Origin of the sequence: Gaetbulibacter sp. NE (genome assembly GCF_025548475.1) — a bacterium.
GTDB lineage: Bacteria > Bacteroidota > Bacteroidia > Flavobacteriales > Flavobacteriaceae > Gaetbulibacter_B > Gaetbulibacter_B jejuensis.
Map to the genome: position 1 here is coordinate 57,672 of NZ_JAOQHY010000008.1, position 57,671 is coordinate 115,342.

Here is a 57,671-nt window from a genome sequence, read left to right on the forward strand (position 1 = left end):
TGGTTACAATAGTTTTGTCTGTAAGCTTTGGCGCTTCAACCACTAAACAGTCTCTATCGTCTTGTGATATTTTAACGTCTTTTAATAGTTTAAAATGCGCTTCTCCTTTGTAATTATTTAATGGTCTTATAGCAATATGGCTTAAGGTTTCTGCCATACCATAAGTAGCAAATACTTTTGTTTTTAATGGCTCAATATCTTTTAATAATGATTTTGAAACTGCAGCTCCTCCAACAATTAATGTATTTATATTTTGTAATCTTTTCAATGATTTTTGTACTTGCATTGGTACCATAGCACAAAATTTATATGGCTTTTCATCGTCATAAGCTGGTAGTGTACTTGGTTCAACAATATCTAGTTCTAAACCTAAAATCATTGCTCTCACTAGCATCATCTTACCTGCAATAAAGTTTGTAGGCAAACAATGTAATGCTGTATCTCCTGGAGATAGCTTAAACCTATTCCCTGTTGCTATTGCAGAATTCACCATAGCTTGCTTGCTTACTTTTATAAGCTTTGGGTTACCTGTAGAACCTGAGGTTTTCACATACAAAAAATCCTTTTCGTCTAACCAATCTAAAAGAAAATTGCCTATAATTTTTTCATAAGCTTCACCTTCTTTTATTAAACTATACGAGACTTCTTTAAGCTCCTCATGGTTATAACTAGTGTTATTAAGCTTAAATTTTAAATGTATCTTGTCAAAAGTAGGAATCATTTTTGGTATGATATTAGATGTGTTAAAATTATAGTATTTTTAACGAATTGTACTAAAAATTTAAAATTAAAAAAATATATATTTGACAATAAAGCACGAATTATGAAGAAGTCCCTGTTAATCCTATTGTTATGTCCTCTTTTTCTATTTGCTCAAGATTTTTCGAACGAGGATTATATTTATTTAAAACGTCACGAACACATAAAAATTGGTTTAAAAAATCACAAGTTTGATATTGCCAAAAACATATCAGAACAAGCTGAATTTTTAACTTCTAACAAACTTTATTTTGCTAACGAATCTATGCACTTTGACAGCTTTACTTCTATTGAAGATATTGATGCCTACACCTACATTCCTAGTCAAGATAAAAAAGTAAAGGTAGATTACATTGAAACCAAACGTGCTTTTGACAATGGTGTGTTTTACAGCGACCAAGAGTCTAAAAACTTTATTTTTCCTGCTGTTACTAAAGGTGCAATTACTAATTTAAACTATAAAGAAATTATTAAAGACCCTCATTTTTTAGGACTATTCAGATTTGGAACTTATGTGCCTACTAAAAGTGCGCAACTCTCTATTGAGTTTCCTAAAAATGTAAATATTGGATACATCGATTTTAATACCGAAAACATAAACTTAGATTTCAAAAAAGAAGACACCAAAAATGGTTACACCTACACTTGGACAGTAGATAATATTAAAGGCTACCAAGGTGAAGAAGACAGTGAAGCTATTTTATATTATTTACCACACATTATCGTTTACATCAAAAACTATGAAGAAGACGGTAAAGTCCACAATGTATTAAACGATGTAAATGATTTATACAAATGGTACAGCTCTTTGGTTGATCAAATAGATACGTCTTCTTTACAAAAAGTATATGCTATTGCTGAAGACATCACAAAAGACCTTACTACTGATAGAGAAAAAGCCGAAACCATTTTTAATTGGGTACAAGACAATATTACTTATGTTGCTTTTGAAGATGGTCTTGGAGGATTTATTCCTCGTGGTGCTGCAAGTGTTTGCGACAAGCGTTATGGCGATTGTAAAGACATGGCAAACTTGCTCTACGAAATGCTTAATCATGTAGGTATTGAATCTTACAGAACTTGGATTGGAACTAGAGACAGACACTATTCTTATTTTGAAGTACCTACTCCAATGGTAGACAACCACATGATTACAACTGCTATGGTAGAAAACGACACTATATTTTTAGATGCGACTGATAGTTATGTGCCTTTTGGAATGCCTAGTGAGTTTACACAAACCAAAGAAGCGCTTTTAGGTATTGATGCTGATAATTTCAAGGTTATAAAAGTACCTGTTCAAAGTGCAGATAAAAATACATCTACCATTACAAGTCATTTTTCATTAGAAGATGGTATTGTAAAAGTCTCTGAAAAAAGAGCGCTTAAAGGTTATGAAAAAGTGAATTTCATTTCAGATTACACCTATAAAAAAGATGATAAAACCGAAGAGGAATTCCTAAATACTACGTTATCTCTTGGAAACAACAAGACCAACTACTCCAACATTACTCTAGAGAATTTTGATAACAAAAGTACTCCATTACAATTAGGTTACGACCTTAGTATTGATAGTTATGCTAAAACTATTGGCAATAAAACGTATATTAACCTAAACATAGACAGATCGTTATCAAACAGCAGTATTGATTTAGAAGACCGAAAATACAGTAAGAAAATTGACCACGAGTTTATAAAAAACTTCACCACAACGTTTAAAGTTCCTGAAGGCTACAAAGTAAACTATGTTCCTAAAGACCTTACGTTTGATAATCCTGAGTATGGTTACAGCATTTCTTACACTGTAGATGGAGATACCATTACTCAAAACAAATCTATTTATGTAAAAACACTAAGCATTCAAAACAAAGATTTTGAAACTTGGAACAGCTTTATCAAAAGCCTTATAAAAGCCTACAAAAAAAGTATAATAATAGAAAAGATATAATGATAAAAAAAGCATTGATTGTATTACTATTTGTAAGTACAAGTAGTAGTTTTTCCCAACATTTTAGAACCTACGATTGGACCGAAAAGCCTAAACTTCATAAACTATCGGCTGAAGATGAAAAAGAATCCTCAATAGGTATTTTAAAAAAGCATATTGTTGAATACGCGTCTAGTATGATGTCTCCTGAGCCCAAACGCTATGAGACCGAACATACCATTACACGAGTAAACGATGATAAAGGTATTGCAAGACACAACACAGTTTACATCCCAATGTACGAAGTAAAAAAGGTTGTAGACATAAAAGCAAGAACCATTAACGCCAAAGGAAAAGTTACTGTGCTTAACCAAGACAATATTAAAGAGGTTAAAAATGTTGACGAATATGGAGACTTCAAGATTTTTGCTATTGAAGGTGTTGAAAAAGGTTCAGAAATAGAAGTGCTTTACACAGTTGAAAAAGAGTTTGACATGTATGGTTCAGAAACTATGCAGAGTAACTACAAAATCAACGAAGCACAGTTTATTTTTATCACAGGAAAACTCAATTCCAATGTTAAAGCATATAGAACTGACTCTACATTTAAAGACGTTACAATTGATGGTGACAATGCCAAATCGTTGACTTTAAAAAACATTCCTGCAATGGTTGAAGAAGAATATGCTACACCAGATGCCAATAAAATTACAGTAGTATATCAATGTTTTCCGCAAGGTCAAGACATTACCCAAGACATGTTTTGGACTAACGTTTCCAATAATGTTGGCGGAAGATTTTTCCCTGAAACTGCAACCAGTAAAATTGATGCAGATTTAGCTACCATAATCGAAGGAAAAACTGATCTTTCGGTATTTGAAAAAGCATCTAGAGTAGATAATTTTATTAAAAGTAACTTTAATGTTATCAAAAACAACAATGACGAGCTGTCTGATTTAGACTATATTCTTAAAAACCGTTCAGCAAGTGACTTTGGTATCATAAAAGTATATGCAAACTTTTTAAAAGCTTTAGATATTGAATACGAAGTTGTTATTACTGCTAATAGATTTCAGTATAAGTTTGATCCAGACTTCTTTATTCCTAATATGCTTAGAGATTTCTTAATCTACTTACCTACTGAGAAAAAATACATCGCTCCTGACAGAATTGAATACAGAGTTGGTGAAGCACCTTTCAATATTTTAGGCAACTACGGATTGTTTATTAAAAGTGATTTTAGCCACTATTTCTCTAAAATCTCTCAGGCAGATCCTGATTATAGTCAAGTGAATCGTATTACAGACATTACGTTTACCGAAGATTTTGAAAGCACTATTATCGACATGCACCAAGAGTTCACAGGACATTGGTCTGTTACTAACAGAGCTGTTCTTAACTTATCGTCAGAACAAGGAGTAAAAGAATTTAAAGACTATCTTACAGCTTCTGGTATTGAAGACAAAGAAAGCTTAAGCTTTGAAACTAAAAATGGGGAAATTAACCAAACAGAATATAACCTACCTTTTATAGTTGAATCTAAGGTGTCTTCAGAATCCTTAATTGAAGATGCTGGTGACAGTTATATTTTTCAAGCTGGATTAATTATTGGTACACAAAGCGAACTGTATCAGGAAACCGAAAGAGTTAATCCAATTGAAATGACCTATCCTAATGAATACAACTACACAATTACAGTTAATATTCCTGAAGGTTATACCGTTGAAGGTTTAAGCAGTTTAAACATTGACGAAAGCTACAAAGACAGCAAAGGCAACAAAATATGTAAGTTTGAATCTGGTTATAAGTTAGATGGCAATACATTAGTAATTACCATTCAAGAGTTTTATAAGACGTTAGAATATGATTTAGACCGTTACGAAGAATTCAGAAATGTAATTAATGCTGCATCAGATTTTAACAAAGCAGCTATTCTATTTAAACCAATAGAATAGAAAGCAAAAACAAGATAACAAAAAAGCGACCATTTGGTCGCTTTTTTTATTCTAATATTTTATAATCTTCTTTTGGTGGTTCTTGTACAGTACCAAATAATTTATCCTTCCAATTCGTCCATTTATACTTTTTAGAAAAGATAAATAACAATATTGGGAACATCACAAACACTGGTAAAAACACATCTATAAATCCTGCTTCAGTTGGGTTAGACATATCTTTTAAAATAGAATGTGTTTGAAAAGCAGTCCAATCAGCAGTTACCAATAAAGCTGTAAACAAGTTGTTTGCAGCATGAAACCCTAAAGCTAACTCCATACCTTCATCCATTAAAGTCATAATCCCTAAAAAGAGTCCTGTACCAATGTAATACACCATAATTACATTACCCAATTGCTTAACCTCAGGGTTTGAAATATGCAACAATCCAAAGACAGCCGATGTAACTAGTAACGGTACCCAGTTCCTATTGAATAGTTTGAATACGCTATCAAATTTTTCGCTTTCTAAACTGTTCTTGAAAACAGAATTTACCAATACTAAAGCGATTAAACATACTAATAAATACAACAGCTTAAAATACCATTTAAAATCAATTAAATAAGGTAAAGCAAAATATACTATTACTGCTATCAATAACACCATAAAAGTAGCAGGAAATGTTCTATTTGTGGTAGATACCCCAATTCCTTGCATTAAATAACCTCTAAACAAATATTCTTCAAAACTGGTTTGTAAAGGCACCATAATAATGGCAATAACACAAAGAATTAAAAAAGGACCTAGTTTAAAATTCACTACATAGTCATCAGGTGACATAAAGTAATCTAACAGTGTTAAACCACTTGATACAATTCCCCAAAAGAAAAACGCAAAGAACACACGTTTCCAATCTATTTTAGGTCTAGAAGTTGTTAAATGTGTTATGGTTTGTTTGTGCAATGCTTTAATGGCTATAAAAATTCCAACCAAACCAATAGCAAAGGATAGCAGCATTAAAAACAAATTTAAATTAGGTTCAAGCATACTAAGCATTGCTTGTTCGTTTAAATTCGCAAGGTCATCTCCTTCTTCTATTGCTTTAAACATCACCAATGCAGTAAAAGGTATTTGACCAACTACAACAGCAGCTGCTATTATTATAAACCCTATAAAATATCTCCACCAATCGTGTAAGACATTAAACGCTTGTGCTATATACATAAATTATAAGTTAAAGTTCCAATCTAAATTTTTATTGAAGTGCAATTTACCATTTTTTACCAATAACGGACTATCAAAATTATTAGTAAACAAACTGCCTGTGCCTAAGCCTTGTGGCATTGTATTTTGTAAAGTATACGTCCATTGTGCGATGGCATTTAAACCAACATTACTCTCTAATGCACTGGTAATCCACCAACCTATACTTCGCTCTTCAGCTAAGTCAATCCACGCTTTGCTTCCTTTAAAACCACCTATAAAACTTGGTTTTAAAATAATATATTGCGGATTAATGATTTGTAATAGTTTTTGCTTTTCAGAGGCATCAAAAACACCTATAAGTTCTTCATCCAAAGCAATTGGCAATGGTGTATCTTCACACAAACTCGCCATTTCATACCAATTCCCTTGCTTAATAGGTTGCTCAATAGAATGTAAATCGAGCTCGCTTAAATAGTTTAATTTATCTAAAGCGTCATCAACCGAAAACGCACCATTGGCGTCAACCCTAAGCTCTATATCGCTTTTTGAAAACTCTTTTCTTATAGATTTAAGTAAATTGTATTCTGTTTGAAAATCGATAGCGCCAATTTTCATTTTTATACATGAAAAACCTGCTTCAATTTTCTCTTTTATCTGTTGCTTCATAAAAGCTTCGGTTCCCATCCATATCAATCCATTAATCGAAATAGCGTCTGTTCCGTTAGTAAATTCTGAAGGAAATAATTGAAAGGATGATGCGCTTTCAAGAGATTTGAAAGCCATTTCTAACCCAAATTGAATACTAGGAAATTCAACAAGCTCACTATACAACTCCTCTAAACCTAAATGAATGTTATTGCAAGTCCATTTTAGTTTTTCTTCGTAATCTGGTCTGTCGTCTGCACTTAAACCACGTAAAATTCCACATTCGCCAACACCTTGTTGTCCATTGGTTTCTATACTAATAAACCAAGTTTCTTTGGTTTTAAGAATCCCTCTAGATGTTCCGCTAGGTTGTTTAAAATTAAGAATGTATTTGTGGTATGTGGCTTTCATGTAAAAAATCAATCAACATCTCGACTGCGCTCGATGCGACAGTTAGCTTAATTGGATTATCAAATGTATATTATAAATTTCAAGAATCTACAATTTTGTCTTTCCAAATTGTCACACTGAACTTGTCGAAGTGCTGGTTTGGAATCTTTTGAGTAAAAAATATTGTATTCCGTGTCGCAGCACGAAATGACAAGACTATTAAAATTTATGGTGCATACTCACTTGTAGTTGCCCTTTTCCTTGTGCGTTGGTTTTTTGGTTCATCCAACCCAATTGAAACTTAATTTTTGAGTTCAACACATAACCCAATCCTAAATACGTACGGTTTCTATCAAAAAACTCAACCGTTCTATCATCACCTATATCTTGTTGTCCGTTGATAAATAATTCGTTGTATAACGCTGCATAAATGGTATTTTTCTCGAACGTTTTTTTATTAAACGGAATATTCATAAACAGGTTATAACGATAACGCGTTCTAAAATCTTGGTCTTCAACAAAACGTTGCTCATATCTAAAACGATGCGTTAAATACACACGACCTCCTATTTTTTGTGGTAAAAGTGCTTCTTGGTAAATTCTACTTTCAACCGAAGTATCATCGCTTTCACCTAAGGCTCCAGATGTAATATGCGCATATCCTAAGGTTAATTTTACTGACGTATTTTTTGGTCTGTACGTTACACCAGAACGTATAAGCAACTGCTCTAAATCTCCCATGATGTTCCAGTTTCTGTACTGTACATCACCTTGCAACCCAAATTTGCTCTCTTTAAACTGAGTATCAAAAAAATACATGTACCACGCTCCCATTTGGTCTGGGTTTTGGGCTTTAGTGGATTGCGTAAACGATACTGTTAAAATGGAAAATAATAATAAAACACGAGCTGTTTTGGTCATAGCATTTATATTTTTGGATTGTTTTAATCCTGATTTAGGATAATAAAAAAAGTATTAAATTTAGAAACACAAATATCTTACTTAATGCCTGAATTTCCAAATATCATCCACTTTGCCATTCCTTTTTTCATCTTATCAATGGCACTGGAATTATACGTTACCACTCGCGAAAAATTTAAAGAAACCAAAGGTTACGAACCCAAAGATGCCTTTGCCTCTATTGCTATGGGTTTAGGCAATGTGTTTTTAGGCTTTTTTAGTAAAGCTATTGTGCTTGGAGCTTTTGTAGTGATTTATGAAAACTTTAGGCTCTTTACCATTCCTGTGGCTTGGTGGAGTTTTATTTTAATTTTCTTTGCTGATGATTTCTCTTACTACTGGTTTCATCGTATTTCTCATGAGTGTCGTTTGTTTTGGGCATCTCATGTGGTGCATCATTCGTCGCAACATTACAATTTAAGTACAGCATTAAGACAAACGTGGTCTGGTGGGTTTTACTCGTTTATTTTTTGGTTGTGGTTACCGCTTTTAGGCTTTCATCCTGCTATGATTTTACTGCAAATGTCTATTAGCTTACTATACCAATTTTGGATTCATACCGAAGCCATCCATAAAATGCCAAAGTGGTTTGAAGCTGTAATGAACACACCTTCGCATCACAGAGTACATCATGGTAGTAATCCTATTTATTTAGATAGAAATCACGCAGGCATCCTTATTATTTGGGATAAGATGTTTGGTACATTTCAACCTGAACTTAGCGAGGAAAAAGTACGTTATGGTTTGGTGACTAATATCAACACATACAATCCTGTAAAGATTGCTTTTGTTGAATGGTACAATATGCTTAAAGATGCGTTTTCAGGAAAAAAGTCGTTAAAAGACCGTTGGCATTATCTTACCAAGCCACCAGGTTGGAAACACGATGGAACAGGAAAACTTAGTGACGATTTAAGAGAAGAATGGTTAAAGTCTGGTAAAACAGATAAAAACTACTGATATTTATCATATACTGTTTGCCAAAAAACCTTTAATTTTATAGTGTAATTATTTCAAAGCAAAAAAATGAAGAATATACTATTACCTACCGATTTTTCTGATAATTCATGGAAAGCTATTTCATACGCTTTAGAGCTGCTTAAAGATGCTGAATGTACATTTTACTTAATGCATTCGTACGAGCCACAAGTTGCAGCTCCATCAACAGCAGTTACCTCTAAGCGTGCCAACTCTATAATTATGGAGTCTATGAAAAACGAAGCTATCTCTGAACTAAACCGCTTAAAAAAACAGATAGATGCCTTACCTAAAAACGAAAACCACACGTTTAAAACCTCTATAATTAACGACTATTTTACAAGTGCTGTAAAGGCAAAAGTAAAAGAACACAGTATTGATGCAGTAATTTTAGGAACCAAAGGTGCTAGTGGTTTAAAAGAAGTAACCTTGGGTAGCAACACTGCTGGTTTAATTGGTAAACTCACTTGCCCAATAATTGCAGTACCTTCTAACGTGGTATTTAATGACATTAACGAAATTGGTTTTGCTGTAGACTACTCTATAAATTCTTACACCAATGGTTTAAGCTTATTAAAAGCGCTAGCTGAACATTTTGAAGCACAAGTTTCTGTGGTTCATATTTTAAAAGATAAAGCGTTAACACCTGAAAAAGCGTCTAGTAAAGAGAAACTTATCGCGTTTTTAAAACCAGTACCAACTCATTTTTATCAATTAACTGATGTCTCAGTAGCAAAAGGAACTCGTATTTTTAGTGAAAGCAGACAATTAGACATGATGTGTGTCATTGCTAAAAAACACAATTTCTTTGAAAAGCTATTTAATAAAAGCCAGAGTAAATCTATAAGTCACCATGCTAAAGTACCTCTCATTATTTTTAATGAAGCGTCGTTTTAAAACACAAAAAAAATCTACTAGTTGCTAGTAGATTTTTTTTTGACCTATATCGCTTAATGGTCTCGACTATGAGTAGTTGCGTGTTTAAGCACTAAAGTTAGCAAATAAATCACAGATAGAAAGTCCGCGAGGACTTTCGTAAGTAGGCTATAACTAGCAATGAATTATACACATTGTTAGCTACAGTTTTTTATAAAATCGTGTCTAAATTTCATCCATTCAAAAGCTTCTTTTTTAAAAGTTCTTGAATATAATTCCTTGTCAATTATTTGTTCTAAATATAATTCCATTGTCTTTGTGAATTCACTAATATAGTCGAACAAATTAATATGTTCAGCTTCTTCATTTTTTCTCACTATAAGTATTCTATTGGCTTCTTTATCCAATGATGATTGAGCTACTTTATAATAGTGAAAATTGTTATTTTTGTCAATGTAACTTGTTGTGTGAGAAGCTATTTTGTTTCTTAATTCTATTGCGTTTAGTTTTTTCAATTCCTCTCTGATTTCCTTTTGATTTTGGAAGTTGAACAACTTTATTAAATTCGTTATCACTCCAACTTGTAAATAACAAGCGTTTAAAACTCCATAGAGCCTTAAATACATTTCTCCTTGTCTATTTTCTTTTATATACAAGCCATTCTCTGTAAATTCATTAATTGCATATTGAGCGTCTTCCATTTGGTCAATACAAGCTCTAAATAAATCGAAATCATATAAGTTTTGAAATTTTAACTTTTTTGTTAGTTGCTTTACTTGCTCTTCTTCTGTAGGATATGTTTTAACATTCGTATATCTCAAAATTCCAAGTAGAATTTCGCAATAGATTTCAACTTTTGATATTTGACTTAAGTATTCTTCGTCGGTCATTTGTCAAATTATAGTCATTTTGGCTACAGTTTTTTCATTTCGTTGTTTATTCCGTCAATGAATTCAGTCACATCATCGTTTTGAGATAGAATTAACCTTTCTTTATCTATTCCACGAGCTGTTAGTTCCTCATATATTGTTTTTTTTGCTTCAGCTTTAACTTTGACTCTAACTATCATATTTTTCCAAAAATCTTTCTTGTTTAAAGGTATATCTATGTCCGAGTTGCTTGAAGCAAAAAGTCGGCCGTGTTGTCTAAACAACCTAAATTGATATGTTCTTTGGTCAATGTTATCGATATAGGTCGGCACATTGCATACAAAAGACGAATCTAATTTATAGGGATTGAAATCAGGATAGACTGATTTTTCGTGATCTGACGTTTCATTGAGGATAAAGTCGTGAGGTACAAGCAAACCCCAAAATTGACCATCTGAATTTTCGTGTTTATCTGAAGGCTCTGATAGAAAATAAGCAGAACTTAAACTTGAAGTTGATAAATCAATTAAATTGGTTTTAATTCCTGCGTGTTGAGCCTGAAATAGTAAGTCCCAATCTTTTCCATAAGGCTCTTTGCTATACTTGAATAGTTGGTTTTCCCCATATTTTTCGATTACTCTTTTCTTAAAAATTTCAGCTCCGTTTTTTTCAACTTCACGAGCCTTACTTAAATCAATTTCTTTTGAGAATGGTGGTCTAAATATTCCTGGTAATATATCCCAGCCATAATTTTGTTCTCCTCTGTAATGAGGCATTACAGGAAATCCACCTTTTGTAATTAATTCCACATTTATTTTTATCAATTCATCGTGGAAGGTTTCAAAGTCGGCTAAATTATTTAACTCGAAACTTTCTAATGGTTTGAGATATTTCTTGTTTATGTGTTCCGAAATTTGATAATAGTTCATTGGTTAGTTCAAAATTGTAGCTAACTTCAAAAAGATATGGATTGCTTTAACAATCCACACCTTTAGTCAAGCATTTTTTCGTTCAACCAAATTACTGTAAAAAACTAAACTACAAATAGTTAGTTATACATTTTTATCAACAGCTATAGCTCAATACTCTCGCCTATTTCTAGCAGCATTAAGTCTTTGTTTTTGTCAAAAAATTGACGTTTGGCTTCTTCGTGGTCAATTTCAATATATCCAAAGGTATCAAAGTGGTAACCCAATACTTTATCGCATTGCACAAAATCGCTCGCTGTAATGGCATCTTCAATTCCCATGGTAAAATTGTCACCTATTGGTAAAATGGCTAAGTCTAGTTTAGTACGCAATGGTATCAGTTTCATATCCATAGTTAAGGCTGTATCACCAGCTATGTAAATGTTTTTGTGTTCGCCTTCAATCACAAAACCTCCTGGTTGCCCACCATAACTACCATCAGGAAACGACGAGGTATGAATAGCGTTAACGTATTTTACCATACCAAATTCAAAATCCCACGAACCACCATGATTCATTGGGTGTACTTCAAAGCCTTGGGCTTCATAATACGAGGTAATTTCAAAATTAGATACAATAACTGCATTGGTGTGTTTTGCAATGGCTTCGACATCTAAAATATGATCTTGATGCGCATGCGTAATCAAAATATAATCGGCTTTTAAACTGTTGATGTCTATATGTTTTGCCTTGTCATTGGCAGTAATAAAAGGGTCTACCAAAATATGTACGTCGTTAACTTCAATGCCTAAAGCGGCATGACCGTAAAATGTAATTTTCATAGGATTACTGTTTTATTTTAAAATCATAAATTGTTTTTTCTTTCTACCATCACTAGCCATAATAAAGGTGTTGTTTTCAAAGGTACCAAAGTATGGTGTGTAGTAGGTATTGCCTTTATTGTCTTGTATTTTGTCGTAAGACACTTTTCCATCAGCTGAATATACAAAATCAAATAACGCAGTAGATTCTAGGAAGCCTTTTGACACTTTGGTTCTACCATCATTCTTTTCGGTAAGTCGCTTACCAGAATTTAAAATAACGTGCAATTGGTCGTCTTTTAAAAAGGCATTATACGAAGGTGCTGTTGCTTTTTTAAATATGCTTCGTCCCCAACTTAACTCTCCTTTAGCATCAAATTTCATAATTAAAATATCGTCATAATGGTAGGTTGTTACCCAATAACCTCCTGTAGTTCCTGTTGACACATAGGTTTGTGTAATATAAAACTCTTCGGCTAAAATGTAAGTATTACCATTGTTATCTTGCAATACATAATCTACATAAAAGTTAGAAATCTCTTTCCCTTTAGATTTTTTTCGGTCTGCTCTGTTTTCACCATACAAATCTTTATACACCTCAATTGGCAGCTCATAAGAACGTTTACGTTTTACAGCAAGCGCTTTGGTATCAATTACAAAATTGCAACCACCTTTAATCTTAAATACATTTTTTTCAGAATAAAACCCTAGCAAGTGTAATTCATCTTGAATGATAGAAATATTAAGCGACTGGATGTGCTCATCTTCGCCTAAAGAAATTGTGATATCATTTGTACCAGACTGTGTGACTTTGTTAAGTACAAACTCGTAATTAGCATCTCCTTTTCGTTTTAACGAACGTCCTTTAATAAACAATTTTCCTAGTCCGTAAACCGTTGCGTTATCGTCAATAGATAAATCGTTGTGCTCATAAAAACGCTTTTCGTGTTCTTGGTACGCCTTTTCGTAAAGCAGGCTTAAATTGTTAGAGTTAAACACTCTAATAGTGTAAGAGTTGCTGTTCTTTTTAATATTATCGGTAGTTATGGCAAAATAATTTCCGTTTGGTGAAATGGCAAAACTGGTTTGACGCTTGTTTTGTCCTGAAAACAACAACTGCTTCTTCTCTACTGTAGTTTCAAAAAGTTTGACCTTTTTATGAGTTTTAGCTGCAATGTCAAAAATATGGCAGTACACAATACGCTCAGTCTTTTTTGGCGCATAAACAGTAAAAAATTTAATCTCGTTGTCATAAAATAACTCACCTACAAACGTTTCTTTTTTATCGCTCTCTACAACCTCATTAAATACTTTTTTAAGATTAGCGTCAAAAATATCAAACAGAATATCTCTTTTACTATTACGCACTATACCTGTAAGTCCAGACTCTGTAGTATGAATTGAAAGGATATCGTTAGCTTTAACTTTGTCTTTGTATTCTTCACTTTCGGTAACGGTTAGTTTAGTAGTACTTTCTTGGGCTGTAGCAAAATGTAATGTCAAAAGCATTACAATTAGGGCGAGTTTTTTCATGTAAGTGTTTTATTGTTAATTTAAGGAAGAAAAGTACAAAAAAACTCAGACACATTGAAACACATATGTCTGAGTTTTAAAGCCCCAAATTTCATTGCCAACACTGTAGCAAAATATGCTGACCTACAAAATTTTCGAATTAAATATATAAATTAATTTATTGATTTACAAGTGTTTATGTAAATATTTTTATAAGATATATCCTACACCTAAAAGTACAGAAAATAAAAACGTGGTAAGTGCCAATACTTTTAACTGCGAATCGAAGTCTGAAGCAGTTTTAGCTTTACTTATTTTTTTGGCATGAATTATCAACGGAATGTAAGCCACAAAAAACAAAAAGTTTAGTGGTGAGGTGTAATACAAAATGGTAAACACTAGCGAGACCAATATAGCTCCAAAAATTAATGCTAGATGATACGTTTTAGAGCGTTGCTTACCTAGTTTTACGGCAAGTGTAATTTTATTTGACAATATATCAGAATCGATATCTCGCATATTGTTTAAATTGAGCACACCAACACTTAATAGCCCTAATGAAATTGAAGGTAAAACCACATTGTGGTCTATCTTATTAGCATATAAAAAGTAGCTACCCATTACACTTACAAGTCCAAAAAAGATAAACACAAAAACATCTCCTAATCCTCTATAACCATAGGCTTTTGAACCCATAGTGTAGTTGATTGCTGCATAAATACTAAGTCCTGCCAACACAATAAACAATAGTGAATACAATAGATTACCTTGCCCAAAAGACATATAAATAAGCAAAAGTGATAATACAATAACTATAAGTATATTTACCTTAATGGCTTCCAACATTTGAGCTGGAGTAATGCTTCCGCTTTGTATTGCACGTTCTGGTCCTTGTCGTTCATTATTGTCGGTACCTTTAACACCATCGCCATAATCGTTAGCAAGATTTGATAAAATTTGTAACGCTACTGTAGTTAAAATAGCAAGTACAAAAATGGCTGTATTATAGTTTCCGCTATAAAACGCGAAACAGGTTCCAATAATAATTCCAGAAACAGATAAAGGAAGTGTTCTTAGTCGAAAAGCAGACAACCAAGGTTTAAGTTTACTCATTCAAATAATTTTTATGGCTAAATCAAGGAATCCACTTTTTATCAAAATTTGGCTTTCTTTTTTCTAAAAAGGCATCTCTACCTTCTTTAGCTTCATCAGTCATATAAGCCAAACGTGTTGCTTCACCAGCAAATACTTGCTGTCCTACCATACCATCATCGGTTAGGTTCATAGCAAATTTAAGCATTTTTATAGAGGTTGGTGATTTTGCCAATATCTCTTGAGCCCACTCATAGGCTGTATCTTCAAGCTCGTCGTGAGGAATTACAGCGTTTACCATTCCCATTTCAAAAGCTTCTTGTGCAGAGTAGTTTCTTCCTAAGAAAAAGATTTCACGTGCTTTTTTTTGACCTACCATTTTAGCTAAATAAGCCGATCCATAACCACCATCAAAACTGGTAACATCAGCATCAGTTTGTTTAAAAATAGCGTGTTCTTTACTAGCAAGCGTTAAATCGCAAACTACGTGTAAACTATGTCCTCCACCAACTGCCCAACCAGGAACTACAGCTATAACCGCTTTTGGCATAAAACGAATTAAACGTTGTACTTCAAGAATATTAAGTCTGTGGTAACCATCTTCACCAACATACCCTTGATGTCCTCTAGCTTTTTGGTCTCCTCCACTACAAAAACTCCAAATTCCATCTTTGCTTGAAGGGCCTTCGGCAGAAAGTAACACTACACCTATACTTGTATCTTCATTAGCATCGTAAAATGCATCGTAAAGTTCGCTTGTTGTTTTTGGTCTAAAAGCGTTTCTAATATCAGGTCTGTTAAAGGCTATCCTAGCAACTCCATTACACTTTTTGTAGGTAATATCTGTATACTCTTTGGCTGTTTGCCAATCAATTTTACTCATAAGAATTGTTTTCAGCGTAAAAATACATATTTACATCTAATTTAAATTCATTTTTTTGGTCGGACTTTGACGCGTAACTAATTTTGCACAAAAGACGATTGATAAATGAAGGTTTTAGATTCTCCTATAGCAAATCAGGTCGAGGCTACGTATTGCCTTGAGGTTGGCGATTTTCATTTTTTCAAAAATCTTGTAGTTGCAGAATTTAAACAAGGCGCTTATGTTTCTTTTGAAGATTATAAAGAAGCTTATGAGCTATGTCTTGATATTTTTAATAATACGCCTTTTGGCTTTATCTCTAACAGAGTTAATTCTTATTCTATAAACCTAGTTGATGCACAAGAGCATCGAAAAAAACTTAAACTGTTGCACGCTTATGCTATAGTTACTTATAGCCATAATTCAAAACGAATGCTTATAGTGGAAGACCACTATTTCAATTTAAAAAGAAAAAGGTTTAACGCGTTCATTGATGCTTTTAATTGGGTGAACAAAAAAGTAGTTTTAGCTACTCAAAGCGTTAAAGAAAATCATTAAAACAAGCTTTGTTTGACGTTTTATATCACTTATAAACAAACGCAATCGTTTTCGCTACAAACAACACACAAACAATTATTAATCAACTGTTTGCAAACCAATTAAGCTCAAAAGCAAAACTTTAAAAACTTCTCACTAAAACACATTAACTATTATAAAATTAACACTAAAAACGTTAAAGTGCAATGGATTACATTTAAGACCTCTTGTTACACAGTATCTTTGCCGCTGATTTTTTAAAAACAACCTATTTAATGCGATTAACAGAGTCCCAATTAAAATCTAAAATCCTAAAAACCTACAACTTAAAAAATGGTATCGCTCATTTTTTTGAAAACTTTGTTGTTATTGAAACAAGTGAAGGTGTTTTTAGTGATTTTGAAAATTCTAAAGACTTAATTTCGCTTATCGATTTACATTTTGGTACTCAAAAGCCTTTTGGTATTATCTCAAACAGAGTAAATTCTTACTCCATAAATATTTTAGATTCTGAAAAATTTAAACAGAGATTTCCAAACGCTATAGCCAAAGCTGTTGTCGCTTATTCTAATCGTACTACAGACATTTCTAAACTAGAAAGCTACTTTTGTCATATAAAAAGAAAAGACTTTACTTGCCTACTAGAAAGTGAAAAATGGATGAGAAAAGAGTTAAATAACTCTAATGTGACCTATTTAAGGTAAATTCCGTCTTCCTTAATTTCAATACGTTTTTGCTTGTATAATGTACCAATTGCTTTTTTAAAGCTCTTTTTACTCATTTGAAGCTGGTCTTTAATGGTGTCTGGATCAGACTTGTCATTAAGATTTAAATAACCTGAGTTATCTTCAAGTTCTTTTAAAATGAGTTCAGCATTTGGCTCGATACTTCTGTAACCTATTTGCTCTAAAACAATATCTAACTTGTTGTTATGACGTATTTTTTTTACATAACCTTTAAGTTGGTCTCCTATGCTAATATCTTTAAAAATGTCTTCGTTAAAAATAAGTCCTGAATGCTTTTTATTGACAATTACATTCATTCCTATTTCAGATGGATGGGATACAATGATATCAACTTCTTCAAACTGTGATACAGTTAATTCTTTATTATCTAAAAACCTGTTGGTTTTACTTGAAGCTACAAGACGTTCAGTTTCTTCATCTAAATAGCAATACACCAAATACCAACCACCTGTTCTCATTTTAAACGCTTGTTCTTTAAATGGACAAAACAGTTCTTTTACCATTCCCCAATCTAAAAAAGCACCAAACTTAGTAACCTGATTACATCTTAATACTGCGAAATCGCCTTTTTTAATGTAGGGTTTGTCAGTAACCGCAACAAGACGTTCTTCGTTATCAAGATAAACAAATACTTCTAGTTTGTCTTCAATTTCAAAAGACTCAGGCACGTAACGATTAGGCAATAAAACTTCATTACCTTCACCATCTCCTAAGAACAATCCTGGATCGGTTTCTCTAAGGATTTCTAATGTATTGTATTCTCCTATATTTATCATGTTGCAAAGGTAATGATATTAGTTTATGGATATAAAAAAAGCGCTACAAGTTTGTAACGCTTATATATTGTTTTAAAACAGACTTTTAGTAAGCCGATTCTTTCTTAAAATGCTTAGTCAATAAATAATATACAACAGCTCTGTATTTATTTCTGTTTGACTGACCATATTGCTCCATTACTTTAGCAATACCTTTATCTAAATCTGGACTGTCTTTTAATCCTAATTTCTTGATTAAGAAGTTGTTTTTTACAGTAGCCAACTCTGACTCATCAGAACCTGATACTGTAGATGCATCAGCATTATATATTGATGGTCCACAACCAATAGTTACTTTTGTTAATAAGTCCATATCTGGTGTTACACCAACTTTGTCTTTTAAATCAGCTGCATATTTTGCAATTAGTTCGTCTCTTTTGCTCATTTTGTAAAATTTTAGTTTTTAAAAAATTAATCGTTATTAAATATAGCTATTTTTTAGACACCTAAAAAGTCAAAAAGTCACTTTTTAACGATTACTTAATGTAACTGAAGTAGTTAAGCAATATTTCGTCATTTATTGTTGAAGGTGTAAACACCTCAAGCAACATTGGTTGTTTTGATGCATTAAAGAAGGTTGATAACTGCTCGTTCAACTGCGTTTGATCATGAGCTGTTTTATAATCTAAACCATGCATTTCGCACAACTGCTTTGCTGTAAGGTTGTGTTTGGTTTCAAAATACTGGTCAAAGTTTTCGGTGTTTTTATGTCCTGGAAGAATACGGAAAATACCTCCTCCTCCATTGTTAATAACAATAATCCTGAAGTCTTTAGGAATATAGTTATTCCACAACGCATTATTATCATATAAAAAACTCAAATCACCAGTAACAAAGGTTGTTTGGTTTTTATTGGCAACTGCAAAACCTATAGCTGTACTTGTACTTCCATCAATACCACTTGTTCCTCTGTTGCAAAATACCTGCAAAGATTTGCTAATATTAAACAATTGCGAATATCTAATGGCTGAACTATTACCTATTTGTAATGCTGTTTGTTTTGGTAATGCTTTAAAAACAGTATCAAAAACTTTAAAATCACTAAAAGGAATTTCTGCTAAATACGCTTTATGTAAATCGTTTCGTTTTTGTTTTACTGCTTTCCAAACTGACTTATAGTTACTCTTTTTAAAGTGTGTTATTTTTGGAAGAAACTCAGAGAAAAACTCATTAGGAGTAGTTTCAATATGCTTTTCTAAACAAAAAAAGGTATCGTTTGCTTTTTTACTGTCAATATGCCAATGCTGTTTAGGTTTGTGGTTTCTTAAAAAAGCTTTCACTTTTTTAGACACTACCATACCACCAAAAGTTAACAAAATATCAGGTTGCAACTCAGTAAACTCAGCATCAGTAAGTGGTGCAATTATTTTATCGATACTTGGAAAAAACTCCTTGTGATGCAAATTAGATGTGGTTTCAGTAAACACAATAACACTATTGTCGTTTGCCAATTCATCTAACCATTTTTGCTCAATCTCGTTTGGAGGATTAACACCTACCAAAATCATTTTTTTAGAAGCATCACTCCAATCTTCTAAACACAGCTTTAAATCGACACTATCAACTTTTTTCGGTGAAGCATCTACTGTAATTACTTTTGGGTTAACTGACAATTCCTTAACCGTTTCATACAAAGGTTCATCAAACGGAACATTGATATGCACAGGTCCTAATTTGTGAATTGCAGTATTAAGTGCAAGATTTATTTCTTCTTCGTTTTCTTCCTGTAGAGCTTGCTTAATTCCTAAAAAGCGTTCCAGTTTATTTTCAATACTCTTTATTATAGCAGGCTCATCATCGTCTCCACTTGTTTTTGGCAAGTTTTTAATATCGAGCTTTAAATTTGCTGAATATAAAATGTGATTTTTATAAACATCTTTTTGATTGATGGTTTGTCCATCTCCAATACCAACTAGGTGTTTAGGTCTATCTGCCGAAATCACCACTAAGGGAACATCGCTATAAAATGCTTCAGCAACAGCTGGATAATAGTTTAATAATGCACTTCCTGAAGTACACACTAATGCAGTAGGATGCTGAGTATTTTGAGCGATTCCTAAAGCAAAAAAAGCAGCACTACGTTCATCTACTATGCTATAGCAAGTAAAAAATGGATCGTGAGTAAAACCTATAGTTAAAGGTGCATTTCTGCTACCTGGAGACAATACTATATGCTTAATATTTTTAGCTTTACAAAGCTGAATAACTGTTTGTGCTAGCGGAATTTTTGGGTATGACATACAATTCTATAAAATAGTCTTACAAAATTACTTAATATGCACGACTTAACGAATTTTAATACTACCCTATTTTTACCGAAGTCATCGTTAGTGAACCTGCAACAGGTGTATCATTAAAAAATTGTATATCATCTTTAGACGTTTGAAGTCCTAAAGTATACAATAAAGGATAGTAATGATCTGGAGTTGGTATGGCTTTAACAATGTCGTTATGCAATGATTTATAATTGATTAAATCCTTATGATTACCATCTGTTATTTTGGTTTTGAAAAGCTCATTAATCTCTAAAGCCCAATCAAACCCATAAGTCTGCTCAACCTTATCCCAAGCAATCATTTTTAAGTTGTGTACCATATTACCACTACCAACAATAAGCACTCCTTTTTTTCTTAATTCTAACAACTGTTGCGCTAATTTATAATGATATTCAGGTGGTTTAAAATAGTCTATACTCATTTGCACAACAGGAATGTTAGCTTTTGGATACATATGACTGATAACACTCCAAGCACCATGATCGAGTCCCCATTCATCATCTAATCCTACATGAGTTGATGTAATATGATGCGTAATTTCTTCAGCTAACGTAGGTAATCCCTTTGCAGGATATTGAACATCAAAAAGCTCTTGAGGGAAACCGCCAAAATCATGAATGGTTTTTGGTGCTTCCATATTAGTAACAAACGTACCGTTAGTTAACCAATGTGCAGAAATACATAAAATAGCAATAGGTGTTTCCAAAGTTTCACCAAGTGCATTCCACTGTTGTGTAAATGCATTGTTTTGAATAGCATTCATAGGAGAACCATGCCCTACAAATAACACAGGTTGAACTGTATCTTTGTAAGGCAGGTTATTTTTCCATGTATATAAATCAGAATCTGTCATAAATACAAATTTCAGAATTATTCTTTAAAGTATGTGTCTTTTAGATAGCTAGATATTGAAATTAAGTCTTTTCCTAAAAGATTTTTAAGCTCATCTGTAGGATTATTAAACTCATCTGCTGCAATACCTATACTAAAACCTAACCTTAAATCTATAAATGGCTTTGGAACATTGTTTTGTGTTAATGTCGCTACAAAATCTTCTGGTTTAGGGCTTGTATAAGAAATTGTTTGATTTGATAATTTTGATAATTCTTGAGCTATATCCTGCATAGATAATACTTTGTCATTACCAAACTCATATACTTTATTGTTGTGCCCTGAAGTTGTTAATATTATTGCTGCGCCTTCTGCTAAATCTTTTCTTGAGACAAATGACACTTGTCCTTGTTCTGTAGGAATGTAAATAGTTTTAGTATCTAATACATTATCACCTATAAACAATGGAATCACTTCCATATATAATGCATGCTTAAGTATTGTATAGGTTAATCCTGAATCTTTTAGTTTTTGTTCTGTATCTAAATGTGAATTTGCTATAAAACCTATAACACTATCTTTCTTATCAGTTTTTCTTTGAAAACTTGTATAAACTATATGCTCAATACCAGCTTCAATAGCTGCATTAACTACATTTTCGTGTTGGCTATCTCGTTTTTCTATATCTGATGCTGATACAAAATATAGCTTTTTAATTCCTGTAAAAGCGTTTACTAATGTTTTGTAATTATCATAATCACCTTGTCTTACTTCAACGCCTAATTTTTTTAAGTTTTCAACTTTGCTAGTGTCTCTTGATAATACTGCTATTTCTGATGCTTGTACTTTGTTCAAAAGTTGTTTAACAACTAAATCTCCTAACTGTCCGCTTGCGCCTGTTACTAAAATCATTTTTTCTATTTTTTTAATTAATATAATATATTTACTTACTTTTGGTTAGTCAAAGGTAAAAAGTAACTATATTTTTCACAAGAACTTACCTGTAAATCAGACGCTTACTTTAAAGTTAGTAATGCTAAAATGAGTGTATTAACATGGAAAAAAACTTAAAAAAAATTGAAATAAATAATTGCCCTGTCAGAAATGTACTAGATAGATTTGGCGATAAATGGTCTATTTTAATTCTTCTTATACTAAATGAAGAACCTGTTCTACGTTTTAATGAAATACATAAATCTATTGGAGATATTTCACAGAAAATGCTTTCTGTAACATTAAAATCACTAGAAGCAGATGGATTTGTAAGTAGAAAAGTTTACCCACAAATTCCTCCAAAAGTAGAATATCGTCTTACAGCATTAGGTATTAGCTTAATACCACACATAGATAGCTTGACAAAATGGTCTTTACAGAATATGGAAACCATAATGTCAAACAGGAAAGCTTATAAAAATGCTTAATAAAGCACCTTTTTCATAATTCTTGCTTTTGCTACTGTTTCTAACCATTCAGCTTCTGGATTGGAGTCTTTTGTAATCCCTCCTCCTACAAAAACAGTTGCAGTATCATCTACAATTTCCATACAACGTAAATTCACATACAAATTTGTGGTTGTTTTTACTGTTGCATACGCATTGTTTTCAACATTTCGTCGATTGCGATTTCTGGTTTTACTGTCTTGTAAATTAAGTGTTCCTAAAAACCCTGAGTAAAAGGTTCTTTGATAGTTTTCGTGTTTTAAAATAAAGGTCTTAGCTGCCTCTTTAGGCAAACCACATACAGCTGGTGTTGGATGCAAAATTTCTATCACATGCTGTAAATCGTCCTTAAGTAAGCCTGTTATTTTAGTTTTAAGGTGCAATAAATTTCCTGCTTTTACTGTATTGACTTCACCAATGCTTATACTTTTTACAGTTTTAGACAGTCCGTCAACAATAAAATCAGTTACTATTTGCTGCTCTTGTTGTTCTTTTTGTCCCCAAACCACATCCATATTCCCTTTATATTCTTGGGTTCCTGCCAGTGCCATTGTTGAAAATCTATTATTCTCTACCGATAACAATGTTTCAGGTGTCGCACCTATCCACAACCCAACTTTTGGGTGGTACCATAGGTACACAAACGCAGTAGGATAATTTTCCAAAACATCTTCAAACAATTGAAATATGGTTTTGGTCTTTATGTTTACAGTCTCTTTTCTAGACAATACAACCTTTTCAAATTCTCCAGAAACAATAGCTTCAACACCTTGCTTTATAAGTTGAATATGTTGCTGCTTTTCATCTTCTTGCTCTTCAACAGAAACCTCAACCTCAACTTTGGTATTAGTAGATTTATAATCACTAACAATATGTTTTGAAGCTGCTTGCGGAATTAAAACTGTTTTAGCTTCAGAATTAAAAGGTGCAAAAACAAAACCTCTTTCTGAGAAATTTTCAACAGAAAACAAGATATCATTTAACTGCAAATAAGCGTTTAGCCTTGACTGGTTTGGTGATCGGTAAACCACAAAAGGCAATTGATTGCTATATTGCTGAGATAATCGCGCTATTAAAGACTGAAACTCCATTATTTCTTTTTAGGCAAACTAATAGTAGACAATCTACAAATAGAGACTAAGTTATCGTTATCATCAGTAACACGAATGTCTAACAACTGTGTTGTTCTTCCTTTATGTAAAAAAGTAGCTTTAGCGTACACATGACCTTCGGTTACACTTTTTACATGGTTAGCAGTAATCTCAATACCACGTACAAAAACCTCTTCTAAGTTTGAGAATATATTTGAAGCAAAACTACCAACACTTTCAGCCAAAGCAGCTGTTGCTCCACCATGCAACACTCCATCTGGTTGGTACACTCTAGAGTTTACAGGCATTTTTGCAACTAGAAAATCATCTCCATAATCAATCATTTCAATTTGTAAGGTTTCCATTAAGGTGTTCTTACTAATTGCGTTTGCTTGTTTTAATATCTCTTCTTTAGTTAATGGCATAAATACTGTATTTTTAATGTCGCTAACAAAAATACAAAAACAAAGAGCAAAATATGACTCAAGTTGAAAAGGAAATAAGCTATACTACTACAAACTCATACTCCACTTTAAACACGTTAACCAAAAGCACTAAAACTGTATGGTTTGTGTGTCATGGCATGGGTTATTTAAGTCGGTATTTTCTAAACTATTTTAAGCAATTTGATGCTAATGAAAACTATTTTATTGCACCACAAGCACAAAGTAAATACTATATTCCGCCAAAATCTAAATATGTTGGTGCAAGTTGGCTTACCAAAGAAAACACTGTGAAAGAAACCGAAAATGTCATGCGTTATTTTGATGCTGTTTTTGAAGCTGAAAATATACCCAACAACCTCAATTTTATTGTGCTTGGTTACTCGCAAGGTGTTAGTGTAGCAATGCGCTATCTTGCAAAACGCAAACTACAATGCTCTCATTTATATATTCATTCTGGTGGAATTCCTAAAGAGCTAACTCCTGAAGATTTTAGTTATTTAAGCACCAAAGTCTCTCTAATTTATGGTACTGAAGACGAATATCTAAACGAAGAACGCATTGCTTATGAAATACAACGTGCAAAGTCCCTTTTTGGTGATACTGTAAGCATTCATCCTTTTGAAGGCAAACATGTAGTGAATGTAGATTTAATAAAAAGATTAGCATGAATATTCCTCCAATAGAAAACGATCGTGTTAGCTTAACCTTACTCGATTTAAGCAATTATAAAAAGTTGCAAGACATTGCTAATGAAAAAGACTTAATTGCCTATTCGCCTAGCGATATTTCTTCTCCTGAAAGCCTGAAAAACTATGTGCAAAATGCTATTGATGGCTTTTACCATAAAACTATTATTCCGTTTATTATCTACGATAAACAAAAACAGAAATTTGCTGGCAGCACACGTTTTGGTCGCATCAACTGGGACAATAAAACACTACATATTGGTTGGACTTGGATAGGACGCGAGTTTCAAGGTAGCAGACTCAATACCAACATGAAGTTTTTAATGCTACAATATGCCTTTGAAACTTTAGCATTTGAAAAAGTAGAATTTAGAATAGATGAGCGCAACATACGTTCTAGGAAAGCTGTAGAAAAACTTGGTGCTACACTTGAAGGGATTCTTAGACGTGATGTGGTTTTAAAAGATGGTTTTCGACGTAATACCTGCTGCTATGGTATTTTAAAAGACGAATGGCCAACTATAAAGTTGACCATTTTTAAAGAGTTTAATTAAAGTTGTATTACTCACACGTAGTTCTTACCAATGGCATTGTAGACGTGTATTTAATAGTTGCTCTGTCTTGAAACGCTGTTCCAGAGTCGTTTAATTCTCCATAGCCTTCAATTAAAACAGAATCATTGACCTTAAATGCAACTTCACGCATACTTTCAACACCTTCTGAAGTAAATGTATAAGTTCCTATAAGTTTATCATCGTTTAAAGTTCCTTTAAATACACCTTGGTTTGCATCTTTTTTAGCATAGGCATAACTTAAAGTTCCTGTAATACTATCTTCTAGAATATTGGTGATTTTAAACCTTACCTTGTTATTGTCTTTATTATACTCAAAGCAACCCAATTCCACCAAAGCGGTTAGTGTTTCTTCATTTGCAATAACCTCTTTAACATCGTGTATTACCTCTTTTGTAGTGTCTTTATTGTCTTTACAGCTACTTAAGCTTAGTATAGCACATACTATTAAAACGATTTGTTTCATTGCTTAATAAGTTAAGGTGTTACGCTTTTAAATCGCATCATTGTGACATCGTCTATCAATAAATGCAGTTTACCTTCCTCATCAATTGTATAGGTATTTACTTTTTTAATGGTATTTTTAAAATGGTTTTCGCCTTCGCCACAATACATCATAGTTGCAGGTCCTGGTTCGCCAAAAGAAATGCTATTACCATCAATAGTAACACTAGCCGAATACCCATTACAACCACTGTTACCAGTGACTTTTTGGTCTTCTTTATTAAATGTTATTTGTGGTTTCTTATCAGGAAAAAGACCCTCAAAAGCAATTCTTGGACCAGATAAATGCTCCAGTTCCCATTGTGTGTTATACAATGCATCTTCGCTTGAAGATTTTGAAGAATTACAAGCTGTCACTAATACTAACAGCAGTAGTACAAAAGATAGTTTTTTCATGTCTTAGATGTGTTTTTATTAATCTTGAAGTTACACTTTTTTTGGTAAACAGTAGTCACCAAAACATTAAAAAACGATTAACTGGTTTGCTGTAATGTTTTATTTTTTTCTTTAAGCACAGCCAATTGTTTTTCTAAAAAAGTAATGGCTTTTTCGGTTTTGTAACTGGCTTTAGATGCAAAATCCTTTGCCTCTGCTTTAAACTTTTCTTTACCAGATTGTGCAGCTTTAGACACATCGTCTTTTACTTCGGTAAAGTCGCTTACTATTTGGTCTTTTAGGTCCTTACCTTCTTTTTTAAGTTTATCTCTGGTTACTTTACCTTTTTCTGGAGCTAGCAACACACCTACTCCTGCTCCTATTAGTACGCCTAGTACTATTGCACCTTTATGTATCATAACTATATTTTTTTTAAGGTTAAACGTGTTTACTTATAAGTAGTAAACTATTGCATTTTGTTACAAACAAGCTGTGTGCCAAATTGATAGGAAGGAATGGATTTTTTAAAATATTGCTTGAAGTTATGGTTATACTTTTTTGCCCACAGTTATTTACACGTCCGCAATGTCGAATATCTTAATCGGATAAAGCGATGACATATCTTGGACACATTGAATTAATGAGTATTTTGCAATATTTGACTTACTTTTCTCAATTTTATCTTTTGTGCTTTGTTTTCCTTTCAAGGATTTGTATGCCATTACATAAACAACTTCTTTGTTTACGTTGAATTTATTCAAAAACGATTTTTTGTCAATTTTATTTGTATTCTTTTTGTTATAACTATCTACAATTGAAGAAAGATATGATGAACTCCCTGAATTGAAGTCGTTCCAAAAACGATTAGCTGAAATTGTTATTTGGTTTGCGACATCTCTGATTTTTGCATCAAAACCATCTTTTACGTGTACTAAATAGATAGTGTTTGAATCTTCGTACATTATATCACAGAATTCAATGTTATCCGGAAGCATTTTGTCAAAGACATAATAGTCTTTTAAATTATTATATTTTAGATTATATGCGCCTTCATCATTAATCGTTGAATCCCAAGCGATGTTTAAAAAATTACTCCTTAAAATATTTTTATCAATTAAGTTAATACATCTATCGTTAATACTATTGATAAAGTCATTTTTAACTTTATACCAAGTGCTGTCTATTTGAAAGACAGGTTTGCCATTATATTTTATCTCGCAAGTTATATGCTGTAAAAACATTGCGTGTGTTTTTCGCGTTTTGTCACGATAACCGAAAACTCTCATACCAAGGATCATTTTGCTAAATTCAAATTGATCATTAGTATTATCAAAAAGGTATTTAAGACCTTCTTTGTAAAGTAAGTTTCTATCAGTTGTTTCAAAAAAAGGTGTTTTTTGTCCTTTCGTTTTTAATTCATATCTGTTACATTCATAAAAGTCTTGAATTTTAGAAGGATGAATGAAATCTATATCAAATTTATATGGATTTGCTGTCCTATTTGGTCCTAGCATATTTAGCATATCATTTCTTACTTCACTTAATAGAATTTTTTGAAACTCATCTTCGACTAATGTTGGATCTTGAACCTTTGTAAATGTTGATATTGAAGTAGGTTTATGTTTTCGATGAATTTCATTTATCTTTTTAAATATCTGATGTAAAGACTTGAACTTTATTGCGTGTTTGATTAAAAAATAGGAACCAACTTCTGTGTAAATAGTTTCATTACTAAAACCAACAAAGTCAAAAACTGTGTTCTTTAAATCTTCTCTTAAAACCAGATTTATTTTCGTTGGTATTTCTGTAAATTTTAATGAGTCCAATAATGTTCTACCATTTCTATAAACTCCACTTTGTTGGGCTACTCTACCCGAAATTCCACGTGCGGTTAATGATACTACAATGTCGTCTTTCGGAATTGTCAAATATTCATAGAATTCTAATCCAAAACGGTTATTCATAAACCTTTTAATAACTCTTATTCCACCACCTCCAACTATAGCGAAAATGTCTCCTTTAATTGAAGCAAATAGAACAAATGATATTTTTAAAACATCAAAATTATGATTTTGAGCTATTGTTGAAGGTAAATAATTTTTCCAGTAAGAATCTTTTAATGTTTCATTATAAACGTAAGAATAATAATCAACCTCGTCAAAATTGGTTTTGGGGATTCTTACTCCGATTGCTTTTGAGTCATCAACTAATTCACGATGTTTATCTACAATAAAATTGATCGTTTTTTCCGCTCCTCCAATATTTTTTAATTCATAGAAATCCCTGTTGATTTTAAAAATCTTAATTTCCGAGAATTCCTTACTATCAAAAAAATTTTGGTTCATTCGAGGTGATTTTCATAATTGTGGTAACTACAAAAAGGCATGGATAGTTTTAATTATCTATATCTACCGTTAAGCGAAGTTAGTTTTTTAACATTTTAAAATCAACACCTTAGGCTTTTAACTTGTAAACACTTATCAACAAATGATTAATAAAAACTTTAATCCATCTTAAGCTTTTGTAGCATTTCGTTGGTAATGGTTTCGGTATAAATACCATAACCGTTTACCAATTGTCCTTTTAAACCATACTTTTCTGATGAAATGGCATACAGTATACTATTATCTCCTGGATCGCTCATGCCTTCAAAACGGAAGTACTCGTCTATTTCAAACTCATTATGAAATACTGTAAACTCACCATTTCTACATTCAATACAGTTTTGCTTAAGGTTAAAGTCTTCAACATAACCTTCTTCGCGTAGCGCGTTCATAGCTTGACTTAAGGTTTCAAAATCTCTCATAATTTTATGTTTTAACTTGTGTTATTTTAACGCAGACTCAACAACAATTTCTCCTGTAATCATTTTTTCAATAGGACATTTTGAACCCATCTGTAAGAGTTTTTGGCGTTGTTCATCATCAAGGTTACCAATGAGCTCGATCTCCTTTTTAAAGGTTACTGTTTGAGTGGTTATATTGCGTTTAAAACCAACATTAACAATTACTTGTTGTAAATCCCATTCCTTTCTATTGGCATACATCCTGATAGTCATAGCAGAACATGCAGCCAATGACGACTCTAACAGTTCGGTTGGTGTTAAGCCTAAATTTTGTCCGCCAACCGATTCTGGCTCATCAGCAGTTATAATATGATTTTTAGCTTGAATTTCGGTTTTATAAAGTTGTGTGCCAATGGCAGCTGATACGGTTTTCATTATTGTTTATTGGTATTATTAATGTAATTCAACTTAAATTTCATCTTCGATTTGAATGAAAATATCATCCTCCAAAACGTTTTGGTTCTGGTAATGGAATACGTACGGTTTCGGTTGGTACACTCGGAAATTTGTTGTCCTTCCAATCTTGTTTGGCTTTTTCAATAAGCGCTTTGTCTGAAGCTACAAAATTCCACTCAATAAAACGTTCTTCTGGAAAAGCGTCACCACCAAAAATATACACGGTTGAATTGGCTTCAATTTCAAAAGCACAAAGTGTCGCATCTTTAGCTACCAAAAGTTGTTTAGGTCCATAGGTATGACCATCGCTAGTAATGCTACCTTCTAGAATATAAAGCGCGCTTTCGCCAAATAAATGTTCGCCAATGGAAATGGTTTTGGTTTCGGTTGTTTTAATTTCGATAAAATACAACGGACTATACACTGGCACAGGCGACTGCTTGCCAAAGGCTTTACCTGCTATGAGTTTAAATTGCACGTTGTTGTCTGTCCAACTAGGAATGTCGTTTGCAGAAACGTGTGTAAACGATGGTTCGCATTGCTCATCGGCTTTTGGTAAAGCCACCCAAATTTGTAACCCATGAAGCATTTTTTTAGAATCTCGTAAACGGTCTGGTGTACGCTCGGTATGTACAACGCCTTTTCCTGCGGTCATCCAGTTTACAGCTCCAGGAGTAATTTCCATAGCTGTTCCTAAACTATCGCGATGCATTACAGCACCTTCAAACAAAAAGGTTAAGGTAGACAAGCCAATATGCGGATGCATCGCAATATCCATATTATCTTGGTCGCTCATACAAGCTGGACCCATGTGGTCAATAAAAATGAATGGTCCTACCATTCGTTTTTGACGAAAGGGTAACAATCTACCAACAATAAAATTGCCTATGTTAGCTGCGCGTTCTTCAATTATTAATTTGGTATTAGACATAATTTTTGTTGTGTTTAAAGTTTATCATAACCCTTAAATTTTGGGTTTACATTTGTGTGTGGTTTCTAACTTCAAAAGGTGCAGGAATGTCTTCTTTTGCTAATGACACAGCTAATCCTAGCACAGCAAATATGCCTCCGCCAACCATTCCGCCTATTCCAATTGATATAGCATCTTTTAAGCTTATTTTTTTGGAATCGGTCATGATATTTTACTTTTTTGGATGATTAGCCTAATATAGTTTTTTTATACCTAATACGTATAATAAAATTTTCTCATCAAAGAATCTTCTTCTCAAAACACACGCTATTTTCTACTCCTGCGTATTGACCGTAATTAGAAATGATGTTATAACCGTTGTGTTTGTAGAGTGCAATGGCCTCTGGTTGTTTAATTCCTGTTTCTAGCTTGCAAGAGGTATAACCCAATGTTTTGGTCCATTGTTCTAGAGCTTTTAAAATTGTAGTAGCAATCCCTTTACCGCGTTGTTCAGGAAATACAAACATTCGTTTTACTTCCATTGAGGTATCATCTAAAGGTTTTATGGCGCCACAACCTACTGCATGATTACCATGATAAGCTACAATGCAATGTTTTAAGGCTTCAATACCATTAAACTGATTGTAAAACTCGTGGTCGTCGCCATCACGAATTTTTAAATCGGCATCTAAATGACTGACTAATGTTATAAAGTCTGAATGTGAAGCGTCTGTATGCTTTAGAGTGATTTCCATACTTTAAAGCTACAAAACTTTTATTATTAATTGGTTGTTAAACTTTTTACAAACTCTAAATGTTTACTGTTTGCCATCCCATTAGGATTACAACCTAGTTTTCCTTCAGGAATTTCAATACCTAATTCTTCATAATGCTTAATCCAACCTTCGTGAAATACTTTGTTTTCAGGGTTTTTAAAAGTCATAGGCTCTAGCTCAAAAATAGCATCTTCTTTAAACACTTCGTAGATATATTCTGAACAATAGAGTCCGTCGTCTTCTAAAATATATGTGGTGTTATAAGGTTGACCCAAAAATGTTTTGGCACGATTGAGCGCGTTTTCAACCTGATTTGAAGTTATGTTTTTAATTCTGTAAAAATCAGCAACATATTTTACAGTATCAGTTGCTTTCATAAAGGCTTCAAGAGGTTCGTGAACGACACCTTTACCTAAATCGGAATGATAGATGTAAACTGTACCCTCTACCACATCACAAACACCAATGTGGCTATAGTTTGTTGCTTTTTGAGTTTGTGTTACATTATTAATTGCTTCAGAGAGCGAACTGCTTGTTGCGCTTCTAAAAACAATATCTCCTGATTGTATTTTGTTTGAATCACTACACGCAAAAACAACACTTAAAATGAGAACTAGAAAGCTTAACCGTTTCAATACTTCTAAATTAATTTACTTACAATGTCTTTAACAGGTAAAATAGCGTTGGTATGTTCTATACTTGGTCCTGCAACCCAAACCGTTTTATAAGTGGCTTGTTGTGCTGCTTTTTCAGTGGCTTTCATGCCAATATAAAAACGGACCATTTTCACCCATTTTTTAAGCTTTCGGTTTTTGTTAAGCATACGTTCTAACCAAGGTGATTTGGTGCCTATTTTTTTTACATAAGGTGTATTGATTACTGTACAAGGTGTTCCTGAAATACGTTCGGTCATAACAATATCATCAGCACCATAATCTACACAAGCTTGTTTGTACTCATTAGTAACTCCTGCTTCTTCTGAAGCAATAAACGGACTACCAACTGAAACACCAGCTGCTCCATAAGCTAACATAGTATCAACATCGGCTTTAGTTCCTACTCCACCTGCTGAAATAACAGGAATAGATAAATTATCGTTTAACGTTTTTATAAGTGTTTGCGGATCTATATTACCACGATGTCCACCAGCTTGATTATTTACAGCCACAACAGCATCAGCGCCTAAACTTTCCACTTTTTGACCGAATTTTAAATCAGTTATATCACAAAAAACTTTAATTCCTACAGCATGTGCTTGATTGATGGTTTCTTCAGGACTTCCTAATGAGGTTAAAATAAAATCGCAACCTTCTTCGCACAATACACGCAGTTGGTCTTTAGCTTTAGGATTGGATTTATTCACTATCAAATTAAAACCAAACGAACCTCCTTCTACTTTTGCTGCTTTTAATTCTTTAATTGCTGCACGTAACTCTTCTAAAGTTCTGTAGTTTAATGCTGGAATGCAACCTGCAATACCACATTTCATAGCTTCTTTAACCATTGCTACATTAGACACCAAAAACATTGGCGCCATAATAATAGGGTGTTTTATATCTAATAACTCGGTTAACTTTGTGCTCATTGTTGTATATTTTGTCAAACAAATATACTATATTTTTATTATGCATGCATAATATTTTAAGTGAATTCTAAAAGCAAGCCAAAGAAAAAAACACCCTATTGGTTAAGTTCTTATTTTTCTGGACTGATAATCTGTGGATAGTAATTTTTAAGAAATTCTTTTTGTCTAGCTATCATCTGTTCCCTTAACTTATCTAACTCCATTAAATCCTTTCCAAAGTTACTATCAAAAAAAGTATCGTTGAAAAAACGTTGGTTAAAAAGTGAATCTTGAGAAAAAATGCCGGCAAAATTATCATCATTAAATTTTGAAAAGCTAGAATGAAATTTTGATTTAAAAGATTCTATTATACTATCTCTGTCTAAAGAAGACAAATTATTTAAATGGCTACTAGAAGACCATGAATAAATGCTATCATACTTAATTAAGTTTCCGTGTTCATCAAACTCTTTATCTACCTTCCAGCTGCCTTTTGGTTTATCATTATTAACATGCTCTTTTAAGTTGCTTAACTCTTTTTTCTCCTCTGAATTTTGTCCATTACAACTTACACACCATGAAAATAACACAAGTAAAAACATATACTTCTTCATAACTAAAAGCCTTAAAAAGTTAAACAAAACTGTATTAAATTCAAGAAGAGATTGTCTATGAACCTCTTCTTGAATATAGTATTAAAACTCTAGAAAAAACACTTAAGATATTTTAATAGTCCTAGCCGGTTTTTGTTTGGCTTCTTCTTTTTTAGGTAAAAGAATATTTAAAATACCTTCTGTGTAGCTTGCTTGGATTTTATCCTCATCTACTGTTTCAGGTAATGTGAAGGTGCGTTTAAATGATGAGTAACCAAACTCTCTACGCGTGTAATTCGCTTCTTTTTGTTCATTTTCTTGCTTTACTTCAGTAGATATTGATAAAACTTGATTGTCTAAATCTATTTGGAAATCTGATTTTTTAAGTCCTGGAACAGCCATTTCAACATAATAAGCGTCTGCTGTTTCTTTAATATTTACCTTTGGTAAGGTAATTCCTGTATTAAAGTTGGAAGTGAAAACCGAAGGTAATTCTCTATTAAACAAATCATCTAACCAATTAGACCATGTTGGGAAGTTTAAATTTGAATTTGTAGTTGCTAAACTTCCATTTTTTGGAACAGTTACTAAATTGCTCATAATTAAAAAATTTAAGTTAAACATTATTTCAAATTTGAAATCTAATCTGATTTCATGATGCTATATTTCAAAAAAAATACCAAAATGAATATTTGTCATTTATTTTAACATTTCATTTGCTAAACCAACTGATTTAAAAAACTTTACACACAAAAACATTGTCAATTTGACATTTTAAACATGCTAATAATTAGTTAGTCTATAATGAACTACCCAAGCTTATAGTAACCACATTTTAAGTAAGCACCTTCTGGAAATCCAATTGGATGGTCGCTATCGTGTTGTGTTTTTAACTGTAATTGAAATGGTCTGCCAGTTTGTTTTAAAGCTTGCGAATTAATATCAAAAAAGGCTTGATATTGCACTCTTGACGAACACGAAGCCAATACTAACATACCCTTTTTAGCTGTTAACTGTTCTCCTAAAGCAGCCAATTGCGCATACTTTTTCTTGGCTAATGCTATTTCTGATGCTTGTTTTGCAAAACTTGGAGGATCTATCACTACTACATCAAAGGTTTTTCCTACATTAATCAGTTTTTGCATTTCGTCAAAAGCATCGCCTGCAATGGTTTTATGAATCCCTGAATAGGTGTTTAGCTTTCCGTTTTCAATAGCAATTTCTAGGGCTTGCTCACTAATATCTAAACTTGTCACTTCTGTAGCACCATTAGCCAAAGCATGCACCGAAAATCCGCCAGCATACGAAAATACGTCTAACACTGTTTTCCTTTGACTTAACTCTCCTACGCGTTTTCGGTTTTCGCGATGATCTAAAAAATAACCCGTTTTATGACCTTTAATAACGTTTGCCGAAAAATTTACGCCATGTTCAACAAACTTAATGACTTCATTTTCTAACGTTCCAAAAACTACATCACCATCTTTTAGTTGGTGTGCTTTTGAATTTTGTAATCCACGACTTAATCTTATGACAACCGTTTTGGCTTGTGCTGTTTCTTGAAGTATTGGTAATAGGGTTGCTAAATATGGTAACCAAATTTCAGAATATAGTTTTACGACCAAAACAGATGCATAAACATCAGCAATCAAACCTGGGAAACCATCATTTTCTCCAAATAATAAACGGTAGCTATTAGTTGTGGTTTGTAATAAATCCAATCGTTTTTCAAAAGCTGTATCAATCTTTTGCTTAAAAAACGCTGCATTAATTTCAGCTTTTTCCATGCCACTATGTAGCATTTTAATACGAATTGGTGATGACGCATCGTACAAGCCTAAACCTATAACTTTATTTTTATTCTTATTGAAAACAATTGCCAAATCACCTGATTTTGCATCGTCATTTATCTTAACAATACTGTTAGAAAACACCCAAGGATGCGCGTTTAAAACAAACTGCTCGCCTTTTGCTGTGAGTTTTACAGCTAATCGTTTAGGTTGATACGTTGATTGAATTTTTGGTGAAAATGGCATGTATAATTTTTATATAAAAGTAAGTGTTTGAAAATAAAAAAAACAATCAAGCAAATGATTGTTTTTTACATAATATGTGTTGAGTTTCGTAAAATTTCCTAGATAAACCCAGAAAATGAAATCCTTATAACTCCTGCATGATTTCAGAAAAAATACGATATGACGCAACCCTATCTTGATGGTCGTAAATATGCGAAACAGCAATTAACTCATCTACTTTGGTATCTTCTAAAAATTGCTTTGTTTTAGATTTTACTGTAGCCTTATCTCCTATAAAGCTATAATGTGTCATTTGCTGTACTTTAGGATGGTTAATAACATCTCGCATTTCTGGCGTTATAACACTTGGAGCTTTTACATAATCGATATTTCCTGTAAGTACACCCAAAATCATTTGATACATTGATGACGATAACGTATCTGCCATCTCATTAGTTTCGGCTGCAATTACACCAATTCCTGCCATAGCATAGGGTGTTTTTAAATATGCAGAAGGCTTAAAGTTTTGACGATAAATGTTTAGAGCTTCTTTTAACTGTGCTGGTGCAAAGTGACTAGCAAACACATAAGGCAGTCCTTTTTTTGCAGCAACATAAGCACTATCTGTACTAGAACCCAATATATATAACGGCACATGTACACCTTCCGAAACATATGAACGAACTTTACCTCTGTAAGAACTTGTGAAAAAATTCTGAATTCGACTCACTTCATCAGGAAATTGATATACAGCTGTCATTCTATCAGACCTGATAGCTTGAGCTGTTTCCTGATCGGTTCCTGGAGCACGTCCTAAACCCAAATCAATTCGATTAGGATATAAGTTACCTAAAGTACCAAACTGTTCTGCAACAATTAGTGGCGAATGATTAGGCAACATAATACCACCAGAACCTACACGTATTTTTTCTGTACCTCCTGCAATGTGACCAATTAACACTGAAGTTGCTGAACTTGCAATACTTTTCATATTATGATGTTCGGCAAGCCAAAAACGATGATACCCCATTTTTTCAGCTTGTTGTGCCAAATCTAAACTGCTAGCAAAAGTATCTTGAATGGTAGTATTTTCTGCTACAGTGGCCAATTCTAATATAGAATAAGGAATTTGTGTTTTCATATTTTTTTGGGATAAAAAAGCGCAACCATGACTGATTGCGCTTTTTCAAATGTTATGTAAAAATTTTTGAGATTCCTGCCTTCGCAGGAAGTTGTTACTTCACTTCTTCGAAATCTACATCTTCTACATCGCTACCTTCGTTAGATGCACCTGCACCACCTTGAGGTTGCTCTGCTCCTGCTGCACCTTGTTGTGCTTCAGCTTGTGCTTTGTACATTTCTTCGCTAGCTACTTTCCAAGCTTCGTTTATTTTTTCTAAAGCTGGATCAATTACTGCGATATCTTTTGTTTCGTAAGCTTTCTTCAATTCTTCAAGTGCTTCTTCAATTGGTTTCTTTTTATCATCAGATAATTTGTCACCAAATTCTTTTAGCTGACTTTCAGTTTGGAAAATCATAGCGTCAGCACTGTTTAATTTATCAGCAGTTTCTTTTGCTTTTGCATCAGCTTCAGCATTTGCTTCTGCTTCTTGCTTCATCTTTTGGATTTCATCCTCTGTTAATCCTGAAGATGCTTCAATTCTGATGTCTTGAGATTTACCAGTTGCTTTATCAGTCGCAGATACTTTAATGATACCATTAGCATCAATATCAAACGTTACTTCAATTTGTGGAGTACCACGTTTTGCTGGTGGAATACCATCTAAATGGAAACGACCAATTGTTTTGTTGTCTGCTGCCATAGGTCGCTCACCTTGTAATACGTGAATTTCTACTGATGGCTGATTGTCTGCAGCTGTTGAGAATACTTGACTTTTCTTTGTTGGAATAGTTGTATTCGCTTCAATTAACTTGGTCATTACGTTACCCATAGTTTCAATACCAAGAGATAATGGTGTTACGTCTAATAAAAGTACGTCTTTTACATCTCCTGTTAATACACCACCTTGGATTCCAGCTCCTAATGATACAACTTCGTCTGGGTTTACACCTTTACTTGGTTTTTTACCAAAGAATTTTTCCACAGCTTCTTGTACTGCAGGAATACGTGTAGAACCACCAACTAAAATAACTTCGTCAATATCACTTTTACTTAAACCTGCTGCTTTTAATGCAGACTCACATGGCTCAATAGTACGTTTTACTAAATCGTCAATTAATTGCTCAAATTTAGAACGTGTTAATGTACGCACCAAGTGCTTTGGTCCGCTAGCTGTAGCTGTTACGTAAGGTAAGTTGATTTCTGTTTGTGCAGAAGATGATAATTCAATCTTTGCTTTTTCAGCAGCTTCTTTAAGACGTTGTAAAGCCATTGGGTCTTTACGTAAGTCCATTCCTTCTTCAGCATTAAATTCATCTGCTAACCAGTTAATGATTTTTTCATCAACATCATCACCACCTAAATGCGTATCTCCATCTGTTGATAATACTTCAAAAACACCATCTCCTAATTCTAGGATAGATACATCATGTGTACCACCACCAAAGTCAAATACTACGATTTTTTGGTCTTGTCCTTTTTTATCTAATCCGTAAGCTAAAGCTGCAGCAGTTGGTTCGTTTATAATTCTACGAACTTTTAATCCTGCGATTTCACCAGCTTCTTTTGTTGCTTGACGTTGTGAGTCATTAAAGTAAGCAGGCACTGTAATTACAGCTTCACTTACATCTTGACCTAAATAATCTTCAGCAGTTTTCTTCATTTTTTGAAGAATCATTGCTGATAATTCTTGAGGTGTATATAAACGACCATCAATATCAACTCTTGGTGTATCGTTATCACCTTTTACTACTTTATAAGGTACGCGTTCTGCTTCATTTTTTGATTCAGAATATTTGTTACCCATAAAACGCTTGATAGAATAAACCGTTTTTGTTGGGTTTGTTACTGCTTGACGTTTTGCTGGGTCACCAACTTTAATTTCACCACCTTCTACGAAAGCGATTACAGATGGTGTTGTACGCTTACCTTCTGCGTTAGGAATTACAACTGGCTCATTACCTTCCATTACAGAAACACAAGAGTTTGTTGTACCTAAATCGATTCCAATAATTTTACTCATAATTTGTTTTTATTTGTTTTTAAGATTTCCGCTTTCGCAGAAATGTTGTGTTCTAATTTTAATTCGGTTTGTATAAGTCAATGATTGTGCCATGACAAAAAATATGACACGATGTCACTTTTTATAACTTTAATTTTACACATTATTATATTGAGAATGCTTCAAATGTGAGTATATTTGGCGCACTAAAACGATTTCGTGAATGGAGTGTATTTCGGTTTTTGATATGCTAAAAATAGGCGTTGGCCCTTCAAGCTCTCATACTTTAGGTCCTTGGCGCGCAGCTGAACGCTGGATTAAAGAATTAAAAGATAAAAACAGGTTTGATAAAGTTGAAAAAATTGCTGTTGATCTGTATGGTTCTTTATCCTTAACAGGAAAAGGACATGCTACTGACTATGCGGTTATGCTAGGTTTAAGTGGTGCTGATCCTGAACGTATTCCTGTTGACACTATTGATGTCATTATTGCATCAATAAAAAACACCAACACCCTTTTATTCAACAATGAAAAGCCTTTAGAATTCAACCCAAAAACTGAGATTACTTTCAACAGAAAGTTTTTACCCTTTCATGCCAATGCTTTAACGTTTACGGCTACTATAAATGGTAGAAATTATAAATCTACCTACTACTCTATTGGAGGCGGATTTGTTGTACAGGAAGAACGAAAAACAGCCAAAGCCAATAAAATCATATTTTATTGCACATTTCCTTATCCTACTGAAACAGGAGTTGATTTACTTAAGTTTTGTAAAGACTTAAATCTACCTATTTCTGGAGTGGTATTGGAAAATGAAAAGTCTATTAATGATGAAAACCATATCGATTCAGAGTTAAGCAGAATATGGAACACTATGCTAGAATGCATGTATGTAGGTTGTCATACAGAAGGAAATCTTCCTGGAGGATTAAATGTGCGACGTCGCGCTTATGATATGCACCAAAAGCTTAAAGGTGATTTACCTTATCAATCTCCTGAAGAATGGCTACAAGTTATTAGAAAAACCGAAGTAAAGTTTCGACAAATATTAAAATGGGTAAGCTGCTTTGCACTTGCTGTAAATGAAGTAAATGCCTCATTAGGTCGCGTGGTTACTGCACCAACCAATGGTAGTGCTGGTGTAATACCTGCTGTATTGATGTATTATATGGTAATTGAAAACCATGAAGCTGATTTTGAGCACATCAAACGATTTTTACTAGTTGCAGGAGAAATTGGAAGTATCTTTAAAAAAGGAGCCACTATAAGTGCTGCAATGGGAGGCTGTCAAGCCGAAATTGGAGTCTCATCAGCAATGGCTGCTGGAGCTTTGTGTGAATTGCTTGGAGGAACTCCTGAACAAGTTTTAGTTGCTGCCGAAATTGCTATGGAACACCATTTAGGACTAACCTGCGACCCAATTGGTGGTTTGGTACAAGTCCCATGCATAGAACGCAACTCTATGGGAGCCATAAAAGCGATTAATGCCGCAGAATTAGCTTTAGATACTGATCCTAATAATGTAAAAGTTCCGCTTGACAAAGTAGTAAACACGATGTGGGAAACCGCTAAAGACATGAATTCCAAATACAAAGAAACTAGTGAAGGCGGTTTAGCAGTTGGTGTAAATTTAGTGGATTGTTAATCTTTCCTTATTTGTAGACTGCTCCATTGATAAAAATTCATTAAAACTCATTATTTTTACAGAAATAAACAAACTATAATCTTATGTCAGTAGCTAAAAAAGAATACAAAAGAATTACCGTAAAGTCTTTAATAGAGATGAAACAAAACGGAGAAAAAATCTCCATGCTTACTGCTTATGATTATACCATGGCAAAAATTGTTGATGGTGCAGGAGTTGATGTTATTTTGGTTGGTGATTCTGCTAGTAATGTTATGGCAGGACATGAAACTACACTGCCAATTACTTTAGATCAAATGATATACCACGCTTCTTCGGTAATTAGAGCTATAAGCAGAGCTTTAGTGGTTGTAGACTTACCTTTTGGGAGTTATCAAAGTGATCCTAAAGAAGCGTTGCGATCTGCTATTAGAATAATGAAAGAATCAGGAGGTCATGCCGTAAAATTAGAAGGTGGTAAAGAAATTAAAGAATCTATAAAGCGTATACTGAATGCTGGAATTCCTGTTATGGGACATTTAGGTTTAACACCTCAATCTATATACAAATTTGGAACTTACACAGTAAGAGCTAAAGAAGAAGAAGAAGCAAAAAAATTAAAAGAAGATGCCTTAATGCTTGAAAAAGCAGGTTGTTTCGCCATTGTGTTAGAAAAAATACCTGCAAAATTGGCAAAAGAAGTTGCTGAGAGCGTTAGTATTCCTGTAATTGGTATTGGAGCTGGAAATGGTGTTGATGGTCAAGTACTAGTGGTTCATGATATGTTAGGAATGACTCATGAGTTCCATCCACGTTTTTTACGTCGCTATATGAATTTATACGAAGAGATGACAACATCTATTTCGCAATATGTAGATGATGTAAAATCGGTTAATTTTCCTAATGACTCTGAGCAGTATTAAGTCTTCAGTAAGCAGTAAGCAGTAAGCAGTAAGCAAAAATATTCGTGTATTAGTGGCTGAGAAACTTCTTTCCAATAAAAACAATCTTCAGGTACTTTATGAAGACAATCACATTATTGTGGTTAATAAACGTGCTGGTGATATTGTACAAGGCGACAAAACTGGAGACAAGCCTTTAAGCGATGTTGTAAAAAGCTATATTAAAGATAAATACAACAAACCTGGAAATGTGTATTTAGGTGTTGTACATCGTTTAGACAGACCCACAACAGGAATTGTATTGTTTTCAAAAACCAGTAAAGCACTCCCAAGACTTAACAAGTTATTTGCTGAGAAAAAAACTAATAAAACTTATTGGGCTTTAGTTAAAAACCAACCACCTAAACAACAAGATACGTTAATTCATTGGCTGCGTAAAAATCCTAAAAACAATAAGTCTACTGCTTTTATAAAAGAAACTTCAGACAGTAAAAAAGCTATCTTACATTATAAAATCTTGAAGCAACTTGACAATTATTTCTTGTTGGAAATTGAACTAGAAACAGGTAGACATCACCAAATACGTTGTCAATTGGCAAGTATTGGTTGTCCTATAAAAGGCGACTTAAAATATGGTTTTAAAAGAAGTAATCCTGATGCGAGTATTAGTTTGCATGCTAGACAACTAGAATTTACTCATCCTGTAAAAAAAGAAGCCATTTCGGTTATTGCGCCTTTACCCAAAGATACTATTTGGGACGCTTGCCTCTAAACTAAAGGGTAAGTTAAGGTTAAAGTAACCCCTTCATTAGGTTTTGAATATATATCAAACTTAGCATTAATTAATTCTGCTCTACTTTTCATATTTATCAGTCCAGAGCCTTTTTCAGCAGATTTCATGTCAAAACCTTTACCGTCATCAGTTGCTGTTATAATTAGTTCTTCAGATTGATAGTTGAGCGTTACTTTTAAGTTTTGAGCTTCGGAATATTTAACTGTGTTTGAGAAAAACTCTTGTAGAATTCTGAAAACAATTATTTCATGTTTTTTATCGCTAAACTCTTTTCTTTCGCCTTTAACTTCCAATTCAGTTGATGAAAATTTCATCCGCTTTAATCGGTTAAGTTCATTACTTACAGAGTCTTCAAAACCCATATTTAGTAATACTTCATTGTTTAAAGACTTTGAAAGTGCTCTAACTTCCTTGAGGCTATCTTTAACGATGTTTGAGGTCTCATCAACTTTCCCCTTTATGTTTTCAGGAACTAATGCTCCTAGCATATTCAGTTGCATATTAGCATAAGACAACAATTGACCGACATTATCATGCAACTCCCAACCTACATGCTTTAAGGTTTGCTCTTGTATTTCGGTTTGAGCTGTTGCAATTTCTTCATCAAACGCCTGTTGTTGCGCTATTTTGTCTAGTAAGAGTTTATTTTTTCGTTTTTGAAACACTATAAAAAAGACAACGATAAATCCGCATAAAATAAAAAGTACAAACACCATATAAATCAACAAATTCCTTTCAGCAGAAGTTGATATTGGTTGTTGTTCTTGTAAAAAAAGCATTAAAAAATTAGTCATAATCAGGGTTTGAAACTATAAGACCTACAGTAAAAGTCAAATACATTAATGAAATTGCAAATAAGTTAATATACCCTCTTAAATTAACATAATCCATATCTGCTAGTCTAAAATAAGGCTCAAAAAAAGCCAAAGGTGTTTTTACTAACCAAAAAACAAGAATAGTGCAACTGATATAAAAATTCAGTGATTTATAAAATTTTAAAATTTTATCACTTTGTAGCATTTCAAAAAAATAATAAAACACACACAGCATAATTATTATTGCTCCTAAAACACTAATTGAAGGAATAGAAGTTTTGAAAAAATCAGGTAGAGTCAAAATGATAATACAAAGTGAAACTATTAAAAATAAAGCAAGCGCTATTTTCAAAGTACTTTTAGCCCTTTGATTAGTGAGAATATTAAGATAATACCACACAAAAAACACAATTGCCCCTAAACTCCAACATATTGTATACCACCAATAGTTTTTTTCTAATAAAGTACCTTGTAAAAAACTAAAAATTCCATCTCTAACCCAAAAGGTATAGCGTCCTATAACACCAAACGCTACCACATAAATTAAAAAGTAAATAAAGTATTTAGCAGCTGTATGACGGTATCTTTTATATAAGATTAAACCCGTTACAGCTGCTATTATTTCTACCGCTAAGTAGAGGTAGCTTCCATAATCATTTATAAACTTGACCAATTGGCACTAATTTATTGTGGGTAGTTAGCTCCTGGTGGTTGCCCATTACCGCCTTCATTAAATCCACTACCTCCAGTAATGTCTCCTTTTCCTCCTTGCATAAAGTGGCTAAAAGCATTCATACTACCATCAGAAGTGTTGGTTGTACTTTTTAGGTAGCCTGTTGGCACAAAAAACATCGTTGTATAACCTGGAATACCGTTAGCATCTGGATAAGCTCCAAGATAAACCCTAATACCATTCATTGTAAACCCTAACGAATCGGCTTCGTTTTCAGCATAATCCAAATAAGCTCTCATATCATCAAGTGAATACCAAGATGATCGGTTATCTCCTCCTCTTCGCGTCACAATAGAGTCACTGATTAATTGATACCTTGGATTGTAAGCCGTATCCAAAGCTTTAGCTTCTTGAGGTGTTATCAATCCTTTAGGAGGTGTTAAGTTCTCCATTCCTGTTTCAGATTGTTTACAACAAAAAAAGTAAGTCAACACTGCTCCTAAAGCAAATCCTAACAAAAGTAAAATTAGTTTTTTCATAAGTTTTGAATTAATAGTTGGTTCTAAAATATTGAAATCTTTCAATACTGTAAAGTATTTTTTACTGTTTTACTGCTTTAACAATTTTAACCTTATCTTTTCATTAGGCTTTTTTTGCGCTAATCTACTAATAGACAATTCGTTTAAATGTAAAACTCTAGGATAACCGCCTGTTGTTTGACAATCTCGCATTAAAACAATTAGCTTACCTGAAGGTGTCAACTGAATAGTTCCTGGTAAAACCATTGAGGTTATTATTGGCGCTAAGTTATTCTCTAACTTTTCATTAAGTTGATAAGCCATCCGGTTATTAAGTTGGGACACTGAAAACTCTTGGTTAAAAAGTAATGCTTTTTGACTATCACTTAAGCTTTCAAACTCAGGTCCTTCAAATACCTCTATAGTTTTACTTTTAAAGTGATTAGTATTAACTTTAAGTGTTGCATTATGTTCTAAACTAAAAACGGAAGTTGTATTAATCTTCAAAGAATCTCCCACAGCTATTTTATTTGCTTTAGTCACGTTTGAAAACATACTTTTACTCTCCATTACACTTTCAGACTGAAAGCCTCCCAAAACCGCTAAATAACACCTGTAACCATAATTTAGTTTACCAAATGAAAGTACACCTCCTGCTTTCACTTTTATCGCTTTATTTAAACTAATTGATACGTCATTTAATTTTGGAGATAAGTCTGCTCCTGTTAAACAAATGACTGTTTCTGTTTTAAAAAGAAGCGTTGGTCCTGTCATTGTAATCTCTAAAACAGCATCATTTTCTTTATTACCTAAAATTGTGTTTGCAATTTTTGAGCTATAGGCATCCATAGCACCAGAAAAGGGTATTCCATAACGCTGAAAACCAAACCGACCTAAATCCTGAATAGTTGAAAATAATCCTGATTTTAAAACCTCAACCATTTATTACCTCACTTTCTAATTCATAACTCTCCAATGCTACTAATTCTGAAATAGTTTTATGTTCATTTAAAGATATTGGGTAAAACTGAATTTTATCTCCACTCTTCGCAAAACAAGGCTCGTCTTTTGAAACATCAAAAAACTCAATTGGCGAATTACCTATAATATTCCAACCTCCAGGACTCGCATTTGGGTATATTCCTGTTTGATGTTCTCCAATGGCAACAGCACCTTTTTTTACTTCCATTCTAGGGGAAGATTTTCTAGGAAAATGTAGTTGATTATCTAAACCTCCCAAGTATAAAAAACCAGGTAAAAAGCCAACAAAAAAAACAGTATAAATAGCTTGCGAATGTAGTTTTATAATTGCTGATTTTGACAGCTTTTTTTGAGCAGAAATTTCTTCTAAATCAATACCAAAAAACGCATCATAGCACACAGGAATTTTCCACAACAATTGGCTTCTATGTCCAACCTTTTTACGATTAAAATAAATCGATTTCAATGCTGAAATTTCATCATTGATATTATCAATAGTAAATTTACAAATAATTAATATCGAGTTATATGCATTATTTATTTCAACTACTTCTTTAACATAATTATCAGCTATACTATTTTTAAAAATTAGAATATCTTCAAGAATAATTTCATTTATTTCATTAGGCCATTCTATTAAAATTGAACGCTCACCATAAGCTTTATATTTTAGATTAAAATCCATCAAAACATTAGGCTATTTTAACATGAAGTTCTTTTAATTTTTCGGTAAGATATTGCAATATTTTTTCAACGTTTGGAGAGTCTCCATGCACACAAAAAGTATCTGCTTTTATATCTACTTCTACTCCACTTATTGTTTTTACTTTCTGCCTTGAAATCATATTAAAAACATGCTCAAAAACTGCTTCAGGATGATTTAAAACAGCATTGCTTTTATCTCTTGATACTAAGCTTAAATCTTCATTATAATTCCTATCTGCAAACGCTTCGTACATTACAGGGATTTGTTCTTTCAAAGCTAAATTTGCTATCACAGAACCATAAGGCACATACAATTTTACGGGTAACGCTATACTTTTTATCACCTCAATAATCACACTAGCAGTCTTTTCATCCTTCATCGCGAGATTATACAATGCGCCATGAGGTTTAATATGATGCAATGCAAGATGTTCGGTACGCAACACATTCATAAACCCTCTAACCTGCTGCTTTATTGAAGTATATAAATCAGCACAAGACATCTCCATTGGCTTTCTCCCAAAGTTCTCTATATCAGGAAATGAAGGATGCGCACCAATTTTTACACTAAACTCTTTAGTTAGTTTAGCAACAGCAATCATTGTTTCCTCATTTCCAGCGTGTCCTCCACAAGCTATATTACACGAAGACACATAAGGCAACAACCTAGCTTCGTTACCTAAGCCTTCTCCAACATCAACATTAATATCTACAGTATATCCATTCATCATAACACATTAAACACTTTTAAAACACTTTTTAAACCTAAGAAAACAGCCACTAAAAGAATCACTATTCCCACAACATTTTGCAATAAGCTGTTTTTATATTTACCCAGCAATTCAGATTTATTCATAACCCAAATCAAAAACACAGCAACTATAGGCAACAGCAATCCATTAGCCACTTGTGCAAACTTGATTAGCTCTATAGATTTTATTCCTAAAGAAGAAAATACAACTCCTAAAACTAGAACAAACAACCAAACACCTTTAAAGGTCTTAGATTTTAAATTGGTACTCCAACCCAAACATCCACTAGCAACATAAGCAGCTGCCAAAGGCGCAGTAATTGCACTTGTAATACCTGCTGAAAACAGTCCGATAGCCATAAAATACTTTGAAAAACTACCAAACAAAGGCTCTAAACCTAAAGCTAAATCCGCAGCATTGCTAATTGTTTTAGTCTGAATCGCTGAAGCTGAAATAATAATACACATTGACACCACTCCTCCCAACACAACAGCAACTATAGTATCTTTTCTAGCATGCTTCAAATCACTTTCAGCACGCCACTTTTCTTTAACCAATGCTGCATGTAAAAACAAATTATAAGGCACTACAGTAGTTCCTATTAAACCAACAACAGTCAACACACTTTCTTTAGGCATTTTAAAACCAAACAAGCCTTTAAAAACCTCCATTAAGTTAGGCTTTGTTAGTATTGCTGTCACTAAAAAAGCAACACTCATTACCATAACCATAGCTACTAATATTCTTTCTAGTGTTTTATAATTTCCAATAGTTAAAATAAAAAACGCAACCAAACCGATGATTAAACTAAAAACATTCACATCAAACACACCAATTTCAACACTCGGATTACCAAATAGCGTTTCTAAACCCAATACGCCTCCACTAATGTTTCCTGCTTCATAAGCTGCATTACCAACAACTATCCCTGACAACATTAAAACAATTACAACAGTCTTAAAAACAGGGTTTTTAATTTCAGTCCTTATAACTTCCGAAAGACCTTTTTGAGTAATTACTCCTAATCGTGCTGACATTTCTTGCAATACTATTGTAGCGAACACCGAAAACAACATAGCCCAAAGCAACGCATAACCAAACCCAACACCTGCAAGTGTACAAACTGTTACTGTTCCAGGTCCAATAAAAGCTGCTGCAACCAATGGTCCTGGACCTATATTTTTAAACCATGCTTTCATTAGCCTAACCAACCTTCCCTATCTAAACTTCTATATTGAATAGCCTCTGAAATATGCGCTCCATTTACTGCTTCACTAGCCTCTAAATCTGCAATAGTACGTGCTACTTTCAAAATTCTATCATAAGCTCTAGCAGAAAGATTTAAACGCTCCATTGCTGTTTTAAGCAATTGTTTTGAATTATCATCCAAGACACAAAATTTTCTAATCTGTTTTGTATTCATTTGCGCATTATAATGCACATTATCAAATTCTTTAAATCGCTTAGTTTGAAATTCTCGAGCAGCAGTAACGCGCTTTCTTATATCAACCGAAGATTCACCTTTTCTGTCATCAGATAGTTTTTCAAAAGGCACAGGCGTCACTTCAATATGAATATCAATTCTATCCAATAATGGTCCGGAAATTTTACTTAAATACCGCTGCATTTCAGCAGGAGACGAAGTTACAGGAGCATCAGGATCGTTAAAATAACCTCCAGGACTCGGATTCATACTTGCTACCAACATAAACGACGATGGATAGGTTACTGTAAATTTAGCTCTGGAAATCGTCACCTCTCTATCTTCTAACGGTTGACGCATTACTTCTAAAACCTCTCTTTTAAACTCTGGTAATTCATCTAAAAATAGCACACCATTGTGAGATAAAGAGATTTCTCCTGGTTGAGGGTAGCTTCCTCCACCAACTAGCGCAACGTTGCTTATAGTATGATGAGGACTTCTAAATGGTCGTTGTGACATCAATCCTGTATGCTCTTTTACTCTACCAACTACCGAATGGATTTTTGTAGTTTCTAATGCTTCACTCAATGTCATTGGAGGTAAAATACTTGGTAATCGTTTTGCCAACATTGTTTTTCCTGCTCCTGGAGGTCCTATTAAAATAATATTATGACCACCTGCTGCAGCAATTTCCATACAGCGTTTTATTCCTTCCTGACCTTTTACATCGGCAAAATCAAACTCAGGAAAATCGAGATTTTTATAAAATTCCTCCCTTGTATTTATAATAGTCTGTTCTAAAGCTTCATCTTTATCAAAATAATTAATGACTTGTTTGATGTTATCAACTCCAAAAACTTTTAAATCATTAACAATTGCAGCTTCTTTTGCATTTTGACTTGGCAGAATAAACCCTTTAAAACCTTCTTCTCTAGCTTTAACAGCAATAGGCAACGCACCTTTAATAGGTTGTAATGTTCCATCTAAAGACAATTCTCCCATTATGAGATAGTCTTCTAGGTTTTCAGCTTTTATTTGATTAGAAGCCGCTAAAATTCCGATTGCCAATGTTAAATCATACGCAGAACCTTCCTTACGCAAATCGGCAGGCGACATATTGATAATTATTTTTTTCCCAGGAATTCGATAACCGTTATTTTGAAGTGCAGCCGCAATACGATAATTACTTTCTTTAATAGCGTTATCAGGAAGACCTACCAAATGATAACCCACTCCATTATCGACATTTACCTCAACAGTAATGGTTGTTGCTTCAACACCAAAAACTGCGCTTCCGAAGACTTTTTTAAGCATAAAAGATTGGTTTCCTTAAATGTAATAAAAAAAGACAAATAATAAATTGATTAAAATTTACTATCATTACTGCATATTTGCATTAATAGACTATGAACACCTCCAAACGTATAGGTTTTATTTTAGGACCTGCTTTATTTATTATCATCAAACTTTTTTTTCATCCAGAAGGCTTATCAAGCGAAGCCAATGCTATACTAGCATCTACATCATGGATTGCAGTTTGGTGGATTACCGAAGCTATTCCTATTGCAGCAACTGCACTACTTCCTATAGCTTTGTTTCCCTTATCAAACGGTTTGAGTTTAAGTGACACCACAAGTGCGTTTGGTCATAAGTTTGTGTTTTTATATTTAGGTGGTTTTATTATTGCAATTGCTATTGAGAAATGGAATTTACACAAGCGCATCGCTTTAAACATTATTAACATTATTGGCTCAAACGTTAAGAATATTATTCTTGGGTTTATGGTTGCTACAGCGTTTTTATCGATGTGGATTTCCAACACAGCTACTTCTGTAATGATGCTACCTATTGGCATTGCTATCGTCTCTCAATTAAAAGATAATCCTGATACAATTGAAGACGAAAACCTAATTTTTGGTAAAGCTCTAATGCTTGCCATAGCTTACAGCGCCTCTATTGGTGGTATTGCTACTTTAATTGGCACTCCTCCAAATCTTGTCTTAGCTGGTGTTGTTCTAGATACTTACAACTATGAAATTACATTTTTACAATGGTTTATGTTTGGGTTTCCTATTTCAATCTTATTACTTTTTATCTGTTGGAAATACCTCACCAATTTTGCTTTCACTTTTAAACAGAAAGAATTTCCTGGTGGAAAACAAGAAATTAAAAGACTTTTAAAAAACTTAGGAAAACTGAGTTACGAAGAGAAAGCTGTAGCCATTGTTTTTGCTACAACAGCATTTTTATGGATTACACGCTCCTTTTTATTCAATACAATATTACCACAGCTCGATGATACCATCATAGCAATTATTTTTGCTATAGTCTTGTTTTTTATTCCTTCCAAAGATAAAAAAGAGCAACTCATGACTTGGGAAGATGCTGTAAAATTACCTTGGGGAATTATTTTGCTTTTTGGAGGAGGAATGGCTTTAGCAAAGGGATTTGAAACAAGCGGATTAGCACAATGGATTGGCAATCAAATGACAACCTTAGTAGGAATTTCATCAATACTAATTGTGTTATTACTTATTGCTGCTGTAAACTTTTTAACCGAAATCACTTCCAACTTAGCAACCACAGCTATGCTATTACCTGTTTTAGCGTCAATGGCAATAGCTGTAGACATGCATCCTTATATCCTTATGGTTGGTGCAGCAGTGGCAGCATCTTGCGCTTTTATGCTTCCTGTGGCAACACCTCCAAACGCTGTAGTTTTTGGTTCTGGTTATTTGAGAATTCCTGATATGGTTCGCAAAGGCATTATAATGAATGTTATATCAATAGTCATTTTAACCTTGTTTGTGTATTTTATGCTGCCTTTACTTTGGGATATTGCTGTTAATGGCTTTCCTGAAAGTTTAAAAGCTAATTAACGTGAGTTCGATATAGCTGTTTTTAATAAACTGACTACAAGCAATTTAAAAATCACTGTCAGGTCGAGCGCAGTCGAGACCTAATCAAAATAGACCTATTTTAAGACCTTTCGACTGCGCTCAAGGTGACGATGGTATAATTTTATTGGCTTAAGGAACAACTCTGTTAATGTTTTACATCTAACTTCACGTTAATTAACAGAAGCTATAAACTCCAAGGCTCGTTTTTCGTTGTAATAGATGTTCTTCCTATCGATAAACCCAACATGACCTCCATACTTAGGCATTTCTAAATGCAAATTAGGGTTATGTTTTGCATCTTTAACAGGAAAACATTCTGGTGATAAAAACGAATCGTTTAAGGCATTAATAAGTAAGGTTGGTATTTTTATATTTGATAAAAACTGAAGACTGCTACTCTTCTCATAATAGTCAAAAGCATCTTTAAATCCATGCGCTTTGGAGGTATAAACATCGTCAAAATCTTTTAAAGTTTTAATTGAATTAAATTCCTTATCACTCAATTTACCAGAATATTGCATTTTCTTTTCTTTCAAGTTTTTCAGCAAATGCTTTTTGAAATTATTGTGAAATAAAATATTATTCATTTTATGTAATTCACCCGAAGACCCTTTTAAACTACAAGGTACCGAAACAGCAATTACAGCTTTAATTTGATTTGGAACATCATCGCGTTCTCCTATATATTTCAAAACCATATTACCTCCTAAACTGATGCCTTTTATGTATATATGCGTATATGATTTTTGCTCTAAAATATGTTGAATGACAGCCTCTAAATCTTCAGTAGCACCAGAATGATACGAACGAAATTTTAAGTTTGGCGTCCCACTACATCCTCTAAAATTAACTGCTAAAGCATCTATGTTGTTTGTATTAAACAGTTTTGCAGTTCCTGTAATGTACGGTCGTTGCGCATGACCTTCTAATCCATGTAACAACACTATAAGTTTATTGGTTTTTTCTTTTGAAAAACTCCAGTCTAAATCCAGAAAATCGCCATCAGGCAAATGGATTCGTTCTCGTTCTTGAACAACATCTTTAACGCGTCGCACCAAACCAGAATACACTGTTGACACAAATCCGTTTCTAAAAAAATAAGGCGCTTTGTACTTTGATTCTACTATTGGCATTATTAACTCACTTCTACTGTTGTAAACGCAAATGCACTACCATTAAACAACCCTTTATCACTCAACTTTAACGACGGAATCACTAACAACGCCATAAAACTCAAAGTCATATATGGCGCATTCAACGTGCTACCTAATTGTTTTGCCATAGCATCTAAGGCTGCATAGTCTTTTCCAATGGCAACACCATCTTTATCACTCATAATTCCTGCAACAGGAAGTGGTACTATTTTTTCTTCGGAATTAGAAATCGCACAAATGCCACCTTTATGTTCAATAACCAGATTAACCGCTTTACAAATCGCTTCATCATCCACTCCAACAGCAATAATATTATGCGAATCATGACCTACCGAACTTGCTATGGCTCCTTCCTTAAGTCCGAAGTTTTTTATAAACCCTAGAGCTGGACTTTGATTTTGATAACGGTTCACGACAGTCATCTTTAAGATATCATTTTCAATATTTGATATCAAATTTCCATCTTTAAGCAAGCTTTCAGCAATAATTTCATTGGTTACCAATTGTCCTTCTAGTGCTTCAATAACGCGTATTTGTTTAGAAGTTGTTTTAAACTTAAAGTCTTCAACTTGCTTTTTTTCAGTATTAAAATTATTCAACACTTCAAAAGGAGTTGATTGAATTTTAGATTCACCTTTATCATAAACCAACTCACCATTAATATAGGTTTGAAGGGTTTTAAAATCCTTTAAATCATTGACAATAACAAAATCTGCCGCATCGCCAACTTTTAGCAAACCTACATCTAAATTATAATGCTTTACAGGGTTTATGCAAGCTACTTGCAGCACTTTAAATACATCTATACCTTTTGCTACAGCTCTTGCACACAATGTATTGATGTGACCAAGTATTAAATCGTCTGGATGCTTATCATCACTACAAAACATCATGTTTTCAAAATGTTCTGGTAACAAATCGATTAGAGCATTGAAGTTTTTAGCTGCACTACCTTCGCGTATTAAGACTTTCATGCCTTTTTGGAGCTTTTCCAAACCTTCTTCAAACGTAAAACATTCGTGATCGGTTGAAATACCTGCGTTAATATATTTTGAAATTGCTTCACCTCTCAAACCTGGAGCATGACCATCAATGGGCTTATTAAAGTGTTTTGCCCATTCTATTTTTTTTAGAACTTCTGGATCGTTATTAAGCACACCAGGATAATTCATAAGTTCTGCTAAATACTTAATCTCTGGATTTGCCATCAATTGCTTAATTCCATCAGAATCTATAACAGCTCCAGCCGATTCAAAAGTAGTAGCAGGAACGCATGAAGGCGCACCAAAATTGAATTTAAAAGGTGTTTGTTTTCCGTTTTCAATCATAAACTTCACACCTTCTACTCCAAGCACGTTGGCAATTTCATGAGGATCAGAAACCGTTGCCACTGTACCATGAGTTACAGCAATTCGCGCAAACTCACTTGGCACTAGCATAGAACTTTCAATATGTATGTGAGCATCTACAAAACCAGGTAGTATAAACTGGTTTACGTTATGTGCTTTTTCTTCAATAGCTGTTATTTTTCCATCTTTAATAGTAATTTCACCTTTAAAGATGCGTCGATTAAGAATATCGACAATTTGTCCTTGTAAAATCAAGTTATTTTAATTCTATTTTAATAATTTTCTTAGTCTTGTCAGTAACTTTAAAACGACTGTCGGCACGTTTACCAACAACCCAAATAATGTAATCTCCAGAGCATAGTAAAAGTGTGTTTTCTTTGTCTAAGAGGGACATCTTCTCGTCTTTAAAGTATTTGCTTAATTTCTTTTTTCCTTTCATTCCTAGCGGATGAAAATAATCGCCTTCTTGCCAATGTCTTACTGTTAAAGGAAATTTGAGCTTTTTCTTATCTACAAAAATACGATTAGCGTCTTTTCCGAAAATTGCATCAGCTTCATCAAAAAAGAGAACTCCAGCAGTGGTTTTAATTTTATCGTCACATTCAGAAATTGTTATTACTTGCTGCTTATCTTCAGTGTTTAAATCACTCAACAGCAAGTAATCTCTATCTTTTATTAAACGATGGGTTTCAGAAAACACTTGCTTACCTGATTGCGCATCTAACAAATTAAACACATCGTTCCACTCGGTAAAACCATATACTTTTAGCAACTCATACAAATAGGCTTTTGGATGACTAAGTTGCTTAATTTCTGAAATGTCAAATTGAATTTCAAACTCTGTAATGTCTTTTATAACCTTATCAGAAACATCATCTATCCTATCGTCAATTATTGCTTTTGAGTCTTTTAAAAAGGCTTGAGTTTGACTAAAGGTTTGCAATAATTGCGGATTAATATCTTTCAATACAGGAATAACCTCATGACGTATTTTATTGCGCAAATATTTTGTGGATGCATTTGTACTATCTTCTCTCCATTTTAAATTATTGTCGTTGGCATACGTCTCAATTTCCAAACGTGAAAATGGCAATAATGGTCTAACCGTATTGTTATTTATAATAGGAATTCCTGTAAAACCCTCTAAACCTGTTCCTCTTGTGAGATTGATTAAAAAGGTTTCTAAATCATCATCCGCATGATGAGCAGTTAAAACATAGTCAAACTTAAGTTGTGTTGCTAAGTCATTAAACCAGTTGTAACGCAACTCCCTTGCTGCCATTTGCGTAGATAGTTTGTGCGTTTTGGCATAGGTTTCGGTTTCAAAATTCTGCACAAACACTTCAATTTCTAAATCATCAGCAAGTTGAACGATAAAATCTTCATCTGCATCACTTTCTTTTCCTCTTAAATTAAAATTACAATGCGCTAAAGCAAACTTAAAATTAGCAGCACGACACAAGTGCATTAACACCACACTATCAATTCCGCCAGAAATTGCAATAAGGAGTTTACTTTCTTTTAGAAAAGGAAGATTTTGTATGATATGTTTGTTGAATCTTTCTAGCATTAGTTTTTAATACCTATTTCAAATATAACAACTTGAAACCTTTAACATTAAACTTTAAGCGGAAATTTTCAACTCTCCAACACCTCTCGCATAGCTTTAGCTTTAATCAAGCATTCTTCATACTCTTTTAAAGGGTCGCTTTTTGCGGTAATTGCACCTCCAACCGAATAGGACACATATTGATTGCTTTGATTATACAAAATACTACGTATCACCACATTAAAATCAAAATCGCCTTGAGGTGTAAAATACCCAACAGCTCCAGAGTATAACCCACGTTTGGTTTCTTCTAAAGTTTCAATAATTTTCATAGCTGAAATTTTTGGAGCTCCTGTCATACTTCCCATTGGAAATGTTGTTGCTATTACATCAACTGGATGTGTCGTGGATTCAATTTGAGACGTTACGGTTGAAATCATTTGGTGTACTTGTTCAAAACTGTAGACTTTACAAAGTTCTTTCACCTCTACACTGCCTTTAGTGGCAGTTTGAGACAAATCGTTTCTTACCAAATCCACTATCATGATGTTTTCACTTCGTTCTTTTTCGTCCTTAGCAAGCTCTGTTTTAAGTTTATCATCTTCGTCTTTATCTTTTGAGCGTTTAGCTGTCCCTTTAATAGGTTGTGACACAATTGTAGTTCCTTCTTTTTTTAGGTAACGTTCTGGTGATGCCGAAAGTAAATACTTATCGTCTAATTTTAAAAACGTTGCAAAAGGCGGTTTGGAAATAGCATTAAGCTTGTTATAAATGTTTAAGGGCTGAATTAAAGTGTCTTCAGCATAAAACTCCTGACAAAAATTAGCTTCATAAATATCTCCTCTATGAATGTGTTTTAACATGGTATTTACCTTGTTAAAATAGTCGTCTTTGTGGATGCGAAGCTTTATTTTAATGTTTTCGGTTTGAGGTTCTTCAACGGTATTTAAAACATCTATAGCATCTATAGTTTTTAAATCGACATCAAGCTCATCGCTAACAAAATTTAAATACCTAACTTCAACGACATCATCTTTAAAAAGGAATAATTTTTTGGGTTGAAAAAAGAACAATTCAGGAAACTGCAAACCGTCAAAATTTCTTGAAGTCAAGTGCTCAACATCGTTTTTTAAATCGTAAGTTAAATACCCAAAAATCCAATCGTTTGTTTGGGTTTGATAGTCTTTTAATGCTATAAATGCATTTTCATAATCGGTTTGAATACTCGTTATAGCATCTACTGCTAAAACTGCATCAAATGTAGAATATTGGGTGTTGAAAGCATTTGTATCTAACCAAACAACTTCACGAAACTGTTGGCTCCAATGCAATAATTTTTGTTTATATTGCTCAACGTTACTAATGTTTTGCTTGGATATTGTTCTCAAAAGGGTAATTCTTATAAGTTTCCAAATTTATTAAGAAACTATCAATTTAGAATAATATAAAAGACTTTACTTAATACTAAACAAAAATCTACTTTTTGCACATGAACTTAAAGCGCTCTTTTTCAACCAACATACTTCTTACAGTATGTTTTGTTTTGGTTTCTAACCTTAGTTTTTCAAATTTAACTCTTTGGGATTGGTATACGTATACAAATACCGATTTGGGTTACTCATTAGAGTTACCTAATGAACCAAACTATCAAGATGATTATGATAGTTTTATCATCTATTCCTACAATGACACGAATTCAAAGCGCGTGTATTCCTTTTTTGCTTTAGACTTAAGAGATCGAAATCAAGACAGTAAACCGAGTGAAATTGTTGATAATTTCACAAACAACATCGTCAATAATCTTAATGGAGAGCTGCTAGACAAAAAGGAAATAAAATACAGTGATGGACTCCAATACAAGATACTTGTAAAGATTAATGAAGAAAAACTAATGAGTGCTCAGTTTACTTTACAAAATAATATACTGTACTACTTATCGGTTGAAGATTTAAAAGACAGTGTTGACAACAACAATACCAAACGCTTCTTTAATTCACTTAAAGTTACAAGCGCTAAACCTATGGAAGTTAAAGAATGGCTGGATTTTGTGAGTGAAAAAGGTGCATTTTCAATCACTATCCCAGAAGAACCTACTGACTTGTCGCGCGAATATCCAAATCCGTTAGAAGAAGATGGTGAACCTTACTATTTATACCTTTATTCTGCACCAGACTATAAAAACGACGACAACTATCTATTTAGATATAACGACCAACCGCTTGGATATTTTATGGAAGATCCTGCTGGTGGATTTGAGTCTATGCAAGAAACATTAACTGCAAGAGCTGAACTATTATCACCTCCTAAAACTATATTTTTAGATGGTAATGAAGGACGAGAATATGAATTATTGCTTGATGGTAAATTTCATACTATCTGCAGAATTTATTTAAGAGGAAACAGAGCCTACCTTTTACTAAAGCAAAAACTAAACGAGAAAGAAAAAGCGACTACTGACGATACTTTTTTTAATAGTTTTAAGTTTGAACCTTACAAAACTCCTGAGCTTACAACCTTACAACCAAGAGGCACAAACTTTGAAGTTCTGTTTTTTGACGACCTTAAAAGAGTTATTGACACTGTTGGTTATGAAAGTACTTATCTTAAAAACTCCAACGACTATTTTGCACTCAATGAAATGTCTGGAGGAACGTATCAGTTTGGATACAGCGATTTGAAAGATTATTTCAAAATAGCATCTAAAGATGAGTTTTTTGAAACCAATATTGACGCGCTTAAATCTTGGAATGACAGTATTATAAAGCAAAAAAACATCAAAGTTGGCAATGAAGATGGTGTTGAATTTCATATTCAAAATGAAGGTACAAAGGTGATTACTAAACATCAATTATGGCTCCAAAACAAACGCTTGTTTTTAATGACAGGTTATTTAAGTGACGAAGAACGCGACAGCAAACTAACTGACTCTATATTCAACTCCTTTAAAGTCATTTCAAAAGAACCTGAGTTTGATGTATTCAGCTCAAAAACTGATGCAATTTTTAACGACTTACGCTCAAAAGATTCAATTGTATACCATAATGCACTTGGTGCTTTTGATTATTATGAGTTTGAAACAACCGATCTTCCTAAACTCTACGAAGCTTTAAACTACAGCTACGATTCTCAAGAAAAAACCAATCTTATAAAAGACAAAATAGCTGAGCAATTTTCATTGGTTAGCGATAGTAAAACTTTAGACGTTTTAAAAAATCTGTATACCAATGAAAGTACAAACGATGATTTAAAAG

The 57,671-nt window shown here is 33.3% G+C and carries 59 protein-coding genes (2 of these 59 cut by a window edge); 14 read left to right on the top strand and 45 right to left on the bottom strand.

What is annotated here, in order from left to right; genetic code table 11:
* Positions 1-721: the 5' portion of an AMP-binding protein gene (locus OD803_RS10485; RefSeq protein ID WP_262733365.1), read on the bottom strand. It extends 338 nt beyond the left edge of the window; the window shows 721 of its 1,059 coding nt (coding positions 1-721); the start codon lies at positions 719-721; the stop codon falls past the left edge of the window.
* A 102-nt stretch (positions 722-823) separates the two neighbouring features.
* On the opposite strand from OD803_RS10485, the gene OD803_RS10490 reads away from it, so the two are divergent.
* Both OD803_RS10490 and OD803_RS10495 read left to right on the top strand, forming a co-directional pair.
* A complete protein-coding gene (locus OD803_RS10490; RefSeq protein WP_262733366.1) occupies positions 824-2,707 on the top strand; it encodes a DUF3857 domain-containing protein in 1,884 nt (627 codons plus the stop codon).
* Positions 2,707-4,641, top strand: coding sequence for a DUF3857 domain-containing protein (locus OD803_RS10495; RefSeq protein ID WP_262733367.1), 1,935 nt, complete (start codon positions 2,707-2,709; stop codon positions 4,639-4,641). The genes OD803_RS10490 and OD803_RS10495 overlap by 1 nt, the downstream gene beginning before the upstream one ends.
* Positions 4,642-4,687: 46 nt before the next feature.
* Here OD803_RS10495 and OD803_RS10500 read toward each other — a convergent pair whose 3' ends face one another.
* From OD803_RS10500 to OD803_RS10510, 3 genes are all read right to left on the bottom strand, one after another.
* Complete coding sequence (locus OD803_RS10500) at positions 4,688-5,845, bottom strand: CPBP family glutamic-type intramembrane protease (protein WP_262733368.1); 1,158 nt, start codon at positions 5,843-5,845, stop codon at positions 4,688-4,690.
* 3 nt (positions 5,846-5,848) lie between these two features.
* On the bottom strand, positions 5,849-6,883 hold the full coding sequence (locus OD803_RS10505) for an o-succinylbenzoate synthase (RefSeq protein ID WP_262733369.1): 1,035 nt from the start codon (positions 6,881-6,883) through the stop codon (positions 5,849-5,851).
* Between the two features lie 198 nt (positions 6,884-7,081).
* A complete protein-coding gene (locus OD803_RS10510) occupies positions 7,082-7,783 on the bottom strand; it encodes a DUF2490 domain-containing protein (protein WP_129760230.1) in 702 nt (233 codons plus the stop codon).
* Between the two features lie 84 nt (positions 7,784-7,867).
* On the opposite strand from OD803_RS10510, the gene OD803_RS10515 reads away from it, so the two are divergent.
* Both OD803_RS10515 and OD803_RS10520 read left to right on the top strand, forming a co-directional pair.
* Positions 7,868-8,782 carry a sterol desaturase family protein gene (locus tag OD803_RS10515; protein ID WP_134199125.1) on the top strand — a complete coding sequence of 305 codons (915 nt, stop codon included), beginning with the start codon at positions 7,868-7,870 and terminating at the stop codon, positions 8,780-8,782.
* A 66-nt stretch (positions 8,783-8,848) separates the two neighbouring features.
* Positions 8,849-9,697, top strand: coding sequence for a universal stress protein (locus tag OD803_RS10520; RefSeq protein WP_131506927.1), 849 nt, complete (start codon positions 8,849-8,851; stop codon positions 9,695-9,697).
* A 176-nt stretch (positions 9,698-9,873) separates the two neighbouring features.
* Here OD803_RS10520 and OD803_RS10525 read toward each other — a convergent pair whose 3' ends face one another.
* The 6 genes from OD803_RS10525 to OD803_RS10550 all read right to left on the bottom strand — a co-directional run bounded on the left by OD803_RS10525 (position 9,874) and on the right by OD803_RS10550 (position 15,761).
* Positions 9,874-10,566, bottom strand: coding sequence for a hypothetical protein (locus OD803_RS10525; protein WP_262733370.1), 693 nt, complete (start codon positions 10,564-10,566; stop codon positions 9,874-9,876).
* A 23-nt stretch (positions 10,567-10,589) separates the two neighbouring features.
* A complete protein-coding gene (locus OD803_RS10530; RefSeq protein ID WP_262733371.1) occupies positions 10,590-11,474 on the bottom strand; it encodes an FRG domain-containing protein in 885 nt (294 codons plus the stop codon).
* 143 nt (positions 11,475-11,617) lie between these two features.
* On the bottom strand, positions 11,618-12,295 hold the full coding sequence (locus tag OD803_RS10535) for a metal-dependent hydrolase (RefSeq protein WP_129760235.1): 678 nt from the start codon (positions 12,293-12,295) through the stop codon (positions 11,618-11,620).
* Positions 12,296-12,307: 12 nt separating this feature from the next.
* Entirely contained in the window at positions 12,308-13,807 is a 1,500-nt protein-coding gene (locus OD803_RS10540) for a hypothetical protein (RefSeq protein WP_262733372.1), read from the bottom strand.
* A gap of 189 nt (positions 13,808-13,996) precedes the next feature.
* The gene (menA, locus tag OD803_RS10545) at positions 13,997-14,899 is read right to left on the bottom strand and encodes a 1,4-dihydroxy-2-naphthoate octaprenyltransferase (protein ID WP_129760237.1); all 903 of its coding nucleotides are present in this window, start codon (positions 14,897-14,899) and stop codon (positions 13,997-13,999) included.
* Between the two features lie 22 nt (positions 14,900-14,921).
* Positions 14,922-15,761: a 1,4-dihydroxy-2-naphthoyl-CoA synthase gene (locus OD803_RS10550; RefSeq protein ID WP_129760238.1), complete on the bottom strand. Its 840-nt coding sequence runs from the start codon at positions 15,759-15,761 to the stop codon at positions 14,922-14,924.
* Between the two features lie 105 nt (positions 15,762-15,866).
* Between OD803_RS10550 and OD803_RS10555 the strand changes: the two genes are divergently transcribed.
* Together OD803_RS10555 and OD803_RS10560 are read left to right on the top strand one after the other, a co-directional pair.
* Positions 15,867-16,298 (top strand): hypothetical protein, encoded by a 432-nt coding sequence (locus OD803_RS10555; RefSeq protein ID WP_129760239.1) that lies wholly within the window; start codon positions 15,867-15,869, stop codon positions 16,296-16,298.
* 254 nt (positions 16,299-16,552) lie between these two features.
* A complete protein-coding gene (locus tag OD803_RS10560) occupies positions 16,553-16,981 on the top strand; it encodes a hypothetical protein (RefSeq protein WP_262733373.1) in 429 nt (142 codons plus the stop codon).
* Here OD803_RS10560 and OD803_RS10565 read toward each other — a convergent pair.
* The 5 genes from OD803_RS10565 to OD803_RS10585 form a co-directional block, all read right to left on the bottom strand.
* Entirely contained in the window at positions 16,969-17,799 is an 831-nt protein-coding gene (locus OD803_RS10565) for a CvfB family protein (protein ID WP_262733374.1), read from the bottom strand. The two genes, OD803_RS10560 and OD803_RS10565, sit on opposite strands and share 13 nt — an antisense overlap.
* Before the next feature lie 85 nt (positions 17,800-17,884).
* Entirely contained in the window at positions 17,885-18,223 is a 339-nt protein-coding gene (locus OD803_RS10570; protein WP_129760242.1) for a DUF2853 family protein, read from the bottom strand.
* 91 nt (positions 18,224-18,314) lie between these two features.
* Entirely contained in the window at positions 18,315-20,078 is a 1,764-nt protein-coding gene (gene menD, locus OD803_RS10575; protein ID WP_262733375.1) for a 2-succinyl-5-enolpyruvyl-6-hydroxy-3-cyclohexene-1-carboxylate synthase, read from the bottom strand.
* 61 nt (positions 20,079-20,139) lie between these two features.
* A complete protein-coding gene (gene ygiD / locus OD803_RS10580) occupies positions 20,140-20,967 on the bottom strand; it encodes a 4,5-DOPA dioxygenase extradiol (protein ID WP_262733376.1) in 828 nt (275 codons plus the stop codon).
* Positions 20,968-20,984: 17 nt separating this feature from the next.
* The gene (locus OD803_RS10585) at positions 20,985-21,857 is read right to left on the bottom strand and encodes an SDR family oxidoreductase (protein WP_262733377.1); all 873 of its coding nucleotides are present in this window, start codon (positions 21,855-21,857) and stop codon (positions 20,985-20,987) included.
* 143 nt (positions 21,858-22,000) lie between these two features.
* On the opposite strand from OD803_RS10585, the gene OD803_RS10590 reads away from it, so the two are divergent.
* Complete coding sequence (locus OD803_RS10590) at positions 22,001-22,366, top strand: winged helix-turn-helix transcriptional regulator (RefSeq protein ID WP_262733378.1); 366 nt, start codon at positions 22,001-22,003, stop codon at positions 22,364-22,366.
* Here the strand turns inward: OD803_RS10590 and OD803_RS10595 are convergent.
* Positions 22,363-23,475 carry a chorismate-binding protein gene (locus tag OD803_RS10595; RefSeq protein WP_262733379.1) on the bottom strand — a complete coding sequence of 371 codons (1,113 nt, stop codon included), beginning with the start codon at positions 23,473-23,475 and terminating at the stop codon, positions 22,363-22,365. The two genes, OD803_RS10590 and OD803_RS10595, sit on opposite strands and share 4 nt — an antisense overlap.
* Positions 23,475-23,900, bottom strand: coding sequence for a PaaI family thioesterase (locus OD803_RS10600; RefSeq protein ID WP_129760246.1), 426 nt, complete (start codon positions 23,898-23,900; stop codon positions 23,475-23,477). The genes OD803_RS10595 and OD803_RS10600 overlap by 1 nt, the downstream gene beginning before the upstream one ends.
* Positions 23,901-23,953: 53 nt before the next feature.
* Here OD803_RS10600 and OD803_RS10605 point away from each other — a divergent pair, with 53 nt between their 5' ends.
* On the top strand, positions 23,954-24,589 hold the full coding sequence (locus OD803_RS10605) for an alpha/beta hydrolase (protein ID WP_262733380.1): 636 nt from the start codon (positions 23,954-23,956) through the stop codon (positions 24,587-24,589).
* A complete protein-coding gene (locus tag OD803_RS10610) occupies positions 24,586-25,161 on the top strand; it encodes a GNAT family N-acetyltransferase (protein WP_262733381.1) in 576 nt (191 codons plus the stop codon). The genes OD803_RS10605 and OD803_RS10610 overlap by 4 nt, the downstream gene beginning before the upstream one ends.
* Before the next feature lie 7 nt (positions 25,162-25,168).
* Here OD803_RS10610 and OD803_RS10615 read toward each other — a convergent pair whose 3' ends face one another.
* The 16 genes from OD803_RS10615 to dnaK all read right to left on the bottom strand — a co-directional run bounded on the left by OD803_RS10615 (position 25,169) and on the right by dnaK (position 38,300).
* Positions 25,169-25,645 carry a hypothetical protein gene (locus OD803_RS10615; protein WP_262733382.1) on the bottom strand — a complete coding sequence of 159 codons (477 nt, stop codon included), beginning with the start codon at positions 25,643-25,645 and terminating at the stop codon, positions 25,169-25,171.
* Positions 25,646-25,656: 11 nt separating this feature from the next.
* Positions 25,657-26,079, bottom strand: coding sequence for an META domain-containing protein (locus tag OD803_RS10620; protein ID WP_262733383.1), 423 nt, complete (start codon positions 26,077-26,079; stop codon positions 25,657-25,659).
* 77 nt (positions 26,080-26,156) lie between these two features.
* Complete coding sequence (locus OD803_RS10625; RefSeq protein WP_262733384.1) at positions 26,157-26,477, bottom strand: YtxH domain-containing protein; 321 nt, start codon at positions 26,475-26,477, stop codon at positions 26,157-26,159.
* A 153-nt stretch (positions 26,478-26,630) separates the two neighbouring features.
* A complete protein-coding gene (locus OD803_RS10630) occupies positions 26,631-28,403 on the bottom strand; it encodes a DUF6119 family protein (RefSeq protein ID WP_262733385.1) in 1,773 nt (590 codons plus the stop codon).
* A 158-nt stretch (positions 28,404-28,561) separates the two neighbouring features.
* Positions 28,562-28,864 (bottom strand): phosphoribosylpyrophosphate synthetase, encoded by a 303-nt coding sequence (locus tag OD803_RS10635; RefSeq protein WP_262733386.1) that lies wholly within the window; start codon positions 28,862-28,864, stop codon positions 28,562-28,564.
* A gap of 21 nt (positions 28,865-28,885) precedes the next feature.
* Positions 28,886-29,278 carry an OsmC family protein gene (locus OD803_RS10640; protein WP_131506974.1) on the bottom strand — a complete coding sequence of 131 codons (393 nt, stop codon included), beginning with the start codon at positions 29,276-29,278 and terminating at the stop codon, positions 28,886-28,888.
* Between the two features lie 64 nt (positions 29,279-29,342).
* Complete coding sequence (locus OD803_RS10645) at positions 29,343-30,230, bottom strand: pirin family protein (RefSeq protein ID WP_262733387.1); 888 nt, start codon at positions 30,228-30,230, stop codon at positions 29,343-29,345.
* A gap of 46 nt (positions 30,231-30,276) precedes the next feature.
* The gene (locus tag OD803_RS10650; RefSeq protein WP_262733450.1) at positions 30,277-30,435 is read right to left on the bottom strand and encodes a hypothetical protein; all 159 of its coding nucleotides are present in this window, start codon (positions 30,433-30,435) and stop codon (positions 30,277-30,279) included.
* 73 nt (positions 30,436-30,508) lie between these two features.
* The gene (locus tag OD803_RS10655) at positions 30,509-30,964 is read right to left on the bottom strand and encodes a GNAT family N-acetyltransferase (RefSeq protein WP_262733388.1); all 456 of its coding nucleotides are present in this window, start codon (positions 30,962-30,964) and stop codon (positions 30,509-30,511) included.
* A gap of 26 nt (positions 30,965-30,990) precedes the next feature.
* Positions 30,991-31,620 carry a YiiX/YebB-like N1pC/P60 family cysteine hydrolase gene (locus OD803_RS10660; protein ID WP_262733389.1) on the bottom strand — a complete coding sequence of 210 codons (630 nt, stop codon included), beginning with the start codon at positions 31,618-31,620 and terminating at the stop codon, positions 30,991-30,993.
* A gap of 5 nt (positions 31,621-31,625) precedes the next feature.
* The gene (locus OD803_RS10665; protein ID WP_262733390.1) at positions 31,626-32,588 is read right to left on the bottom strand and encodes a nitronate monooxygenase; all 963 of its coding nucleotides are present in this window, start codon (positions 32,586-32,588) and stop codon (positions 31,626-31,628) included.
* A 92-nt stretch (positions 32,589-32,680) separates the two neighbouring features.
* Positions 32,681-33,163 (bottom strand): hypothetical protein, encoded by a 483-nt coding sequence (locus tag OD803_RS10670; protein ID WP_262733391.1) that lies wholly within the window; start codon positions 33,161-33,163, stop codon positions 32,681-32,683.
* A gap of 102 nt (positions 33,164-33,265) precedes the next feature.
* Positions 33,266-33,742, bottom strand: a complete 477-nt coding sequence (locus OD803_RS10675) for an Hsp20/alpha crystallin family protein (RefSeq protein ID WP_262733392.1) — start codon at positions 33,740-33,742, stop codon at positions 33,266-33,268.
* A gap of 209 nt (positions 33,743-33,951) precedes the next feature.
* Entirely contained in the window at positions 33,952-35,178 is a 1,227-nt protein-coding gene (locus OD803_RS10680) for a class I SAM-dependent rRNA methyltransferase (protein ID WP_262733393.1), read from the bottom strand.
* Positions 35,179-35,302: 124 nt separating this feature from the next.
* Entirely contained in the window at positions 35,303-36,298 is a 996-nt protein-coding gene (locus OD803_RS10685; RefSeq protein ID WP_262733394.1) for an LLM class flavin-dependent oxidoreductase, read from the bottom strand.
* A 94-nt stretch (positions 36,299-36,392) separates the two neighbouring features.
* A complete protein-coding gene (gene dnaK / locus OD803_RS10690; protein ID WP_134199172.1) occupies positions 36,393-38,300 on the bottom strand; it encodes a molecular chaperone DnaK in 1,908 nt (635 codons plus the stop codon).
* Between the two features lie 202 nt (positions 38,301-38,502).
* Between dnaK and OD803_RS10695 the strand changes: the two genes are divergently transcribed.
* The 3 genes from OD803_RS10695 to OD803_RS10705 all read left to right on the top strand — a co-directional run bounded on the left by OD803_RS10695 (position 38,503) and on the right by OD803_RS10705 (position 41,580).
* Positions 38,503-39,927, top strand: coding sequence for an L-serine ammonia-lyase (locus OD803_RS10695; protein WP_262733395.1), 1,425 nt, complete (start codon positions 38,503-38,505; stop codon positions 39,925-39,927).
* A gap of 83 nt (positions 39,928-40,010) precedes the next feature.
* Complete coding sequence (panB, locus tag OD803_RS10700; protein ID WP_129760262.1) at positions 40,011-40,829, top strand: 3-methyl-2-oxobutanoate hydroxymethyltransferase; 819 nt, start codon at positions 40,011-40,013, stop codon at positions 40,827-40,829.
* A gap of 52 nt (positions 40,830-40,881) precedes the next feature.
* Positions 40,882-41,580 carry an RluA family pseudouridine synthase gene (locus OD803_RS10705; RefSeq protein ID WP_262733396.1) on the top strand — a complete coding sequence of 233 codons (699 nt, stop codon included), beginning with the start codon at positions 40,882-40,884 and terminating at the stop codon, positions 41,578-41,580.
* Here OD803_RS10705 and OD803_RS10710 read toward each other — a convergent pair.
* The 8 genes from OD803_RS10710 to OD803_RS10745 form a co-directional block, all read right to left on the bottom strand.
* A complete protein-coding gene (locus tag OD803_RS10710) occupies positions 41,577-42,395 on the bottom strand; it encodes a sensor histidine kinase (protein WP_262733397.1) in 819 nt (272 codons plus the stop codon). The two genes, OD803_RS10705 and OD803_RS10710, sit on opposite strands and share 4 nt — an antisense overlap.
* Positions 42,388-43,089 (bottom strand): hypothetical protein, encoded by a 702-nt coding sequence (locus tag OD803_RS10715; protein ID WP_262733398.1) that lies wholly within the window; start codon positions 43,087-43,089, stop codon positions 42,388-42,390. Before OD803_RS10715 ends, OD803_RS10710 begins: the two co-directional genes overlap by 8 nt.
* A gap of 11 nt (positions 43,090-43,100) precedes the next feature.
* Positions 43,101-43,628, bottom strand: coding sequence for a hypothetical protein (locus tag OD803_RS10720; protein WP_262733399.1), 528 nt, complete (start codon positions 43,626-43,628; stop codon positions 43,101-43,103).
* A gap of 69 nt (positions 43,629-43,697) precedes the next feature.
* Positions 43,698-44,549: a biotin-dependent carboxyltransferase family protein gene (locus OD803_RS10725; RefSeq protein ID WP_262733400.1), complete on the bottom strand. Its 852-nt coding sequence runs from the start codon at positions 44,547-44,549 to the stop codon at positions 43,698-43,700.
* A complete protein-coding gene (pxpB, locus tag OD803_RS10730) occupies positions 44,542-45,273 on the bottom strand; it encodes a 5-oxoprolinase subunit PxpB (protein WP_262733401.1) in 732 nt (243 codons plus the stop codon). Before pxpB ends, OD803_RS10725 begins: the two co-directional genes overlap by 8 nt.
* Positions 45,274-45,280: 7 nt before the next feature.
* The gene (gene pxpA / locus OD803_RS10735; RefSeq protein WP_332006937.1) at positions 45,281-46,024 is read right to left on the bottom strand and encodes a 5-oxoprolinase subunit PxpA; all 744 of its coding nucleotides are present in this window, start codon (positions 46,022-46,024) and stop codon (positions 45,281-45,283) included.
* Positions 46,021-47,244 (bottom strand): Nramp family divalent metal transporter, encoded by a 1,224-nt coding sequence (locus OD803_RS10740; RefSeq protein ID WP_262733402.1) that lies wholly within the window; start codon positions 47,242-47,244, stop codon positions 46,021-46,023. Before OD803_RS10740 ends, pxpA begins: the two co-directional genes overlap by 4 nt.
* On the bottom strand, positions 47,244-48,782 hold the full coding sequence (locus tag OD803_RS10745) for a YifB family Mg chelatase-like AAA ATPase (protein WP_131507005.1): 1,539 nt from the start codon (positions 48,780-48,782) through the stop codon (positions 47,244-47,246). The genes OD803_RS10740 and OD803_RS10745 overlap by 1 nt, the downstream gene beginning before the upstream one ends.
* 92 nt (positions 48,783-48,874) lie before the next feature.
* Here OD803_RS10745 and OD803_RS10750 point away from each other — a divergent pair, with 92 nt between their 5' ends.
* Entirely contained in the window at positions 48,875-50,347 is a 1,473-nt protein-coding gene (locus OD803_RS10750; protein ID WP_262733403.1) for an SLC13 family permease, read from the top strand.
* Between the two features lie 191 nt (positions 50,348-50,538).
* Here the strand turns inward: OD803_RS10750 and OD803_RS10755 are convergent, their stop codons facing one another.
* From OD803_RS10755 to pabB, 4 genes are all read right to left on the bottom strand, one after another.
* Positions 50,539-51,501 (bottom strand): YheT family hydrolase, encoded by a 963-nt coding sequence (locus tag OD803_RS10755; RefSeq protein WP_262733404.1) that lies wholly within the window; start codon positions 51,499-51,501, stop codon positions 50,539-50,541.
* A 2-nt stretch (positions 51,502-51,503) separates the two neighbouring features.
* Complete coding sequence (ade, locus tag OD803_RS10760) at positions 51,504-53,126, bottom strand: adenine deaminase (protein ID WP_262733405.1); 1,623 nt, start codon at positions 53,124-53,126, stop codon at positions 51,504-51,506.
* Position 53,127: 1 nt separating this feature from the next.
* The gene (tilS, locus tag OD803_RS10765; RefSeq protein WP_262733406.1) at positions 53,128-54,441 is read right to left on the bottom strand and encodes a tRNA lysidine(34) synthetase TilS; all 1,314 of its coding nucleotides are present in this window, start codon (positions 54,439-54,441) and stop codon (positions 53,128-53,130) included.
* A gap of 68 nt (positions 54,442-54,509) precedes the next feature.
* Positions 54,510-55,808, bottom strand: coding sequence for an aminodeoxychorismate synthase component I (gene pabB / locus OD803_RS10770; RefSeq protein WP_262733407.1), 1,299 nt, complete (start codon positions 55,806-55,808; stop codon positions 54,510-54,512).
* Between the two features lie 101 nt (positions 55,809-55,909).
* On the opposite strand from pabB, the gene OD803_RS10775 reads away from it, so the two are divergent.
* Positions 55,910-57,671 carry the 5' portion of a hypothetical protein gene (locus OD803_RS10775; protein ID WP_262733408.1) on the top strand. 926 nt of this gene lie beyond the right edge of the window, so only the first 1,762 of its 2,688 coding nucleotides appear in the window; it begins with the start codon at positions 55,910-55,912; its stop codon lies off the right edge, out of view.

What these genes read in the sequence shown, in the direction of transcription:
- OD803_RS10490 (WP_262733366.1), top strand. Translation starts at nt 824, where the DNA reads ATGAAGAAGTCCCTGTTAATCCTATTGTTATGTCCTCTTTTTCTATTT.
- OD803_RS10495 (WP_262733367.1), top strand. Translation starts at nt 2,707, where the DNA reads ATGATAAAAAAAGCATTGATTGTATTACTATTTGTAAGTACAAGTAGT.
- OD803_RS10500 (WP_262733368.1), bottom strand. Translation starts at nt 5,845, where the DNA reads ATGTATATAGCACAAGCGTTTAATGTCTTACACGATTGGTGGAGATAT.
- OD803_RS10505 (WP_262733369.1), bottom strand. Translation starts at nt 6,883, where the DNA reads ATGAAAGCCACATACCACAAATACATTCTTAATTTTAAACAACCTAGC.
- OD803_RS10510 (WP_129760230.1), bottom strand. Translation starts at nt 7,783, where the DNA reads ATGACCAAAACAGCTCGTGTTTTATTATTATTTTCCATTTTAACAGTA.
- OD803_RS10515 (WP_134199125.1), top strand. Translation starts at nt 7,868, where the DNA reads ATGCCTGAATTTCCAAATATCATCCACTTTGCCATTCCTTTTTTCATC.
- OD803_RS10520 (WP_131506927.1), top strand. Translation starts at nt 8,849, where the DNA reads ATGAAGAATATACTATTACCTACCGATTTTTCTGATAATTCATGGAAA.
- OD803_RS10525 (WP_262733370.1), bottom strand. Translation starts at nt 10,566, where the DNA reads ATGACCGACGAAGAATACTTAAGTCAAATATCAAAAGTTGAAATCTAT.
- OD803_RS10530 (WP_262733371.1), bottom strand. Translation starts at nt 11,474, where the DNA reads ATGAACTATTATCAAATTTCGGAACACATAAACAAGAAATATCTCAAA.
- OD803_RS10535 (WP_129760235.1), bottom strand. Translation starts at nt 12,295, where the DNA reads ATGAAAATTACATTTTACGGTCATGCCGCTTTAGGCATTGAAGTTAAC.
- OD803_RS10540 (WP_262733372.1), bottom strand. Translation starts at nt 13,807, where the DNA reads ATGAAAAAACTCGCCCTAATTGTAATGCTTTTGACATTACATTTTGCT.
- menA (WP_129760237.1), bottom strand. Translation starts at nt 14,899, where the DNA reads ATGAGTAAACTTAAACCTTGGTTGTCTGCTTTTCGACTAAGAACACTT.
- OD803_RS10550 (WP_129760238.1), bottom strand. Translation starts at nt 15,761, where the DNA reads ATGAGTAAAATTGATTGGCAAACAGCCAAAGAGTATACAGATATTACC.
- OD803_RS10555 (WP_129760239.1), top strand. Translation starts at nt 15,867, where the DNA reads ATGAAGGTTTTAGATTCTCCTATAGCAAATCAGGTCGAGGCTACGTAT.
- OD803_RS10560 (WP_262733373.1), top strand. Translation starts at nt 16,553, where the DNA reads ATGCGATTAACAGAGTCCCAATTAAAATCTAAAATCCTAAAAACCTAC.
- OD803_RS10565 (WP_262733374.1), bottom strand. Translation starts at nt 17,799, where the DNA reads ATGATAAATATAGGAGAATACAATACATTAGAAATCCTTAGAGAAACC.
- OD803_RS10570 (WP_129760242.1), bottom strand. Translation starts at nt 18,223, where the DNA reads ATGAGCAAAAGAGACGAACTAATTGCAAAATATGCAGCTGATTTAAAA.
- menD (WP_262733375.1), bottom strand. Translation starts at nt 20,078, where the DNA reads ATGTCATACCCAAAAATTCCGCTAGCACAAACAGTTATTCAGCTTTGT.
- ygiD (WP_262733376.1), bottom strand. Translation starts at nt 20,967, where the DNA reads ATGACAGATTCTGATTTATATACATGGAAAAATAACCTGCCTTACAAA.
- OD803_RS10585 (WP_262733377.1), bottom strand. Translation starts at nt 21,857, where the DNA reads ATGATTTTAGTAACAGGCGCAAGCGGACAGTTAGGAGATTTAGTTGTT.
- OD803_RS10590 (WP_262733378.1), top strand. Translation starts at nt 22,001, where the DNA reads ATGGAAAAAAACTTAAAAAAAATTGAAATAAATAATTGCCCTGTCAGA.
- OD803_RS10595 (WP_262733379.1), bottom strand. Translation starts at nt 23,475, where the DNA reads ATGGAGTTTCAGTCTTTAATAGCGCGATTATCTCAGCAATATAGCAAT.
- OD803_RS10600 (WP_129760246.1), bottom strand. Translation starts at nt 23,900, where the DNA reads ATGCCATTAACTAAAGAAGAGATATTAAAACAAGCAAACGCAATTAGT.
- OD803_RS10605 (WP_262733380.1), top strand. Translation starts at nt 23,954, where the DNA reads ATGACTCAAGTTGAAAAGGAAATAAGCTATACTACTACAAACTCATAC.
- OD803_RS10610 (WP_262733381.1), top strand. Translation starts at nt 24,586, where the DNA reads ATGAATATTCCTCCAATAGAAAACGATCGTGTTAGCTTAACCTTACTC.
- OD803_RS10615 (WP_262733382.1), bottom strand. Translation starts at nt 25,645, where the DNA reads ATGAAACAAATCGTTTTAATAGTATGTGCTATACTAAGCTTAAGTAGC.
- OD803_RS10620 (WP_262733383.1), bottom strand. Translation starts at nt 26,079, where the DNA reads ATGAAAAAACTATCTTTTGTACTACTGCTGTTAGTATTAGTGACAGCT.
- OD803_RS10625 (WP_262733384.1), bottom strand. Translation starts at nt 26,477, where the DNA reads ATGATACATAAAGGTGCAATAGTACTAGGCGTACTAATAGGAGCAGGA.
- OD803_RS10630 (WP_262733385.1), bottom strand. Translation starts at nt 28,403, where the DNA reads ATGAACCAAAATTTTTTTGATAGTAAGGAATTCTCGGAAATTAAGATT.
- OD803_RS10635 (WP_262733386.1), bottom strand. Translation starts at nt 28,864, where the DNA reads ATGAGAGATTTTGAAACCTTAAGTCAAGCTATGAACGCGCTACGCGAA.
- OD803_RS10640 (WP_131506974.1), bottom strand. Translation starts at nt 29,278, where the DNA reads ATGAAAACCGTATCAGCTGCCATTGGCACACAACTTTATAAAACCGAA.
- OD803_RS10645 (WP_262733387.1), bottom strand. Translation starts at nt 30,230, where the DNA reads ATGTCTAATACCAAATTAATAATTGAAGAACGCGCAGCTAACATAGGC.
- OD803_RS10650 (WP_262733450.1), bottom strand. Translation starts at nt 30,435, where the DNA reads ATGACCGATTCCAAAAAAATAAGCTTAAAAGATGCTATATCAATTGGA.
- OD803_RS10655 (WP_262733388.1), bottom strand. Translation starts at nt 30,964, where the DNA reads ATGGAAATCACTCTAAAGCATACAGACGCTTCACATTCAGACTTTATA.
- OD803_RS10670 (WP_262733391.1), bottom strand. Translation starts at nt 33,163, where the DNA reads ATGAAGAAGTATATGTTTTTACTTGTGTTATTTTCATGGTGTGTAAGT.
- OD803_RS10675 (WP_262733392.1), bottom strand. Translation starts at nt 33,742, where the DNA reads ATGAGCAATTTAGTAACTGTTCCAAAAAATGGAAGTTTAGCAACTACA.
- OD803_RS10680 (WP_262733393.1), bottom strand. Translation starts at nt 35,178, where the DNA reads ATGCCATTTTCACCAAAAATTCAATCAACGTATCAACCTAAACGATTA.
- OD803_RS10685 (WP_262733394.1), bottom strand. Translation starts at nt 36,298, where the DNA reads ATGAAAACACAAATTCCTTATTCTATATTAGAATTGGCCACTGTAGCA.
- dnaK (WP_134199172.1), bottom strand. Translation starts at nt 38,300, where the DNA reads ATGAGTAAAATTATTGGAATCGATTTAGGTACAACAAACTCTTGTGTT.
- OD803_RS10695 (WP_262733395.1), top strand. Translation starts at nt 38,503, where the DNA reads ATGGAGTGTATTTCGGTTTTTGATATGCTAAAAATAGGCGTTGGCCCT.
- panB (WP_129760262.1), top strand. Translation starts at nt 40,011, where the DNA reads ATGTCAGTAGCTAAAAAAGAATACAAAAGAATTACCGTAAAGTCTTTA.
- OD803_RS10710 (WP_262733397.1), bottom strand. Translation starts at nt 42,395, where the DNA reads ATGACTAATTTTTTAATGCTTTTTTTACAAGAACAACAACCAATATCA.
- OD803_RS10720 (WP_262733399.1), bottom strand. Translation starts at nt 43,628, where the DNA reads ATGAAAAAACTAATTTTACTTTTGTTAGGATTTGCTTTAGGAGCAGTG.
- OD803_RS10725 (WP_262733400.1), bottom strand. Translation starts at nt 44,549, where the DNA reads ATGGTTGAGGTTTTAAAATCAGGATTATTTTCAACTATTCAGGATTTA.
- pxpB (WP_262733401.1), bottom strand. Translation starts at nt 45,273, where the DNA reads ATGGATTTTAATCTAAAATATAAAGCTTATGGTGAGCGTTCAATTTTA.
- pxpA (WP_332006937.1), bottom strand. Translation starts at nt 46,024, where the DNA reads ATGATGAATGGATATACTGTAGATATTAATGTTGATGTTGGAGAAGGC.
- OD803_RS10740 (WP_262733402.1), bottom strand. Translation starts at nt 47,244, where the DNA reads ATGAAAGCATGGTTTAAAAATATAGGTCCAGGACCATTGGTTGCAGCA.
- OD803_RS10745 (WP_131507005.1), bottom strand. Translation starts at nt 48,782, where the DNA reads ATGCTTAAAAAAGTCTTCGGAAGCGCAGTTTTTGGTGTTGAAGCAACA.
- OD803_RS10750 (WP_262733403.1), top strand. Translation starts at nt 48,875, where the DNA reads ATGAACACCTCCAAACGTATAGGTTTTATTTTAGGACCTGCTTTATTT.
- OD803_RS10755 (WP_262733404.1), bottom strand. Translation starts at nt 51,501, where the DNA reads ATGCCAATAGTAGAATCAAAGTACAAAGCGCCTTATTTTTTTAGAAAC.
- tilS (WP_262733406.1), bottom strand. Translation starts at nt 54,441, where the DNA reads ATGCTAGAAAGATTCAACAAACATATCATACAAAATCTTCCTTTTCTA.